The sequence below is a fragment of the Clostridium sp. AM22-11AC genome, assembly GCF_003473545.1.
Taxonomy (GTDB): Bacteria; Bacillota; Clostridia; order Lachnospirales; family Lachnospiraceae; genus Enterocloster.
The window spans coordinates 173,015-230,685 of record NZ_QUCM01000004.1 but is presented as its reverse complement, the minus strand read 5'-3'; the positions used below and the strand labels follow the sequence as shown (position 1 = coordinate 230,685).

Genomic DNA, 57,671 nt, shown 5'->3' with positions numbered 1-57,671 from the left:
CATGTGCATATCGTCATCAACTCCCTGCGGATTTACGAAGTCCCGCTTCTGCCCTACATGGACAGACCAGCCGACACGCTGGAGGGCTGCAAGCACCGCTGCACCAACGCCGCTATGGAATATTTCAAGAGCGAAGTCATGGAAATGTGCCACCGGGAGGGGCTTTACCAAATCGACCTCTTGAACGGCAGCAAGGAACGGATAACCGAACGGGAATACTGGGCGGCAAAGAAAGGGCAGCTTGCCCTTGACAAAGAGAACGCCGCCAGAGAAGCCGCCGGACAGCCGACCAAGCCCACCAAGTTTGAAACGGACAAGGCGAAGCTGCGCCGGACGATACGGCAGGCACTTTCCCAAGCTGGCAGCTTTGACGAGTTTTCTTCCCTTTTGCTGCGGGAGGGTGTGACCGTCAAGGAGAGCCGGGGGCGGCTTTCCTACCTCACGCCGGACAGGACAAAGCCTATCACAGCCCGAAAGCTGGGGGACGATTTTGACAAGGCTGCTGTCCTTGCCCTGCTCACGCAGAACGCCCACAGAGCTGCCGAACAGACCAAAGCCATACCCGAATACCCTGCCGCAGTTAAAAAGCCGTTACAAGGGGAAAAAGCTGCAAAAACCACCCCGGCAGACAACACCTTGCAGCGCATGGTTGACCGGGAAGCCAAGCGAGCCGAGGGCAAGGGCGTGGGCTATGACCGCTGGGCGGCAAAGCACAACCTAAAGCAAATGGCAGCTACCGTTACCGCCTATCAGCAGTACGGCTTTTCCTCCCCGGAGGAACTGGACGAAGCCTGTTCTGCCGCCTATGCCGCCATGCAGGAAAGCCTTGCGTGGTTGAAGCAGGTGGAAAAGACGCTGAACGGGAAAAAGGAGCTGCAACGGCAGGTGCTTGCCTATTCCAAGACCCGCCCTGTCCGGGACGGGCTGAAACAGCAGAAAAACGCCAAAGCAAAAGCAGCCTACCGTCAGAAGCATGAAAGTGACTTTATCATAGCAGACGCAGCCGCCCGCTATTTCAGGGAGAACGGCATTTCCAAGCTGCCGAGCTATAAATCCCTGCAAGCAGAGATTGAAAGCCTTATCAAAGAGAAAAACAGCGGCTACAACGATTACCGGGCAAAACGGGAGGAGTACCGCCGCTTGCAGACTGTCAAGGGCAATATCGACCAGATTTTACGCCGGAGCGAGCCGCAGCGCAGAAAGGAGCAGAGCCATGAACGGTAATATCCCCCGCATGGACTACCGCCAGTACCGGGCAGCCCGCCGCCTTGTGCATGAGTGCTGCAACTATGACAGCGGGAACTGCCTGCTGTTGGAGGACGGCGAGCCTTGCGTGTGTGTACAGAGTATCAGCTATTCGCTGCTCTGCCGCTGGTTTACCGCCGCTGTCCTGCCCCTTGATGAAGCACTGGAAGCCGCCCTCTTGCGCCGGGGAAGCCGGAAACGCTGCGCTGTCTGCGGGGCGTTCTTCTTCCCAAAATCCAACCGGGGGAAATACTGCCCGGACTGCGCCGGACGCATGAAGCGGATAAACGCCGCCAAACGGAAGCGGAAACAAAGGGAGAAATGTCACGCTTTAGGGCATTTCAAACCCGCATAAATCAAGGCTTTTTTGGAGGGTGTCAAAGGGTGCGTGATACATTTATCCTTTTCCCTTAAAAACGCCCCCTAAAAGCGTAACAGAACCCACAGACAGACACCACAAGGAGGTGAACCCTATCGCTGATTATATGACCGCAGGAACGGAGCTGCCCGCTTACCTGCCTTACCCCCGTTTCCTGCTGGAAACAGACCTATCCCACACCGCAAGAGAGTTATATGCGCTGCTGTTAGACCGTTCCACCCTTTCGCAGAAGAACGGCTGGCAGGACAGCGAGGGACGGACATACATTGTCTACCCCATAGCAGAGATAGCGGAAATGCTGGATAAAGGCTGCACCACCATAAAGGGCGCACTGAACGAACTGGACGCTGCCGGGCTGCTGGAACGCAGACGGACGGGCTTTTCTGCCGCCAACCGTCTGTATGTGAAAGTGCCGCCTATCCCAGTGGTACAGTTTTCCGACCAACTGACGGACGGAAAACCGCCCCTCATAAGGGCGGGAAACCGACCAACTGACAGCCGGAAAACTGACCTTATGACGGTCGGAAAACCGTCCCCTAACCAAACTAATATAAACAACCTAATAGAGAGCCAAACAAAAGGAGCGAGTGAGGGGCAGCCCCCCGCCGCTTATGGCAGATATAAAAATGTATTTCTTTCTGACACAGAACTTTTGGAGCTGGAACAGGACTTCCCCGGCAAGTGGGAGTATTACCTTGACCGCCTTTCCTGCCACATCGCTTCCACCGGGAAGCAGTACCAGAGCCATGCAGCCACCATTTACAAGTGGGCGCAGGAGGACGCTGCCAAAGAGAAGCCAAAGAAAGGCATACCGGACTATTCATTCAAGGAGGGAGAAAGCCTATGACCGATACAATCCACAACACCATACTGCCTATGACCGACACCACAGCCGAGCCGGAGGATTACACCGGGGAGGACGGGCTTTTATACTGCGGCAAATGCCGGAAACCCAAAGAAGCCTATTTCCCGGAGGGCAAGACCTTTTTCGGGCGTGACCGCCACCCGTCAGAGTGCGACTGCCAGCGGGCAGCCCGTAAGGAACGGGAAGCCGCCGAGAAGCGGCGCAGCCACCTTGAAACGGTGGAACGGCTGAAACGGCAGGGCTTTACAGACAAGACCATGCAGGACTGGACATTTGCCAACGATAACGGCAGCTGCCCGCAGATGAAGAACGCCGCCGGATATGTGGCACGCTGGGAACAGATAAAGGACGGGAACTACGGGCTGCTCTTGTGGGGCAGGGTAGGCACTGGGAAAAGCTATTTTGCCGGGTGTATTGCAAACGCCCTCATGGAGCAGGAAGTCCCGGTGTGCATGACAAACTTTGCAGCAATATTAAACGACCTTGCCGCCAGCTTTGCGGGCAGGAACGAATATATTTCCCGCCTTTGCAGCTTCCCCCTGCTCATCATTGACGATTTTGGAATGGAGCGTGGCACAGAATACGGTCTGGAACAGGTCTACAATGTGATTGACAGCCGCTACCGGAGCAGGAAGCCGCTGATTGTGACGACCAACCTCACGCTGGAGGAATTGCAGCACCCGGAGGACACCGCCCACGCCCGGATTTATGACCGCCTGCTTGAAATGTGTTCCCCTCTCTGCTTTACCGGGGAGAATTTGAGGAAAGCCGCCGCACAGGGAAAAATGGAACAGCTGAAACGGCTGCTTGCCGGAAAGGAGATTTGCCTATGACCGACACCCAGAGAAACAAACGCCCTGCCCGCCGCCCGGACTGCGTGACCGAAACGAGGATAGGCAACACAATCCTTGTGGTGTCTGGCTTTTTCAAGGAGGGGGCGACCGACACCGCCGCTGACAAGATGATGAAAGTGCTGGAAGCAGAAGCCGCCGCCGGATATTTGACCTGTGATAAGCCTGATTGAAAAACCGTCATTTTTACCGACCGTAAAGAAGCAGATTTGACGCTTTTGCCGCTATACAGACAGCCGCCCCATGTGGTACAATCAAGGTACGGAATAGTGGGGCTGGCTGTCGGAAACGGAGGAATTTATGTTAAGACAGACCACCCAGCAACTCATTACCGCCCTTTACCCAAGACTGTCCCATGAGGACGAGCTGCAAGGCGAGAGCAATTCCATTTCCAACCAAAAGAGGATTTTGGAAACCTATGCCAAACAGAATGGATTTTCTAATCTGCGCTGGTACACCGACGACGGTTATTCCGGTGCGAACTTTCAAAGACCCGGATTTCAAGCCATGCTTGCAGACATTGAAGCAGGGAAAGTCGGGACAGTTATCGTCAAGGATATGTCGAGGTTAGGGCGAAACTACTTACAGGTGGGAATGTACACAGAAATGATTTTCCCACAGAAAGGTGTCCGCTTCATCGCTATCAATGACGGAGTGGACAGCGCACAGGGGGAAAATGATTTTGCCCCGCTGCGGAACATTTTTAACGAATGGCTGGTGAGAGATACGAGCAAGAAAATCAAGGCAGTAAAACGCTCTAAGGGCATGAGCGGAAAGCCCATCACAAGCAAGCCCGTCTATGGCTACCTCATGGACGAGGACGAAAACTTTATCATTGACGAGGAAGCCGCCCCGGTGGTACGGCAGATTTACAGCCTTTGCCTTGCCGGGAACGGTCCGACCAAGATAGCCCGTATGCTGACCGAGCAGCAAATCCCCACGCCGGGGACGCTGGAATACCGCAGGACGGGCAGCACCCGCCGCTACCACCCCGGCTATGAGTGCAAGTGGGCGACCAATACCGTGGTTCATCTGCTGGAAAACCGGGAATATACGGGCTGTCTGGTAAACTTTAAGACCGAGAAGCCGTCCTACAAGCTGAAACACAGCATAGAAAATCCCCCGGAAAAGCAGGCGGTTTTTGAGAACCACCATGAGCCTATCATTGACCGGGAAACGTGGGAACGGGTGCAGGAGTTACGCAAGCAGCGCAAACGCCCCAACCGTTATGACGAAGTGGGCTTGTTCTCCGGCATACTCTTTTGTGCCGACTGCGGCAGCGTCATGTACCAGCAGCGATACCAGACGGACAAGCGCAAGCAGGACTGTTATATCTGCGGAAGCTACAAGAAACGCACCGCCGACTGCACAGCGCACTTTATCCGCACTGACCTCTTGACCGCTGGCGTACTCTCCAATCTGCGGAAAGTTACCAGCTATGCGGCAAAGCATGAAGCCCGGTTTATGAAGCTTTTAATCGAGCAGAATGAGGACGGGGACAGACGCAGGAACGCCGCCAAGAAAAAGGAGCTGGAAGCCGCCGAGAAACGCATAGCCGAGTTATCTGCTATCTTCAAGCGGCTGTATGAGGACAGCGTAACCGGGCGCATATCGGACGAGCGTTTCACAGAGCTGTCGGCAGACTATGAAGCCGAGCAGAAAGAACTGAAAGAACGTGCCGCCAGACTGCGGGAAGAACTTTCCAAAGCGCAGGAAGCCACCGCAAACGCTGAAAAGTTTATGAATGTGGTACGCAGGCACACTACCATTGAAGAACTTACCCCTACTCTGCTGCGGGAGTTTGTGGAGAAAATCGTTGTCCATGAAAGCGTTGCCCTTGACGGGAAACGCCGGGGCAAGTTACGCAGACAGGAAATCGAAATCTATTATTCTTTTGTCGGCAAGGTAGAACTGCCCGACACCTAACCGCCCGACCTATCCGACATACCTCATGTGCCGGATAGGAACGGCAAAATTTTTTACACTTCTATTACTTCTTTATCACACATAAGCAAAGAGCCAGGGCATGAAGCAGTTCATGGCTAATTAAAGGGAACAAAAAGAAAGGAAAAGCACAATCCAGACGGTATCAGCGGCAGTCCACAAGAATAAATTGTGATTTCACAAGATTGGTGCTATAATAAGAGAAAAGTTCCTGCCGGGGCAGCCGCCCCGGTGGTATGGATAGAAAGGCAGGAAAACAATATGCACATCAGCTATAAACCACTCTGGCACACACTGTTAGAGCGTGATATGAGAAAAGAAGATTTAAGGCTTGCCGCCGGTATGACAACAAATATGATTGCCAACATGAGCAAAGAGGGAAAGCACATCAGTATGGACACATTAGCCCGTATCTGCGAAACGCTGAATTGTGAGATTACCGATGTGATTGAGTTAGTATCAGACGAGCCTGCTTCCACAGGAGGTAAGGAGCATGAGCGAATTGAAACCAAGAATAACGGAAAACGGAATTGATTATATCCTTGTCGGAGATTACTATATCCCGGATTTGAAACTGCCCGAGGAACACCGCCTCATTGGAAAGTATGGACGGATGCACCGGGAATATTTGAGAGAAGTCCACCCAGCCAGATTGAACACATTGATATTGACCGGAGAGCTATGGACATATCTTGCAGACCTGAACGAACAGGCACAGGAACGGTTAGACACTATCATGGAGCAAATGAAAGCTGCCGAGGGCGTGACCGAGGACTTGAAGCGTACCCGTCAAATGGAATGGGTGCGGCAGTGCAATAATATCCACAATCGGGCAGAAGAAATTATTTTGCATGAGATGATTTATGCATAACGGTATGGTAGAATGATTATGTCAAATTAGAATTTGTAAAGGAGACATTTTTAATGACTATGAACAAGGGTGTTTCCGTAAGAATAAACAGGATAAATCTCAATAGGGAGAAGAGTGAAAATGATAGAGGCGTTCTTGGATTTCTTTCGATTATATACGGCGGATGCCGATTATTTACCAGACTTTTGGCTTACAATGATACTTCTTTATCTGAATGCAGGTCTGTATCTTAACGACCTATATAATCTGGTGAAGCGCAAGTCAAAAGCGGAAACATTCAGTCTGATGGCGATACCAGGAGTCTTTGCAGTAATTTTCGTGTCGATGCTATCAATTTTTGCGCATGTACCGAATCTGCAGAGCATAGCTTCACAGGCCAAACGCCTGAGCCTGCTTATAACGGCAATACAGCCACAAACGAATCTTGCGCTGCTTCTTATTGTATTTCTTTATCCGATTCTATGGGGAATCGGGCTCTTACGACAAAGGAGGCATGAACACGGCAGCCGCAAACGCTGGGTGCTGTCCTGCATTCCTGATTATATTGCATGGATCATACTGATATTGGGCATCGGTTATCACCTGTTTTTCGGGGAAAATATCCTGAATAGTGTTCTGGAAAATGCGGAGGCTGGAGATTTACTGGCCCTTTATGGCTCCCGCAGAACCTGGCTCTATATATGGATGTATGGAATTTATATCCTTGTATGCAAGGAAGTGGTGCTGCTTGTCGGCCTTTTGTCTGAACTTTTGCTTATGCGAATTCCGCTTCGCTACCATAGTGGGCAGAATGCTGATACCTTTGTCAGCTTTTATTATCTGTTTTGCCAGAATGCCATTTTTCGTGGGATTTCCCTGCTGGAAGCTGCGTTGGTGATTCCGCTTTGTGGAGTGATGCTTCGGGAAGCGGCATCGCCTTTCAGTGATTACTCGTCGATTATGATATACGCAGTCTTTTTGCTGCTGACAGGCGCAGTGTTTGTCGTTCTTATCGCCATTGGTCCGGTCATGCGGACACTTTCCTGCTTCGATGCATGGGGACAGCGCAAGCAGATCAGAGAGCTTTTCTGTACGGAATATTTTCTCATGCAGCCAGTTTCCAGCAACAGATCGTTCACGGTCACTCATCATTTTATCATTGACGAACAGGACGCCGCCGGTGTTTACTATCTTCCGCTTCTCACAGACATCAGCGGATGGGCCTCTCCGAGAAAGAAAGCAGGCAAATGGAAAATGCTCTCTTTCGCAGATGGCAGAACCTTTGAATTGTCAGAACACGAGGCAGAAGCCGCTAAGGAAATGCTCTCTTATGCATCCAACCGTCTCTATGCCCAGAAGATAACTGGAGAAAATTGGAGCAATAAAAACAATATGCCTGGCACAGAGGAAACCTGGAACCCACTCATAAGTCCGGCAACAACGATGTATCAGAAACTGGTCAAGATATTTTTAGGTCTGATGGTTATTCTTTTTATGATGAGCTATCAGATACTGAAGTAATTGAAAAAAGAAGAAGCAGGCAAACGAGTATATCAAGAGGGCGATTATATGAAGCTTTGGATTGAATAACATACAATTTCAAGTTTGTCGTTCTAAAAATTCAACTGAATAATCCCAGCAAAAACCGCTGCTACATGGAAGCCAACAAACCATGCAACAGCGGTTTTTCTTTACCGTTTTTTCCTCTGGCTGATAGGCGTTCCCATTTTCTTTGACTTTTTGAGAATCCGAATTAGCCAGCGAAATTCTTCATCTGACAGATTTTTATAGTTGATACCAAGCTGCTTGCAGTAAAGGACAACGAGCTTTTCATCCCGGCTGCCCTTGAAGTTTTCGACCGCTTCCAGATTTTCTTTCAGTTCATCGGCAACGGTGGTCTGGGGCGCACTCTCACTGTCCTTTTTGTGGTTTTCCCGAATATCCCGGATAATAAGGTTGAGATCATCCCGTACCATGTGACTGAAATATTCATCATCGCTGATATGTGCGGCTTGCAGCACTTTCAAATGGGGGTCATCTTCGCCGGGGCGATACCGTTCAATGATTTCATGCCGGACGGTATCGACAAGGGCGTTGAGGTTCTGAATCTGCATGGTGGCAATCCCATCCACATAAATCTCAATATCCGCAAGAAACTTGATAAAGTCCTTATGGGTGGCAAGTTCGCAGAGCAGACGGTTGTTAATCCGACCGCTTTTCAGAAGTGCTACCATCTCATCACTCAAATGCAGCTCCCTTAATGGCGTGTTGATCTCCACCATGTTCTCTGTCCGGCAAAAGAGATAATCGAGGGACACCCCATAAAAATCTGCCAGCAGGATAAGATTACCATGGTTGATTTCTTTAAAATCATCTTTTTCATAATTTCCAAGAGCTGATTTTGAAATACCTGTTTGCTCTGCCAGTTCTTCCAGTTTTAATCCTTTGTTTAATCGTAAATCTTTTAGCCGTTCCTGTATTGTAGTAGCTCCGTTCATTGAAGCAGCTCCCCCTTTCTAACGACATTTATAACCGTTGAATTGATTATACCATATCAATTCCGCAATCGTGGAAATTTCTGATTTTTACCCCGAATTCCTACTTTGTGGACATACGGCACAGGGCACAAAAATGTTCTATGATACAGGTAGTTCATCGATGGATTATTCCAATCGAATGACCAGCCTGTGTGGGATATGCTTCCCCGGCGATGTAGTGCCATGACTTTTGGCAGGGATGTGGAGGAACCCTGACCGAAACGAGCATACCAAAGGGAGCGATACGCCGCTGTGAGATTCAGGGGAGGAACGACACCGGGGAGAACTGGCGAACTGACACCGAAATGATACCGAAACACGACAATCTGATAGGGGGACAGTCTACTCTATCGCTGATACTTCGGGAGATTTTAAGCGGCTCTATAACCGTAATTTTGCCGAAAATCGCCCCGAAACCATACACTAAAACGGGAGGAAGCGCAATATGTCGAGAATGAGCAAAAAGAGGAAGCATGAGCTTTCCTTTTACCTCAATGGCCGGGGGCGTGTCACTTACAACGAATTGTGCCGGAAATGCCAGCATGGGTGCAAGCAGAGCTTCCGGGCGGTTGTGGTTGACTGCCCCCGTTACTTATCCAAACGAGCAAAGAAAAAGGAGGAACACACAGAATGAATTTTGAATTTATGATGATAGACACACCATTGCCGCCATGTATGCCATTTCCCAGAGCGTTGACAGGATTTCCAGTCAGCAGCACCGCAAAGGTCATGTACTGCCGGATGCTGGACGCTATGCTATCCAAAGGGCAAGAGGACGAGAACGGAATCCTGTTTGTCTGCTTCCCTGTCACAGCCATTGCCGCAGTCCTGTCCCGCAGTCCCATGACGGTCAAGCGTTCTCTGAATGAACTGGAAACCGCCGGACTTATCATGCGGGTGCGTCAGGGCGTTGGAGAACCAAACAGGATTTATGTGCTGATACCGGGAAAGGAGGACGCTGCCCTTGCCTGATACCTCAAAGCTGGAAAATCTCAACCGGGAGTTGGAAAAGTGTGAAAAGAAGCTGCGAAAAGCCATCAATGATGAAAAGGCATTGCAGCACCAGTTGAAGCAGCTTACCCGAAAGGAACGGACACACCGGCTCTGTACTCGTGGCGGTATGCTGGAAAGTTTTCTGCAAGAGCCGGAACGCCTGACAGATGATGATGTCATGCTGTTGTTGAAACTCATTTTTCACAGGCAGGACACGCAGGAACTATTGAAAAAACTGTTGGAACGGGAGAAGCCGGAAACCCCTTAGTTTACTAAGGGCGCAATTATACACCACCCAGAGGTCGGTGCATTGCGTTCTCCGAAGGCTCCTCGCCGGAGGGCTGTGATTTTCCGCAGTCATGGTCTGCTCCAAATCATACAGGAGACGCTACGCTTCCCCTGCGCTGGCTGCCGCCAGCTACCCTTTTGTGGACTTGCCGTCTGGGGACACCTTGCGTTGCAAGCTGTTCCCAGGCGACAAGTTTCATAAAATACGATATCTTTTCGATAGGCGATGCAGTATAATAAAGTCAGAAATAAATCAGGAATTTGAGGTCAAGGCTTAAACGGGAGGTTTATATGAAAAAATACCAATGTCCTTGCTGCGGATATTTTACCTATAATGTTCCGGCAAATGAAGATTGTGGGTATATCTGTCCCGTTTGTTTTTGGGAGAATGACCCGTTCATTGCTTCTGATAACGAACCAAGCGACTCTAATCATGGAATAACACTAAAAGAAGCAAAATTAAATTTCTCAACATTCGGAGCTTGTGAAAAAGAAATGGTGTGTTATGTCCGACTACCAAGAGATGATGAAAAAGAAATTTCATAGTAGTGTGTAAAGGAGAATCAAATGAAGCATAAAAAGTTTTTGTTAATTGCACTGATATGTTTAATCGGTATAGGTATTAGCTTTCTTTTGTTTTCTGCTCATAGACCATTCAAAGATTTAGAGGCAGCAGATATTACTTCGGCAAGTGTTCGGTTATCGCCACCTGATACAACAATTCAGATAGTAGAAACAGAGGAATTAGTATCATATCTCAATGAGGTAGTTATTTACAATAAGGACAACTCATATACAGAATATGCCGGACAAGCAGTTATTTTCACTCTGTCTTTGGCAGATGGTTCTCAAGTGGAGATTATAGCATACAATCCATTTATTATAATTGACGGTATTGGTTATAAATGCAAATATGAACCTTGTGAAGCTCTTAATCATTATGCTAATGAGCTAATGACAAGAGAACCATAATTTTTAAGTGTACCATCTACCCATCGGGTCAACTTGTCCCGAACTTTTACAGCTAAATATCCGCCGCCTTCACAGCGGCACACCGAGCAGGAAATCTGAAAAAGGTCTCCTGCTTTTTTTCTGCCAAAATGAGGTGGTAAAACGCCACCCCATCCACCAATTACCGAAAGGAGGGACACGAAATGCCCTGCCCACACAACGAAATCACGATTGTTCAGCGCAGCCAGCGACAGTCTGCGGTTGCCGCCGCTGCTTACCAAAGCGGCGAAAAACTGTTCTGTGAATATGACCAGCAAGTGAAGCACTACCCGGAAAAGCGTGGTATCGTCCACAATGAAATCCTGCTTCCGGCAAATGCCCCGCCGGAGTATGCAGACCGCAATACTTTATGGAACGCCGCCGAAGCGGTGGAAAAACAATGGAACTCCCAGCTTGCGAGGCGGTGGGTGCTTACCATTCCCAGAGAGATACCGCCCGACCAGTACGCTGTCCTTGTCCGGGAGTTTTGTGAACAGCAGTTTGTTTCCAAAGGCATGATTGCTGATTTTGCAATCCATGACCCCCATCCGCCGGGACACAATCCCCACGCCCATGTCCTGCTGACTATGCGGGCAATGGATGAGCATGGGAAATGGCTTCCCAAGAGCCGCAAGGTTTATGACCTTGACGAGAATGGGGAACGGATAAAGCTGCCATCTGGCAGGTGGAAAAGCCACAAGGAGGATACGGTGGACTGGAACGACCAGAAATATTGTGAAATCTGGCGGCATGAATGGGAGGTCATCCAGAACCGCTATCTGGAAGCCAATGACCGTCCGGAGCGTGTGGACTTGCGTTCCTATGCCAGACAGGGGCTTGATATTATCCCTGCTGTCCATGAGGGGGCTGCTGTCCAGCAGATGGAAAAGCGTGGTATCCAGACAAATATCGGCAACCTGAACCGGGAAATCAAAGCTGCCAACCGCCTAATGAAGTCCATCCGGCAGCTTATCCAAAACCTCAAAGGCTGGATTACCGAGCTGGGAGAAAAACGGAAGGAGCTGCTTGCACAAAAAGCGGCGGAGGAAGCGACACTTCTTCCCAATCTGCTGATGAAGTATATGGAGATACGAAAGGAAGAACGGAAGGACTGGACGAGGGCTGGACAGAACCGGGGGACTTCACAGGACTTAAAGGCAGTCAGCGAAGCCCTGTCCTATCTCCGTCAAAAGGGGCTTTCTACTGTGGAGGACTTAGAAGTATTTCTGGAATCTTCCGGGAAATCAGCCGCAGATTACCGCAGTCAGATGAAGCCAAAGGAAGCCCGCAGCAAAGTGATTGACGGGATTCTTGCCAGCCGGACAGACTGCAAGGAATGTAAGCCTGTCTATGAGAAGTACCAGAAGATATTTTTCAAGAAAACAAAGGAGAAATTCAAACAGGAACACCAGGAGGTTGCCCGGTATGCGAAAGCCGCCGCCTACCTTGCCAAGCACCCGGACGATAAGGACAGCACCCAAAAGGAGCTGCAAGAGGAGAAGGAAACGCTTCTGGAAGAAATTGCAGCCCTGAAAACACCGCTGACCGAGGTACAGGAGGATTTGAAGAAGCTGCGGGACATTCGCTACTGGGTACGGAAAGCCACCCCCGGCACAGAAGAAAGCAAAGAGCCGCCCAAGAAACAGCCTATCAAAGAAGTCTTGCAGGATAAGGCTGACGAGAAAAAAGCACAAAGAACTGCCCCGGTGCAGACAAAACACAAACAACAGGATATGGAACTTTAACAGGCACTTGCCATTTTCAGATTGAGAATGTCAGGTGCTTTTCTTTTTTTCAAGGAGGGATAGATTTGAATGTATTTGAAGCTGTGAAGCAGTCCGTCACAACAAGACAGGCTGCGGAGAATTATGGAATCCGTGTAGGCCGGAACGGGATGGCTTGCTGCCCGTTCCATAACGATAAAACCCCAAGCATGAAGCTGGATCGGCGTTACCACTGCTTCGGCTGCGGTGCGGATGGGGATGTGATTGATTTTGCCGCCGCCCTGTATGGGCTGGGAAAGAAAGAAGCCGCCGTACAGCTGGCACAGGACTTCGGGCTTTCCTATGAGGATTGGAAGCCGCCGGGAAAGGCAAAAAAGCCCAAGCCCCGGCAGAAATCCCCGGAGGAACAGTTTCAGGAAGCAAAGAACCGCTGCTTCCGTATCCTTGCCGATTATCTCCATCTGCTTCGGTCATGGAGAAAGGAATATGCCCCGCACTCCCCGGAGGAAGCCTTTCATCCCCGGTTTGTGGAAGCCTTACAGAAGCATGACCAAGTGGAATATCTGCTGGATGTGCTTCTGTTCGGGGAGACAGAGGAAAAAGCGGCTTTGATTACGGACTACGGAAAGGATGTGATACAGCTTGAACAGCGAATGGCAGAGCTTGCAGCCGCAGACGCAGCAAGAACTAAAAAACACCATGAACGCCATGCAGCCGCCCCAGAGCATTGAGGAAATCAAGGCGGGGCTGGAAACCACCGAGAAAGGCGGTGTCCGCCAGAGCATACGGAACTGCCTGACCGTATTCCAGCGTGACCCTCTGCTTTCCGGGGCTATCGCATACAACATCCTGACCGACCGCAAGGACATCATAAGGCCCATCGGCTTCCACAGGGAAAGCACCGCCTTAAACGATACGGACATGAAGTATCTGCTTCTTTATCTGGAAGAAACTTACGGGCTTACCAATGAGAAAAAGATTGATAACGCTATCGGGATTGTGGCGAATGAAAACAAGTACCATCCCATCCGGGACTATTTAAGTTCCCTGGTGTGGGACGGGACAGAGCGAATCCGTTTCTGCCTGCGGCACTTTCTGGGGGCTGACGCAGACGATTACACCTATGAAGCATTGAAGCTGTTCTTGCTGGGTGCAATCTCACGAGCCTTTCAGCCGGGATGCAAATTTGAAATCATGCTCTGTCTGGTAGGCGGTCAGGGGGCTGGCAAGTCCACCTTCTTCCGTCTGCTGGCAGTCCGGGACGAGTGGTTCTCCGATGATTTGCGGAAGCTGGACGATGACAATGTGTACCGCAAGCTGCAAGGTCACTGGATGATCGAAATGTCGGAAATGATGGCAACCGCAAACGCCAAGAGCATTGAGGAAATCAAGTCGTTTTTAAGCCGGCAGAAAGAGGTTTACAAGATACCCTATGAAACCCACCCGGCAGACCGCCCACGTCAGTGCGTGTTTGGCGGCACTTCCAATGCTCTTGATTTTCTTCCCCTTGACCGTTCCGGCAATCGCCGCTTTATCCCCGTCATGGTGTACCCGGAGCAAGCCGAGGTTCACATTTTGGAGGATGAAGCTGCTTCCAGAGCCTATATCGAGCAGATGTGGGCAGAAGCGATGGAGATTTACCGAAGCGGCAGGTTCAAGCTGGCTTTCAGCCCCGCCATGCAGCGGTATCTCAAAGAACACCAGCGGGATTTTATGCCGGAGGACACCAAAGCCGGGATGATACAGGCGTATCTTGATAAGTACACCGGGAGCATGGTCTGCTCCAAGCAGCTCTACAAGGAAGCCTTGAACCATGCCTTTGACGAGCCGAAACAATGGGAAATCCGGGAAATCAACGAGATTATGAACCAGTGCATTGACCGCTGGCGGTACTTCCCGAACCCAAGAATGTTTTCAGAATATGGCAGACAAAAGGGCTGGGAGCGTGAAAACCCGGCAACGGACTCCGGCAACCCGTCTGAAAAAACGACGGACGGTTTTGTGGAGGTCACAGAACAGATGGAACTTCCATTCTGAAAATGGCAGCCCGTTGCACCCCCTGTTGCTATCCCGTTGCCGAGCCGGTTGCCGGGGAAAATCCCATAACTGCGGACTTTTCTCCCTTATAACAACCAAAACAACAGAAAAATAAAAGAAAAGTATAAATAGTAATCATCGCCAGATTGAGATTGTTTGCAAGGTCTTTTGAAGCCCGTTGCCGGACTTCGTTGCCGACTCCCTCTGTCTGGCTATTTTCATGTATGGAGGATAACTGCCTATGGCAAAAAACAAAACAGAGATTCATGTGACTACTGTGTTTGACGGGGAGCTTGACGCAACCGATGTGTTCGTCAGCCTGATTTCCCAGAAATATGGAAAGACAAATTCAAAAGAATATCTTGCTAAAAAGAAAGATTTGAAGTATAATGAAGATGAGGTTCAAAAGAGCCAGATACCGTCTGGATTGTGTGGGTAAATGGCTATGATGAACGAAATGGAATACAGAACAATCGGTTCGGCACTTGCCGGGGGCTATCGTGCGGCGGTCTATTGCAGGCTGTCAAAGGACGATGACCTGCAAGGCGAAAGTGCCAGTATCGCCAACCAGCGGGATATGCTGGAAAAATACTGCGAAAAGCAGGGATGGGAGGTTGTGGCAGTCTATCAGGACGATGGCTTCACAGGTCTTAATATGGAGCGTCCTGATTTACAGAGAATGTTGAGAGCCATTGAGCGCAGGCAAATCAACCTTGTCATCACGAAAGACCTCAGCCGACTGGGGCGGAACTATCTGCAAACCGGGCATTTGATTGAGGACTTTTTCCCAAGAAACGGTGTCCGCTATATCGCCATGAATGACGGTATCGACACCCTGCGGGATAACAACGATATTGCCCCGTTCAAGAATATCCTGAACGAGATGTACAGCAAGGATATTTCCAAGAAAGTCCATTCCTCTTATCTTCTGAAAGCGCAGAAAGGACAGTTTACCGGGTGTCTTGCCCCGTTTGGGTATCGGAAAGACCCGGAGGACAAAAACCATCTGCTCATTGACGAGGAAACCGCCCCGATTGTGCGGCTGATTTTCGGATATGCCCTAAACGGTCATGGTCCGAACTATATCCGCAGACGGCTGGAGGAAGAAAAAATCCCCTGCCCCACATGGTGGAACCGGGAACGGGGGCTTCGCAATACCCGCACCAAATGGGAAAAGAAAGACCCGGAAAACGGACGGTATATGTGGGACTTCTCCGTTATCAAAGACCTCTTGATGAATCCCGTCTACACCGGGGCGATTGCTTCCCAGAAAAAAGACTACCGTTTCAAAATCGGCACGATCGGAGAAAAGAAGCCGGAGGACTGGATTGTGGTGGAGGGACAGCATGAACCGCTGATTGACCGCATGAGCTTTGACATTGTGCAGAACAAGCTGAAATCCCGCCAGCGTCCGGGGCAGACCAATGAAATCAGCCTGTTTGCCGGACTGATAAAATGCGGCGGGTGTGGGAAGTCGCTGACGATACGCTACACAAACGCAAAACATCCCCAGCAGATTTATTCCTGCAAGACCTACAATGCCTTTGGAAAGAACCACTGCACCCAGCACCGGATTGACTATGACACCCTTTGCAGCCATGTGCTGCGGAAAATCAGGGAATGTGCCAGAGCTGCCCTGATGGACGGGGAAGCGGTTGCCGACCGCCTGACCAATACCTGTGAAACCGAGCAGCGGGAACAGCGGGAAGCAATGGAACGCTCCCTTACAAGGGACGAGGAACGGATTGAGGTTCTGGACAAAATGGTCATGCGGCTTTATGAGGATATGATTGCAGGGCGTATCAGTGAGCAGAATTTCAACACAATGCTGGAAAAGGCACAGACCGAGCAGACGGAGCTTAAAGCAAAGGTGTCCGAGGGCAGAAAGCGGCTGTCCGATGAAGTCCAGCTTGCCAATGACGCAAAACAATGGGTGGAAGCCATTCAGGAATATGCCAACATCACAGAGCTGGACGCAGCCACCCTTAACCGCTTAATCAAAGAAATCGTTGTGCATGAACGCATTGACGAAGATAAAACAAGACACATTTCTATCGAAATTCATTTTAATCTCAAACCCATCCCGGAGGTGGAACAGGTCACTGCCTGACCTGTCCCGCCGGGACGGTTCTCTTAAAAACACCATATAGATTTTTTGTACGCCGCCGCCCGCCATCGAGCAGAGTTTTACACCTAATTGGGGATAAAACAGCTCATGGCCGGTGCTGGTGTAGCCGTGGTAGGCATGGTCCTTGTACCTCTGCTCTCCGGGCTTTTCTCTGTCTAAGCGTCTCCGTATGAAATCCTTGCCGCTCCCGCAGTTTTGCGGGGGCGGCGGAAAGGAGGTTGACACCGTATGGATTTCTTACTTGAAGCCCTGACAAATTGGCTGAAAGAAATGCTGGTGGGCGGCATTATGAGCAACCTTTCGGGGATGTTTGACAGTGTAAACCAGCAGGTCGCGGATATATCCGTACAGGTAGGCCAGACCCCACAGGGATGGAATGGCAGTATTTTCAGCATGATTGAGAATCTGTCCAACTCCATCATGGTGCCGATTGCAGGCGTGATCCTGGCTATCGTGATGACCGTAGACCTGATCCAGATGATCGCAGACAAGAACAACCTGCATGATGTGGACACCTGGATGATTTTCAAGTGGGTGTTCAAATCAGCCGCTGCCATCCTCATTGTCACAAATACATGGAATATCGTGATGGGCGTCTTTGATATGGCGCAGAGCGTAGTAGCGCAGGCGGCAGGGGTTATCAATTCGGATGCGTCCATTGACATTTCCTCAGTTATGACCGATCTGGAACCGAGGCTGATGGAAATGGATCTGGGACCGCTGTTCGGACTGTGGTTCCAATCCCTCTTTATTGGCATTACTATGTGGGCGTTATATATCTGTATCTTTATCGTTATTTATGGCCGTATGATCGAAATCTACCTTGTGACTTCGGTGGCTCCCGTTCCAATGGCTGCAATGATGGGTAAAGAATGGGGCGGTATGGGACAGAACTACCTCCGATCCCTGCTGGCGCTGGGCTTTCAGGCGTTTCTCATTATCGTCTGCGTGGCAATTTATGCTGTGCTGGTGCAGAACATCGCTCTGGAAGATGACATCATCATGGCAATCTGGAGCTGCGTGGGCTACACCGTACTGCTGTGCTTTACGCTGTTCAAAACCGGCAGTCTCGCAAAATCAGTCTTTCAGGCGCACTAAAGGAGGGTTCTGTATGAAAAAATATCAAATCATTTACGCAGACCCGCCATGGAACTACAAAGTATATTCCAAGAAAGGATTGGGACGCAGTGCAGAAAGTCACTATCCGACCATGAGTATCGAGGATATTTGTGCGCTGCCAGTAGGCAACTTGGCGGATAAAGACTGTGCCTTGTTTTTATGGGTCACGATTCCATGTTTACTGGAAGGTCTCTCAGTTCTGAAGGCATGGGGATTTACCTATAAAACCGTCGGCTTTGTTTGGGTAAAGCAAAATCGAAAGGCAGATAGCTTGTTCTGGGGAATGGGATATTGGACGCGCTCCAATGTGGAACTTTGTATCCTCGCAACGAAAGGACATCCCAAGCGTATAAACGCAGCTGTTCATCAGGTCATTGTCTCTCACATTGAAGAACATTCAAAAAAACCGCAGGAAGCCAGAGAACGCATTGTCTCATTGATGGGTGATCTCCCGCGCATAGAACTGTTTGCTCGTCAATCCACACCCGGTTGGGATGTGTGGGGAAATGAAGTGGACAGCTCTATTTCATTCCCATAAAGGAGGTGGATAATATGGCTTATGTACCCGTACCCAAAGATTTAACCAAAGTCAAAACCAAGGTCATGTTCAATCTGACACGAAGGCAGCTGGTCTGCTTTACCGCCGGGGCGCTTGTAGGTGTACCGCTGTTCTTGTGGCTCCGTGAGCCTGCGGGAAACAGCATGGCTGCCATGTGTATGATGCTGGTCATGATGCCCTTCTTCCTGCTGGCAATGTATGAAAAGCATGGACAGCCCCTGGAAAAGATCGTCGGCAACATCCTCAAAGTAGCTGTGATCCGTCCCAAGCAGCGTCCCTACCAGACCAATAACTTTTATGCCGTATTAAAGCGGCAGGAAATGCTCGATAAGGAGGTGTATGACATTGTTCACCGCAATGAAAAGCTGGCTGCGCCGTCTGCTGGGAAAACCGGAAGAAAAGACCGTGCATCCGGTAAAGACAAAGAAAAAGCTGTCCCGCGCCGATAAGAAGCAGATCGAAGCGGCCATTGCCCGCGCCAACCGCACGGACAAAAAAGGAAAATCGGCACAGGACAGTATCCCCTATGAACGAATGTGGCCGGACGGGATCTGCCGCGTATCGGACAGCCACTACACAAAGACCATTCAGTTTCAGGACATCAACTATCAGCTCTCCCAAAATGAAGATAAGACCGCGATCTTTGAGGGCTGGTGTGATTTCCTCAATTATTTCGACAGCTCGATTCACTTCCAGCTGTCTTTTTTGAACCTTGCGGCATCGGAGGAGACCTTTGCCAACTCCATTTCCATTCCGCCCCAGGGGGATGCCTTTGACAGTATCCGTGAGGAATATACCACGATGCTGCAAAATCAGCTGGTCAGAGGCAACAACGGTCTCATCAAGACCAAATACCTGACCTTTGGTATCAACGCTGACAGCATCAAAGCCGCCAAGCCCCGTCTGGAGCGTATTGAGACCGATATACTCAATAACTTCAAGCGTCTTGGTGTAGCCGCCAGAACATTGGACGGTAAGGAAAGGCTTTCCCAGCTTCATGCGGTATTCCACATGGATGAACAGCTCCCGTTTCAGTTTGAATGGGACTGGCTGGCTCCTTCCGGCCTGTCCACGAAAGATTTTATTGCACCAAGCTCCTTTGAGTTCCGCACCGGCAAGCAGTTCCGTATGGGCAAGAAATACGGGGCTGTTTCTTTTTTGCAGATTTTAGCCCCAGAGCTGAATGACCGTCTGCTGGCTGATTTTCTGGATATGGAAAGCTCGCTCATTGTGAGTATGCACATTCAGTCGGTGGATCAGGTGAAAGCCATCAAAACGGTAAAGCGTAAGATTACCGATCTGGACCGCAGTAAGATTGAGGAACAGAAAAAAGCAGTCCGCGCCGGATACGACATGGACATCATTCCTTCTGACCTTGCCACCTACGGCAGCGAAGCGAAAAAGCTGTTGCAGGATTTGCAGAGCCGAAACGAGAGAATGTTCCTGGTCTCCTTTTTGGTGCTGAACACAGCGGACACCCCCCGTCAGCTTGGCAACAACATCTTTCAGGCAGGCTCTATTGCCCAGAAGTATAACTGCCAGCTGACCAGACTGGACTTCCAGCAGGAAGAAGGGCTGATGAGCTGTCTGCCCCTGGGACTCAATCAGATCGAGATTCAGCGAGGGCTGACCACCAGTTCTACGGCTATCTTTGTACCATTCACCACACAGGAATTATTCCAGAACGGCAAGGAAGCCCTGTACTACGGCATCAATGCCCTGTCCAACAACCTCATCATGGTGGATAGAAAGCTGCTGAAAAACCCCAACGGCTTGATTTTGGGTACGCCGGGTTCCGGTAAGTCCTTCAGCGCAAAACGAGAAATCGCCAACTGCTTTTTGCTTACCAATGATGATGTTATCATCTGTGACCCGGAAGCGGAGTACGCACCTCTTGTTGAGCGTCTGCATGGGCAGGTCATCAAGATCTCGCCTACCTCAACCAACTACATCAATCCGATGGATCTGAACCTGGACTATTCGGATGATGAAAGCCCGCTGTCCCTCAAGTCTGACTTTATCCTCAGCTTGTGTGAGCTGATCGTGGGCGGTAAGGACGGATTGCAGCCGGTGCAGAAAACCATCATCGACCGTTGTGTGCGTCTGGTCTATCAGACCTACCTCAATGACCCGCGCCCGGAGAATATGCCCATACTGGAGGACCTATATAACCTGCTCCGTGCACAGGAGGAAAAGGAAGCCCAGTATATCGCCACGGCCCTTGAAATCTATGTAACCGGCTCCCTCAATGTGTTCAATCACCAGAGCAATGTGGACATCAATAACCGCATTGTCTGCTATGACATTAAGGAGCTGGGCAAGCAACTCAAGAAAATCGGTATGCTGGTGGTACAGGATCAGGTGTGGAACCGCGTTACCATCAACCGCGCTGCCCACAAGTCCACCCGTTACTACATCGACGAGATGCACCTGCTTTTGAAGGAGGAACAGACCGCTGCCTATACAGTGGAAATCTGGAAGCGATTCCGTAAATGGGGTGGTATTCCGACAGGTATCACCCAGAATGTCAAAGACCTTTTGAGCAGCCGCGAGGTAGAGAACATCTTTGAAAACTCCGACTTCGTGTATATGCTCAACCAGGCAGGCGGAGACCGTCAGATACTTGCCAAGCAGCTGGGCATTTCCACGCACCAGCTTAGCTATGTGACCCACTCCGGTGAGGGCGAGGGCCTGCTGTTCTATGGCTCCACCATCCTGCCCTTCGTTGACCACTTCCCGAAGAATACTGAGCTTTACCGCATTATGACCACCAAACCCCAGGAACTGAAAAAGGAGGATGAATAACTATGAAACAGAATATTTGCGAACTTGATACCATGATTTTTTTCCGTGAGGCATTGGAGGCTCACGAATTCATGTTGCTTCCGGTAATGGCCTCCGCTGTTGTTGAGTGTCGTACCGCTGACAAAGAACTCAAAACCTTGAATGAGGATGGCGAAATTGGTCTTGCCCGTCTCTTTTCGATTTGGGCGAATATGATGTGTGCCCCTGGTGCAGCAACCATTGTAGGGTGCAGACCTATCACAATGCTCTCTGAGATTCTGGCGCAAGTCCATGCGTATCTCACCGTGCATCCGCTATATGATCCGGAAGGTTTGGCCCTCTATGTGGAGCTGCACCACATGATGGATGCTATCCTAATGGGTGATTGGTTTGAATAAAGAGCCGCGCCTGCGCTTTACTGATGAGGAACGGGCTGACCCTGCACTGGAAAAGCCGATCCGCAAAACGGAGAAAGCTACGGCCAGAGCAGATAAGGCGCAGGCCAATATTCCAAAGAAAAAAGTCAGACAGACGGTCATTGACCCGGACACCGGGAAAAAGACCTCGAAGCTGACCTTTGAGGACAAGAAAAAACCACCTTCCAAACTTTCTCAAGGGGTTAAGGAAGCTCCCGTCCATCTGGTCGCGGGCAAGTTTCACAAAGAGATCCGGGAAACAGAACAGGACAATGTGGGCGTGGAAAGCGCCCACAAGTCCGAGGAGGCGGTGGAGACCAGCGCTTATCTGGTGCGGGAGGGCTATCGCAGCCACAAGCTGAAGCCGTACCGCAAAGCAGCCCAGGCCGAGCAGAAGCTGGAAAAGGCAAATGTAAATGCCCTGTACCAGAAGTCCCTACGGGAAAATCCTCAGTTTACCAGCAACCCTCTCTCCCGCTGGCAGCAAAAACAGAGTATCAAAAAGCAGTATGCCGTCGCCAAGCGCACCGGTCAGACTGCCGGAAATACCGCCCAGGCTGCGTCCAAAACCGGAAAAGCCGCAAGGACGGTAAAAGAAAAGGCACAGCAGGCAGGGGCATTCGTCATGCGCCACAAGAAGGGCTTCCTGATGGCAGGGGTTTTTTTCCTCATCGCCTGTATGCTGATGAATACCATGTCCTCCTGCTCTATGATGGCACAGAGTATTGGTTCTGTAATTTCCGGCACTACCTATCCATCGGATGACCCGGAAATGCTGGCGGTGGAGGCAGATTATGCAGACAGAGAAGCTCGGTTGCAGGAGAAAATCGACAACATCGAAAGCAGCCACCCAGGGTATGACGAGTATCGCTATAACCTTGGCATGATCGGCCATGACCCCCATGAGCTTGCGGCGTTTCTCTCTGCTGTCTTGCAGGGCTATACACGCCACAGCGCACAGGCAGAGCTGGAGCGTGTGTTTGATGCACAGTATCAGCTCACGCTGAGAGAAGAAATTCAGATTCGCACTTACACTGACGAAGATGGGGATGAGCATGAATATGAATATCGTATTCTCCATGTAACTTTAACAAGCCGTTCCATTGCCTCTCTTGCGCCAGAACTACTGACTCCGGAGCAGATGGAGATGTACCAGGTCTACCGACAGACTATGGGCAATAAGCCGCTGTTGTTTGGTGGCGGTTCTCCCGATACAGGTGTTTCTGAAGATTTGACTGGTGTTGAATTTATCAATGGCACCCGCCCCGGCAATCCGCAGCTGGTGGAACTGGCGAAAAGTCAGGTGGGCAATGTGGGAGGACAACCTTATTGGAGCTGGTACGGCTTTGACTCCCGTGTGGAATGGTGTGCCTGCTTTGTATCATGGTGCTATGGTCAATCCGGTCGAACGGAACCACGCTTTGCTGGTTGTCAGTCTCAGGGTGTTCCGTGGTTCCAGTCTCATGGACAGTGGGGCGCACGAGGATATGAAAACATCGCCCCCGGTGATGCCATTTTCTTCGATTGGGATCTGGATGGTTCCGCAGACCATGTGGGAATTGTTATCGGCACCGATGGCAGCCGTGTTTATACCGTGGAGGGAAATTCCGGCGATGCCTGCAAGATCAAAAGTTATGACCTGAATTATCAGAGTATCAAGGGCTACGGCCTGATGAACTGGTAACAGAGATTTTTTAGAAGGAGTGATAGACGATGGCAAAGAACAAAATTGAACGCATTGACCAGGAGATTACTAAGGTCCGCGAGAAGATCGCAGAGTATCAGGAAAAGCTCAAGGCGCTGGAGACACAGAAAACCGAGGCAGAAAATCTGGAGATCGTCCAGATGGTGCGCGCACTGCGTATGACCCCGGCTCAGCTGAGCGCCATGCTGTCCGGAGGCACAGTTCCCGGCAGTTTGGCTGATGACAACAACGAACAGGAGGAAAACAGCTATGAGGAATAAACGATTGCTCCGAACACTTTCCGCCATTTGCCTGACGCTGGTTCTGGCATTGGGCTTTACCGTTCCCGCTTTTGCCCAGGGCGCAGCTCCGCCCCCGGCAGAGGATACCACCAATGACAGCAATGTGGTGGTGGAAGAAACGGAAAAAGCCCCTCCGCTGACCCCGGATGGCAACGCCGCTCTGGTGGATGATTTTGGTGGCAACAAGCAGCTCATTACCGTTACCACCAAGGCAGGCAACTATTTTTATATCCTGATCGACAGGGCCAACGAGGATAAAAAGACTGCTGTTCACTTTCTGAACCAGGTGGATGAAGCGGACCTGATGGCACTGATGGAAGATGGAAATGCCAAAGAGGAGCCGCCAGCTGTGTGCAGCTGCACGAAGAAATGTGAAGCAGGGGCAGTTAATACGGCCTGCCCGGTCTGTGTAACTGATAAGAGTAAATGTACGGGAAAAGCACCGGAACCTCCGGCAGAAACACCGGAGCCGGAAAAAGAGAAGCCTGCCGGACTGAACCCGGCTGCCCTGATCCTTCTGCTGGCTCTGCTGGGCGGCGGTGGCGTATTTGCCTACTTGAAGCTCGTTAAAAATAAGCCTAAGACCAAGGGCAATGACAGTCTGGACGATTATGATTATGGCGAGGAAGATTCCGAGGAATGGGAAACTGAGGATGAGGAAGTCCTTGAGGATGGTTTTGAGGGTTCTGACCCTAATGAGGAAAGTGATAGAACAGATTGAACCGTTTGAGCGTAGCATATTTCAAATCATTGCGGGATAAGGGACAGAGGACAGGGAGAAATTCCTGTCCTCTGCTGCTCTACTCACTCTCTTACTGCAAATCTACACCCAAAATCAGCACATGGTCAAAGAAAGGAGGACCTCACAATGAACACCTGGAACTTGTTATTACACTTTCTGATTATTTTTGATCTGGTCGCCTTCGGAATTTACTTTGGAGGAGACATTCTTTTCACTGCTATAAGCAAAGTTCAAAAAAAATCAAAGAAGGACGATGACTTGGATCTTTATGATTTTGAAATTGAGACCGCACCCCAAAAACGCTCTTTATGTGTGGACTCAATCCGAATGCTTTATTCTGGTGAGATAGATGAATTTGTGGAAAAGGAACTGTTGCCTGATGCAGCGGAGACCATGAACGCTTTATCTGAAGCTGAAAAAACAGCAGTTAGCCTGTTACTAAAAGCTTATATCGGTTTTTTGAGCGAAGAAGCAACGGTAGATGAACAAAGTTTTCCCATGGTTAAGGAACTGTTGTCTTATACACAGGGCAGCAAAGAAGATGGTGAAAAAGATGCCATAGATTGTCTGATGGAAGATACGGTCAGCAGAACCCACAGACATCGAGAATATTACAACAATTATCAACGCTATCAACTGATGCAGGTGGATAAAGAGCGTGTGATTATGGCCTGCAATATCATAATCAATGATTTGATTGGCAGGTTGTACCGATATGATTATCGCTTTGGCTATGACATTACACTTGCCTCAGAACACAGCATTGCAAAAAAACTGTCTGATAATTGGCAGAATGAATGGGAGGTTGAAGATTATGAAGCTGGTGATTGCTGAAAAACCATCGGTTGCACAAAGTCTGTCGGCGGTGATTGGTGCAACCGCCCGTAAGGACGGGTATCTGGAGGGAAACGGCTGGCGTGTCAGCTGGTGCGTGGGCCATCTGGCCGGGCTTGCAGATGCAGACAGCTATGACCCCAAGTATGCCAAGTGGCGATATGATGACCTGCCTATTCTGCCGGAGCATTGGCAGATGGTGGTGGGAAAGGATAAGAAAAAGCAGTTTGATATTCTCAAAAAGCTGATGAATGCCCCGGATGTGACGGAGGTGGTAAACGCTTGCGATGCCGGACGCGAGGGCGAGCTGATCTTCCGCAGTGTCTATGAGCTGGCAGGCTGCCAAAAGCCGATGAAAAGGCTTTGGATTTCTTCGATGGAGGACTCCGCCATCAGGGAGGGCTTTGCAAACCTCCGCCCCGGTGCGGACTATGACGGACTTCGGGATGCTGCTCTCTGTCGTGCCAAGGCCGACTGGCTGGTGGGGATCAATGCCACAAGGCTTTTTTCCGTGCTGTACCACCGCACCCTCAACATCGGGCGCGTGATGTCCCCTACGCTGGCACTCATTGTCCAGCGAGAAGCTGAGATCGACACCTTTAAGCCGGTTCCCTTTTATACCGTGGCACTGGAGCTACCCGGTCTTACCGTATCCGGGGAGCGCATGGCGGATAAGGCCGCTGCCGAGCAGCTGAAAGAAGTCTGCCAGGGTGCAGCCGTCACGATCAAAAAGGTGGAGTGCAAGGAAAAGTCCGAAAAGCCGCCCGCCCTCTATGACCTGACTACTCTGCAAAGAGATGCCAACCGCTTGCTTGGATTTACAGCCCAGCAGACCCTGGACTATCTGCAAAGCCTGTATGAAAAGAAGCTCTGCACCTATCCCCGTACTGACAGCCGCTATCTGACCGGTGATATGGCAGACAGCCTGCCGGTGCTGGTCAATCTGGTTGCCAATGCTATGCCGTTTCGCAAAGGGATCGCCATTACCTGTGATCCGCAGCCAGTCATCAACGATAAGAAAGTAACCGACCACCACGCAGTAATCCCTACCAGAAATCTCAAGGATGCAGACCTTTCTGCCCTTCCTGCGGGAGAAAAAGCGGTGCTGGAGCTGGTGGCCCTGCGTCTGCTGTGTGCCGTAGCCCAGCCCCATATCTATTCGGAAACCGTTGTGATTGCCGACTGTGCCGGTGGGGAGTTTACCGCCAAAGGAAAAAAAGTGAAGCACCCCGGATGGAAAGCACTGGAGGACGCTTACCGTGCCAAAATGAAGGATGCGGAGCCAAAAAAAGAGGGCGCAGAGAAAGCCCTGCCGGAGCTGACCGAAGGACAGACCCTTTCGGTTTCTGCGGCAATCGTCAAAGAAGGCAAAAGCAGTCCGCCCCAGCACTTTACGGAGGACACCCTATTGTCCGCGATGGAGACTGCCGGAAAAGAAGATATGCCGGAGGATGCCGAACGAAAAGGTCTGGGGACACCGGCCACCCGTGCCGGTATTTTGGAAAAGCTGGTATCTGCCGGTTTTCTGGAACGAAAAAAGAGCAGGAAAACGGTGCAGCTTCTCCCTTCCCACGATGCAGTTTCCCTTATCACCGTTCTGCCGGAACAGCTGCAATCGCCGCTTTTGACTGCCGAGTGGGAGTACCGCCTGGGCGAGATCGAGCGCGGGCAGCTTGCCCCGGAGGAGTTTTTGGACGGGATCAGCACCATGTTGGGAGACCTGGTGGGGACTTATCAGGTCATCAAGGGAACCGAGTACCTGTTCTCCCCGCCCCGTGAGGTGGTAGGCAAATGCCCCCGCTGCGGCGGTGAAGTTGCAGAACTGCAAAAAGGCTTCTTCTGTCAGAATGATTCTTGCAAATTTGCAATCTGGAAAAATAACAAATGGTGGGCTGCCAAGAAAAAACAGCCGACCAAGGCTGTGGTGTCTGCACTGCTGAAAGATGGCCGTGTCCGTGTAACGGGCCTATATTCGGAGAAAACCGGCAAGACCTACGATGCCACTGTGGTTTTGGAGGACGATGGACAGTACGCCAACTTCAAGCTGGAATTTGACCAGCGGAAAGGAGGCAGCCGATGAAGCTCTCTTTAGCGGAACGGGAAACCATTCTCCTCTATAACCAGGCAGAACCAATGGCTGAGGTCTACACCCACGATCCCCGTTTGATGGAGAAGCTGGAACTGCTGGCAAAAAAGCACCCCGACCAGATCACCCGAAAGGACGCCCATAACTTTACCGTCCCCAAGCGGTGTGTATCAGTCAGGGAGCCATACAGCGCCGAGCGTCGCAAAGCTGCCAGTGAGCGTGCGAAAGCTGCCGGATACCAGCCCCCTGTGAGAAAGTCCAGCAGTTAAAGGCACATGGCAGAGAATGTATTTGAAGCAGTCAAGCAGTCGGTCAGCACCAGAGAAGCGGCAGCGTTTTATGGGATCGAGGTCAAACGAAATGGTATGGCCTGCTGTCCCTTTCACGATGATAAGAACCCCAGCATGAAGGTAGATCAGCGGTTCCACTGCTTTGGCTGCGGTGCAGATGGGGATGTGATCGACTTTACCGCAAAGCTCTTTGACCTCTCCCCAAAAGAAGCGGCGGAGAAACTGGCACAGGACTTTGGCCTGATCTATGACAGTCAGGCCCCTCCCCGCAGGAGGTATGTCCGGCAGAAAACCGAGGCACAAAAGTTTCGGGAGGACCGGCAGCAGTGTTATCGCGTACTGTCCGATTACTACTATCTGCTGAAAAAATGGGAGGCCGACCATTCTCCCCGGACACCGGAGGAGAAACCGCACCCCCGCTTTGTGGAAGCAATCCATAAGAAAATCTATGTGGAGTACCTGCTGGATCTTTTTCTTTATGAAAGTGAAGAAGAACAAAAGGCATGGATTGCAGAACACACAGCAGAAATCACACACTTGGAAAGGAGATTGAAAATCATGGCTGAGAACAAACCCACCAACCGAGAGCGGCTAAGGGAAATCACAGACGGCATCGAGCAGGGCATCAAGGAACTGTTTGAGAGTGAAAAGTATATGCGCTATCTGTCCGTTATGTCCCGCTTCCACCGCTATTCGGTAAACAACACCATGCTCATCTATATGCAGAAGCCGGACGCCACTTTGGTAGCCGGATACAATAAGTGGAAAGACCAGTTTGAGCGTCATGTTAAAAAGGGAGAACATGGCATTACCATCATCGCCCCCACACCGTACAAGAAGAAAATCGAGGAGCAGAAACTGGACCCGGATACCAAGGCTCCGATTTTGGATAAAGACGGAAAGATCATCACAGAGGAAAAAGAAATCGAGATCCCCATGTTTCGCCCGGTCAAGGTCTTTGATGTGAGCCAGACCGATGGGAAACCTTTGCCGGAGCTTGCCTCCTCCCTTTCCGGCAATGTGCCCAATTATGAGGCATTCATGGAGGCCCTGCGCCGCAGTGCGCCGATGCCGATCACTTTTGAAGCAATGGCCGCCGATACGGACGGCTATTTTTCTGCCGATCATCAGAAAATCGCCATTCGTCAGGGCATGAGCGAGGTGCAGACGGTTTCGGCCACGGTTCACGAGATTGCCCACAGCAAGCTCCACAATCAGAAAAAGATTCAGATTGCCAATGACGAGCAATATCAGGAGATCGAGCTGTTTGATAAACCCGGTCTGTTCTCCAATGGGCGGATTGTCCGTGATAATCTGCCGGAGGGCGTTTATTGCTATGACCTGCGCGGTTCTGACTACGACCCCGGAGAGCCGGTCTGTGTAGAAGAACGAGTGGTTGTAAACCATGCAGGTTCCGTTCTGCTGACAGATCCGCTGGAGCTGGCGGAAAATGGACGCCTGATGCTGACCGAGGAAGAAGGACTGAATTTTGTTGGCGGCTTTTCTACTCTCGCCCAGTTTTTGCAGGAACAGAAGAAAGACCGTCACACGGAAGAAGTAGAGGCTGAAAGCATCTCCTATGCAGTCTGCAAATATTTTGGCATTGAAACCGGAGAAAACAGCTTCGGCTATATTGCCAGCTGGAGTCAGGGCAAGGAACTGAAAGAGCTGAGAGCCAGTTTGGAGACCATCAATAAGACCTCCGGCACTTTGATCTCTGACATTGAGCGCCACTATAAGGAAATCTGCAAAGAGCGTGGAATTGACCCCAATGCAAAAAAAGAGCCGGAAATGGCGGTTCTTGATGCGGAGGCAAACCAGCAGGAGGCTTTGTTTCTAATTGACGATGCCACCTATCTTCATATTCAGCCCTGTGACAGCGGCTGGGACTACACCCTTTACGATGCCGCGTCCATGAAAGAGCTGGATGGCGGTCAGCTGGATATGCCGGAGCTTTCCCGCATGAAGGCAGTTCTCCAGATTTGTGATGACAACGATCTGGACAGCACTTCACTTAGACACGCTCCCCTGTCTATGATCGAGACCTTGCAGGAAGCTGCCTATCAGCAGATGCAGGCAGAGGTCGGTCAGATGGCCGCTTCTTCCCAGCTGCCGGAGGCACAGGAGCAGGCGCTGGATGAATACCCAACGCCCGATGAGCAGGTCTCCACACCGGATATGCAGAAATACGGTTACTCTTATGACGGGATGCTCCCTGTTACAAGAGAACGGGCGCTGGAACTGGATGCTGCCGGTTTGACCGTCTATGTGCTGCATGAGGACAATACGGAGAGCATGGTGTTTGACCCGCAGGAAATCATGGAGCATGGCGGTCTTTTCGGTGTGGACCGCGAGGAATGGGAGAAAAGCCCTCAGTTCCACGAAAAGGTCATGGAGCGTCAGGAACATCAGCAGGAACGAGAACAGGCATTTCTCTCCCAGAACAGAAACTGCTTTGCCATCTACCAGGTGAGCCGTAACGATCCGCAAAATGTGCGCTTTATGAATCTGGACTGGTTAGAGTCCCATGATGTTTCCGTAGACCGCAGCAATTATGACCTCATTTACACCGCTCCGCTGAGTGAGTCTGGCACTGTGCCGGAGCAGCTGGAAAAACTCTATCAGCAATTCAATCTGGAAAAACCCGTAGACTTTCACAGTCCCTCCATGAGCGTCAGCGACATCGTTGCGATCAAACAGGACGGTAAGGTATCCTGTCATTACTGCGACAGCGTTGGTTTTACCCAGATCCCCGGATTCCTGCCGGAAAATCCGCTGAAAAATGCGGAAATGGCCCTGGAGGACGATTATGGCATGATCGACGGTATCATCAACAATGGCGCAAAAGAGCCTACGGTGGCAGAGCTGGAACAGCAGGCCCGAAGCGGTCAGCCCATTTCCCTGATGGAGTTGGCAGCCGCCACCCATCGGGAGGAACGGGAAAAGAAAAAGTCCGTCATGGAGCAGCTGAAAGGCCAGCCCAAGACAGAACACAAAAAGACAGCACCAAAAAAGAGTGCGGAAAGGGAGATTTGATATGGGAAACTTTACTTTTGAGGAAATGAACCTGATGTGCATTTACAATACCGGCAGCCGCACCGGATTGATCGACAGCCTGCGTGAGATGCGCGGCGAGCTTTCGCCGGAGGAAACGGAACTGAGGGAGCTAACCGACAGCGCCCTTACGAAGCTCTGTGCGATGACCGATGAGGACTTTGCCCAGCTGGAGCTGTACCCGGATTTTGACCAGTAAACAGCATAACCGCAGGGATGGGGTGGCAATTTGCCACCCCACCTCTTTACCCCAAAACTGAAAGGAGGACAGAACACCATGCTAACCAAAGCTGAACTATATGCACAGATGGCGGACAAGGTGGCAACACAGCTCACGGGGAGCTGGCAGGAATGGGCAGGGTTTCTCACTACTGCTTCCCGCCTTTACAAGTACCCGTTCCATGAGCAGCTGATGATCTATGCCCAGCGACCGGACGCCACCGCCTGTGCGGAGTACGATTTGTGGAATGAAAAGATGGGCCGTTATGTAAGGCGCGGTTCCAAGGGAATCGCTCTGGTGGACGATTCCGGAGACAGACCACGCCTGCGCTATGTCTTTGATATTTCCGACACCGGAACCCGTGAACATTCCCGCACTCCCTGGCTGTGGCAGCTGGAGGAGCGCCATCTGGATTCCGTGCAGGCCATGCTGGAGCGCACCTATGATGTTTCCGGTGATGACCTTGCCGGACAGCTCACGGAGGTAGCCGGAAAACTGGCCGAGGAATACTGGACGGAGCATCAGCAGGACTTCTTCTATATCGTTGACGGTTCCTTTTTGGAGGAATATGATGAGTATAACATCGGAGTGCAGTTCAAGGCAGCCGCCACCGTCAGCATCACTTACGCTTTGATGTCCCGCTGTGGACTGGAGCCGGAACGCTACTTCGACCACGAAGATTTCATGGCGATCTTTGATTTCAACACCCCGTCCACCATCGGGGCGCTGGGAACAGCGGTCAGTCAGATCAACCAGCAGGTGCTGCGGCAGATCGGCGTCACCGTCCGAAATGCAGAGCGCGAAGCCAACCAAGAAAGGAGCAAACAAGATGAACAATCCCATGACCTACATCCAGAACGGAGACTATCTGATTCCCGACCTGAAGCTGAGCCAGCAGCCGGAGAAACCTCTGGGCAAATACGGCAGGATGAGGAAAACCTACCTGAAGGAACACCGTCCCATCCTCTACAACCAGATGCTGCTGAGCGAGAAGCTGTACCCGCACCTTCTGGAGATCGACGAGACCGCCCAGAGCAGACTGGAGCAGATGATGCCCCAGCTGGCGAAGGAAGCGGGAGCCACCGAGGAACTGAAAGCCAGCGATCCCATGAAGTGGGTGGGGCTGATGAACACCTGCAAAGCTCAGGCCGAGGAAATCCTGATGGCGGAGCTTATCAACAGCTGACCCTAAACCTGCTCCTCTCCGAAGCGGAACAGATCCAATCCATAGATGAAGCAGAGAATGTAGCGCATACATCCTCTGCTTTTTCTTTTGCCCAAAATGACATCGACCATGTGCTGCGTTTGGGCGGCAATACAGACCGTCAAAGGGAGCGTGTGGTTGCAGCCTTTGAAAAGCAGAAAACCACCGCTGAGATTGCCGAGATACTGAAAACGCTGTACCACGGTGGCAACGGCCTTGGCAGTGTGAGTGCATGGTATGCCGAGGATGGTATCCATCTTTCCCACGGGAAGTCTGTCCGTTATGACAGGTCTGCCCAGGTCATTTCTTGGGAGCGCGCCGCAGAGCGTATCGGGGAGCTTTTGGAAAGTGGTCAGTTTGCCTCCAATGTGGAGCTTGCAGAAGCGGCAGGCTATGAACGCTCCCTCCTCTCGGAAAAGCTCTGGCATCTGTATCACGATCTCAGTGAGGACGCCAGAAAAGCCGGATATTTGTCCTGCCTGTCAGAGATCAAAGGCAATGGTTTCCCAGAGGAGACCCGCCGCCTGACGGAGCAGCTGAGTGACCCGGCTGTCCGCCAGACCCTCAAGGAAGAATACGCTGCCTTCTGGACTGCCTATCAGCAGGACCGTGACCTGTTGCGTTTTCACTATCATAGACCGAGGGAGATCTGGGAGAACCTGAAGGACCTTGACCTGCCCCGCAGGACCTTTTCTTCAGAGCTTTCCCAAGTGCCAACCGTCCAGCACTTTATTACCGAGGATGAGATCGACGCCGCCATGACCGGCGGAAGCAGTTTCGCCGGAGGAAAAGGCCGTATCTATGCGTTCTTCATGGAAAACCATACGGATAAGGAGAAAGTAAGATTCCTCAAAGACGAGTATGGCATTGGCGGACGCTCTCATGCCTTGTCCGGTGCAACACACAGCGGCGAAGATCACGATGGGAAAGGACTGCACTATAAAAAGCAGGACTGCCCGGATGTTCACTTGAACTGGGAAAAGGTTGCCAAGCGCATTACCTCACTTGTCCAGAAAGACCGCTATCTTACCGAACAGGAACAGGCGCAGTATGACAAAATCCAGGCTGAAAAGGAACTGGCAGAAGAAGATGCCATTCAAGCACAGCAGCCGGAGATGGAGAAAGGAACACCAAAGCCTACCCTTGGGGAGCAGTTTGAGCAGTATAAGCCTGTGGTGACTGCCGCCATTTACGAGGATACCGCATATCGCAATGCCTGCGGTCATTCCGACCGTGAAAATGCTGTCATCGAGGGCAATGCCGCTGTGCGCCGTGCGATTCTTGGCTCTAAGGATATGGAGCTGATCCGCCTTTATTCGGATGTGCCGGAGTTCCGCCAGCGCCTGCACCGGGAAGTGATCGACGAAACCTATCCAAAGCTCCATGAGCTTCTGCGCCCTCTTTCTCAGGAAGATATTGATACTGCCCTTTGTGCATGGAACGGCAATATCGAGAGTAAACACGCTGTCGTCCGTTATATGAAAGACCATGCAAGAGAAAAAGATACCGCCGCATGGCTGGCTCAGGAATACGGCGGCAGTAACAGCAACAGCCTGTTTGTTGTCCGTGCCGGCAGCCCGGAGGAAACGCAGCTGCCCTGGCCGAAGGTACAGCGCAGGCTTGCCCAGCTCATTCAGGAGGACCGGTTCTATACCGAAGAAGAACAGGACCGTTTTGACGACATCGACCCAATCGCCATCCGGGAAGCTCTGGAAGAAAGAGGGATCGTCAACGGACAGGTGGCAGACCCGGAAAAACTGGACAATTCCTCATTTATCCAGCAGGTAATGTCGGATGTAGAGCAGATCGCAGCTGCCGAGACAGAACAGACTTCCGATGTTTTCATTTCCGATGAGGAATATGATGCAGTTCGCCGCCCAACTCCGCAAAGAACCTCCTATGACCCTGCCGCCCCGGTTTATGCCGTGGGTGATACCGTGTATATCGAGGATGACGCTTATCAGATCACCGAGCTGAGGGATGACACCGTACAGCTTCTGCCCACCGGCATGGTATATCCCATCTATCGGGCAGAGCGCAAAGAACAGTTCGAGCAGCTGCTTCGGGCAGACCGCCGCAATGCTTACTATACCGAGTTTCTTCCCATTGACCCGGACAAGGCAAATCAAGACTTGCGGGATGTATTGTCCCATGGACTGATGGATGAAGCAGATAAACAGCAGCTTTCCACGCTACTTCAATCTGGCAGGAGCAACAGTGAGATCGCCTACTGGCTGAGCAGGGCTTATCCTCGTGAGATTGAGACGCTGGATTTGGAGACCGGCGATATTGCCGATTACCGTACCACGGCACAGGGCATGGAGCTGGAAGTCATGGATGCAGAGGAAAAGCGTCTGGCTGTGCTGTATTTCCGTTGGGATGAGGTTGCGCCTTTGCTGCGCGGGATGTATGCCCGTCAGCAGGACGGCTTTGGACAGGAACAGCCCCAATCGGCTACCGAATCCCCGACCTTCCATTCCGAGACCATGGCCGTCTATCCGGGCGATAAGAACAATCTGCCTTATGATGTGGTGGTGGAACGACTGCATATCGAGGAGCCAGAGCCACCAGCCCCTGTGACTGAGCCGGAGAAAACCTTTGAGGAAGTGCTGGACGAACACCCGGTTTCCATTCAGGTCAATGGCCAGTGGGAGACCTTCTCCAATGCCAAAGCTGCCGAGGAAGCCTCCTATGAGGAATACAAGGCTAACCTGCGCCGCAATGCAAAAAACTTCCGCATTACCGATGAGCATTTGGGCGAAGGCGGTCCGAAAGCCAAGTTCCAGGCAAATGTCAATGCGATTCGTTTACTGAAAGAACTGGAAGTTGCCGGACAGCAGGCAAGCCCCGAACAGCAGGAGGTTCTTTCTCGATATGTGGGCTGGGGCGGTCTCTCTGATGCGTTTGACCCGGAGAAACCGGCATGGGCTTTAGAGTATGCCCAGCTAAAAGAACTGCTGACCCCGGAGGAATATGCCGCCGCCAGAAGCTCTACCCTCAACGCCCATTACACCAGCCCTACGGTCATTCAGGCCATCTATGAAGCGGTGGACCGTATGGGATTTGAGACCGGAAATATTCTGGAGCCGTCCTGCGGTGTGGGCAATTTCTTTGGTATGCTGCCGGAGAAAATGCGAAACAGCCATCTGTACGGCGTAGAGTTGGACCCGGTTTCCGGGCGCATCGCAAAGCAGCTTTATCCCAAGGCGGACATCACAGTAGGCGGCTTTGAGACCACTGACCGCCGGGACTTCTTTGACCTTGCCATCGGCAATGTGCCTTTTGGTCAGTATCAGGTTCGAGATAAAGCCTACAACAAGCTGAATTTCAGCATCCACAACTACTTTTTTGCCAAAGCACTGGACCAGGTGCGTCCCGGCGGCGTGGTGGCTTTTGTAACCTCCCGCTATACTATGGACGCCAAGGATTCCACCGTGCGCCGCTATCTTGCCCAGCGTGCTGAGCTGCTGGGAGCTATCCGTCTGCCGAATGACGCGTTCAAAAAGAATGCCGGTGCCGAGGTGGTATCGGACATCATCTTCCTCCAAAAGCGGGACCGCCCGCTGGACATCGTGCCGGAATGGACCCAGACCGGACAGACGGAGGACGGTTTTGCCATCAACCGCTATTTCCTGGACCACCCGGAAATGGTGCTGGGCCGACAGGAGCCGGAAAGCACCGCCCATGGCATGGACTACACCGTGAATCCCATTGAGGGGCTGGAGCTTGCCGATCAGCTGCATGATGCCGTGAAGTACATTCGCGGCACCTACCAGGAAGCCGAGCTGCCGGAGCTGGGTGAGGGCGAAGCCATCGACACCTCCATTCCCGCCGACCCCAATGTGAAGAACTATTCCTATGCCATTGTAGACGGGCAGGTGTACTACCGGGAAAACAGCCGTATGGTGCGCCCTGACCTCAACGCCACCGCCGAAGCCCGCGTGAAAGGTCTTGTGGGACTGCGTGATTGTGTGCAGGAGCTGATCGACCTTCAGATGGATGCAGCGGTTCCAGACAGCACCATTACCCAAAAACAGGCGGAACTGAACCGGCTCTATGATAGCTTTTCTGCCAGATACGGTCTCATCAACGACCGTGCAAATCGGCTGGCCTATGCAGATGATTCTTCCTATTACCTGCTCTGTGCGCTGGAAGTTATCGACGAGGACGGAAAGCTGGAGCGCAAGGCGGATATGTTCACCAAACGGACCATCAAGCCCCATCAGGCAGTGGTTACTGTGGATACGGCAAGCGAAGCACTGGCGGTGTCCATCTCGGAAAAGGCCTGCGTAGATATGAGCTATATGAGTCGGCTTACCGGAAAAACAAAAGAAGAACTGGCCGGAGAGCTGCAAGGCGTGATCTTCCGTGTACCGGGACAGTTGGAGAAAGACGGCACACCCCATTTTGTGACTGCTGATGAATACCTTTCCGGCAATGTACGCCGCAAACTGCGTCAGGCGCAGCGGGCGGCGCAGCAGGACCCTTCTTTTGCAGTCAATGTGGAAGCTCTTACCGCCGCCCAGCCCAAAGACCTGGACGCGTCGGAGATCGAGGTGCGCCTTGGTGCCACCTGGATCGACAAGGAATATATCCAGCAGTTTATGTATGAGACCTTCAACACCCCGTTTTATCTCCAGCGCAGTATCGAGGTCAACTATTCGTCCTTTACCGCTGAATGGCAGATCAAGGGGAAATCTTCCGTATCCTACAACGATGTGGCAGCCTACACCACCTACGGAACCAGCCGTGCCAATGCCTACAAGATTTTGGAGGACAGCCTGAACCTGCGAGATGTCCGTATCTATGACACCATAGAGGACGCAGACGGAAAAGAGCGCCGCGTGCTGAACGCCAAGGAGACCACCCTGGCTGCACAAAAACAGCAGGCTATCCGGGAAGCCTTTAAGGACTGGATCTGGAGAGACCCGGAGCGCCGCCAGACTTTGGTGCGCCAGTACAACGAAGAAATGAACTCTACCCGTCCCCGCGAGTATGATGGCAGCCATATCACTTTTGGCGGCATGAACCCGGCCATTACCCTGCGGGAACACCAGAAAAGCGCTATCGCCCATGTGCTGTATGGAGGAAATACCCTGTTGGCACATGAAGTAGGCGCAGGCAAAACATTTGAGATGGTGGCTGCTTCGATGGAAGCCAAACGCCTGGGCTTGTGCCAGAAATCTCTCTTTGTGGTTCCCAACCACCTGACCGAGCAGTGGGCGTCGGAGTTTCTGCGCCTCTATCCCTCCGCAAATATCCTTGTCACAACCAAAAAGGACTTTGAGACCCATAACCGCAAGAAGTTCTGCGCCCGTATCGCGACCGGTGACTACGACGCCATCATCATGGGACACAGCCAATTTGAGCGTATCCCCATCAGCCGGGAGCGTCAGGAACGGCTTCTCTATGAGCAGATCGACGAGATCACCGAGGGAATCGCAGAGGTGCAGACCAGCGGCGGCGAGCGTTTTACCGTCAAGCAGCTGGAGCGTACCAGAAAGTCTCTGGAAGCCAGACTGGAAAAGCTGCAAGCCGAGGGGCGAAAAGATGATGTGGTAACTTTTGAGCAGCTGGGTGTGGACCGGCTGTTTGTGGACGAGGCCCACAACTACAAGAACCTGTTTTTATACACAAAAATGCGGAATGTGGCTGGTCTTTCCACATCGGACGCGCAGAAATCCTCCGATATGTTTGCCAAGTGCCGCTATATGGATGAGATCACCGGAAACCGTGGCGTGATCTTTGCCACCGGCACACCGGTCAGCAACTCTATGACCGAGCTTTACACCATGCAGCGTTATCTTCAATATGAACGCCTGCAAGAACTGAACATGACCCACTTCGACTGCTGGGCTTCCCGATTTGGGGAGACCGTTACCGCATTGGAGCTGGCACCGGAAGGCACCGGCTACCGGGCAAGAACGAGATTCAGCAAGTTCTTTAACCTGCCGGAGCTGATGAACCTGTTCAAAGAAGTGGCCGACATTAAGACTGCCGACCAGCTGAATCTACCTACCCCGGAAGTGGAATACCACAACATCGTGGCGCAGCCTACCGAACATCAGCAGGAAATGGTCAAGGCCCTTTCGGAGCGCGCATCGCTGGTACACAGCGGAACCGTTGACCCGTCCCAGGACAATATGCTCAAGATTACCTCGGATGGCCGCAAGCTGGGGCTTGACCAGAGGATCGTCAACCAGATGCTGCCGGATGAACCCGGCACAAAGGTCAATCAGTGTGTGGACAACATCATGCAGATCTGGCGGGACGGCGAAGCGGACAAGCTGACCCAGCTGGTGTTCTGCGACATTTCTACACCACAGGCAAAAGCTCCTGCAAGCAAGGCGGCGAAAACGCTGGATAATCCACTGCTTCACGCACTGGAAAGCACTGTGCCTTTGCCGGAGCAGGAACCGGCCTTTACGGTATATGACGATATTCGTCAGAAACTCATTGCTCAGGGGATGCCTGCCGACCAGATCGCTTTTATCCATGAAGCAAACACCGAAGTGCGGAAAAAGGAGCTGTTTTCTAAAGTCCGTACCGGTCAGGTGCGTGTGCTTATGGGCAGCACCGCCAAGATGGGCGCAGGCACCAATGTGCAGGACCGTCTGGTGGCACTTCATGATCTGGACTGTCCGTGGAGGCCGGGAGACCTTGCCCAGCGCAAGGGCCGTATCGAGCGCCAGGGCAACCAGAATCCCCTTGTCCATGTGTACCGCTATGTGACCGAGGGAACCTTTGACGCATACCTCTGGCAGACGGTGGAGAACAAGCAGAAATTCATCAGCCAGATCATGACTTCTAAATCGCCGGTGCGCTCCTGCGATGATGTGGACGAAACGGCGCTTTCCTTTGCCGAGATCAAGGCTCTGTGCGCCGGAGACCCCCGTATCAAAGAGCGTATGGATCTGGATGTGGAGGTATCCCGCCTGAAGCTGATGAAAGCCGACCACCAGAGTAAGCAGTACCGCTTGGAGGATCAGTTGCTCAAATATTTCCCGGAGGAGATTGAAAAGCACAAGGGCTTTATCAAAGGCTTTGAATCTGACCTGGAGGTTTTGGCAGCTCACCCGCACCCGGAGGACGGTTTTGCTGGTATGGAAATCCGCGGCGATCTGCTGACCGATAAGGAGAACGCCGGCGCAGCCCTTTTGGATGCCTGCAAGGAGGTCAAAACCTCCGATCCGGTGCAGATCGGCAGCTACCGGGGCTATGCCATGTCTGTGGAATTTTCCGCTTGGAAACAGGAATATACGCTCCTGCTGAAAGGACAGATGACCCACCGGGCAACCCTTGGTACAGACCCTCGCGGAAATCTTACCCGTATCGACAATGCCCTCGCCCAGATGCCCCAGCGTCTGGAGGCGGCAAAGGCCCAGCTGGATAACCTCTATCAGCAGCAGGCTGCCGCAAAGGAGGAAGTTGGAAAGCCATTCCTTTATGAAGAAGAACTGAGAAGCAAAAACGCCCGTCTGGTGGAGCTGGATACCCTGCTCAACATCGACGGAAAGGGACCGGCACACGATGAAGCTGTCGTTGCCAAAAGCACACGGCCTTCGGTATTGGATCATCTGAAACGCCCGGTGCCACCCCGCAGTACTGACAAGAAACCAAAACAACATGAGGAGGTGCGATAACATGAATACCAACGATCTGAATACAGCTCTTTATGAAAAGATGGCCGCTGAGCAGGACAAATACAGGGACTGGCTGAAAAGCCAGCCTCCGGAAGAAATCCTGCACCACACTTATGAGTACACCATCCGTGAGGACATCGTGATGGCGATGGAGGAACTGGAGCTGACCGACGCCCAGGCTCAGGCGCTTTTGGAATCTCCTTCGCCGCTGGAAGATGTGTACCGTTATTTTGAAAAGCTGGAGACCGGCTATATGGATGTGATCCGGGACAGTATTGAGAACCGTGCCGACGATGTGTGCAGAGCTAAAGAGGAACTGCGAACAACACCGGTCTATCCACACTCTGCCGCCTATGCGAGAGAACATAGGGAACTGGAGCAGTACCGAGCTTCCAACAATGTAAATCTCCAATGCAAGGAGTCCATTGAAGCGGCGGTGCGGGAATACTTCGACGGAATGTATCTCAGTCACGATGCGGCAAAGGGTGTGATCGAGACCTATGGCATGGAGCGTGTGGCTTTGGTTCTGGCCAACACCGTCCAGCTTCAGGACTGGGATGGGCGCTACTCCCGACGCAATAAGGAATGGGCTAAGACCATTCCCAACGAGAACCCCGAAACCGTCCGTTGTGGTTATGTCCTGAACAGCCACCCTGCTGTGCTGGATGGCTTTATTGATCTGGTGCGAGAAGAACAGCAGCGTAGCCGTACTCAGGGAGAAAAACTGCAACCGTCCCGCCCCTCAGTACGGGATAAGCTCAAACAGGAGCTGCCTGCCCATAAGCCTGCCGCCCCGAAGAAACGGGAGCCGGAGCGATAACTATGGCAAAGCGTAAGCGGGATATGCAATTAAACTTTAGAGTTTCAGCGGAGGAGCTTGCTGTGATTGAGCAAAAAATGTCTCAGTTTGGAACCTCCAACCGTGAAGCCTATCTAAGAAAAATGGCGCTGGATGGGTATGTAGTCAAGCTGGAGCTGCCGGAGTTGAAGGAGCTTGTTTCCCTGATGCGCCGAAGCAGCAACAACTTAAACCAGCTGACCCGTAAAGTGCATGAGACTGGGCGGGTTTATGATGCTGACTTGGAGGATATATCCCAGCGGCAGGAACAGTTATGGGAGGGCGTAGAGGAAATCATTACCCAGCTTTCCAAACTCTTATAACAGGGATAGATACTCCATTTGCGAAGGGAGGAACGGCATTACTTCGCTGCTCCTCTCTCCGCTTTTTCTTTTTATCGGTATCCTTGTCTTTTGCCTGCCCATGCCGGATAATATGATTAGAAAAGATACCAAGAACGCTGCAAGGAGGAAATGACATGAAGATTTTGAAAGGGCTTTTGATGATTATAACTGCACCGGTCATTTTGGTTCTGACACTTTTTGTCTGGCTCTGCACGGGGCTGATCTACATATCCGGTCTGGTGCTCGGCCTGTTCAGTACCGTGATTGCTCTGCTTGGTGTGGCTGTGCTGCTTACCTATTCCCCGCAGAATGGTGTGATTCTGCTGGTCATGGCATTTTTGATTAGCCCGATGGGGCTGCCACTGGCTGCAATCTGGCTGATGGGTAAGGTGCAGAGTTTGAAATTTGCAATTCAGGAGTTGGTTTATGGATAAAAATACGCAAAACCATAAAATGCCAGACACCGTCTGTTAAATTTGGGAAAAGGAATTTTATATCCACGACTTTACTTTTAAACTAATATTGAATATAATATTAGTACGAAAGGAAGTGACATGATGGGACAATTTGAACAGCTGGATCAGATGCTAACAGCACAAGAAGGAATGCTGCGAACATCACAGGTCGTATCCTCTGGAATTTCAAAGCCGGTATTTTATGATTATGTGCGTTCACGAGATTTGGATAGAGTTGCACATGGGATTTATCTGTCCAAAGATTCCTGGGTGGATGCCATGTATCTGCTTCATTTGCGATTTGAACAAGCAGTATTTTCACATGAAACAGCTTTATTTTTTCACGATCTGACAGACCGTGAACCAATAGAATATACAGTTACGGTCAAAACTGGATGCAATCCAAGCAAAATGAAAGCAGAAGGCATTCAAGTTTTTACGATTAAAGCAGACTTACATGATGTAGGACTTACAACAGCGAAAACTCCGTTCGGGCATACTGTGCCGGTTTATGATATGGAGCGAACGATCTGTGATTTGCTCAGAAGCCGTAGCAGAATTGAAATTCAGACCTTTCAGGGAGCACTGAAAGCGTATGCCCGTAGAAAAGATAAGAACCTGCGAGCTTTAATGCAATATGCTGGGATGTTCAAGGTGGAAAAAATTTTACGACAGTATTTGGAGGTACTTTTATGATAAAAACAGCAAGGCAGCTTAAAGATTTAATACGAAACCTTTCCAGAGAAAAATCCGCAGATGCTCAGATTTTAATGAGGAACTACATGATGGAGCGTTTTTTGGAGCGTATTTCTCTTTCTGAGTATCGTGATAAGTTTATCTTGAAGGGTGGTATGTTGGTAGCGGCTATGGTTGGATTGGATGCCCGCTCTACGATGGATTTGGATGCAACCATAAAAGGAGCTAATGTTAATGTGGAGGATATTGAGAATCTAATTTCATCAATCGTAACTGTTCCGATTGATGATGGTGTTAAATTTCAGCTGAAAAGTATTTCGGAGATTATGGATGAAGCAGAGTATCCGGGGATTCGTGTCAGCATGAGTACAACATTCGATGGTGTAGTGACCCCTTTGAAAATTGATATTTCTACGGGAGATGCAATCACTCCAAGAGAGGTTCGGTATTCATTCAAACTTATGCTGGAAGATCGCTCCATTGATATTTGGGCTTATAATTTAGAAACTGTGCTGGCAGAAAAACTGGAAACCATTATTACCAGAACCACAACCAATACCCGCATGAGAGATTTCTACGATATTTACATTTTAGAACAGCTGCATGGAACCACGCTGAACCCGAAAATTTTACATGATGCGCTTCTGGCAACTGCTCATAAACGGGGATCGGAGAAGTATCTTAACCAGGCTGAAGAAGTTTTTGACGAAGTGGAAAATGATTCGGTTATGCAAAAACTTTGGGAGGCATACCGTAAAAAGTTTTCTTATGCTTCTGATTTGGAATGGGATGTGATTATGAAAGCAATTCGCAGGTTATATGTTCTTTGCGAGAAGGGCATCAGCTTATGAAAAAGCATGGACACTATTGTAAAGTTTGTGGTGAATACAAAGCCAACGAAAAATTTTCAGGCAAAGGTCATGCATCCCACATTTGTAAATCCTGTGCTTCGCTACCAGCAGAAACGCAGGCTGAACTGATGACACTGAATCGTCTTTTGAATCTTCCATGGAGGCTATCGAAAGAGCAGTTGTCCTGGCTGAAAAATCGACTAAAGGATAGGCGGCCTGATGTCCGTGCATTGGCGCAAGAGCAATATGAAATGAGATTTCCACCAAGACACTTAGAAGATGATGAGTTCAATTTTTTCGATGAAGAAAGTTTTATAGAATAGTGAAAGCGGTCTGCTATGGCAGGCCGTTTTCTTTTCGGGAAGGAGGTCTGACCTATGGCAACCACGAGAATCATGCCGCTTCATGTCGGCAAGGGCCGCACAGAAAGTCGGGCGATCAGTGACATCATCGACTATGTGGCCAACCCAAAGAAAACAGATGACGGCAGACTCATTACCGGCTATGCGTGTGACAGCCGGACTGTGGATGCGGAGTTCCTTCTGGCAAAGCGGCAGTACATTGCCGCTACCGGACGAGTGCGCGGCGCGGATGATGTGATCGCCTATCATGTGCGCCAGTCGTTCCGCCCCGGTGAGATCACTCCGGAAGAAGCGAACCGGCTGGGTGTGGAATTTGCCAAGCGTTTTACCAAGGGCAATCATGCCTTTGTGGTCTGCACTCATATAGACAAATCGCACATTCATAATCACATTATCTGGTCATCGGTCAGCTTAGAATATGACCGGAAATTCCGAAACTTTTGGGGCAGCACCAAGGCAGTCCGACAGTTAAGTGACACCATCTGCATCGAAAACGGACTGTCCATTGTGGAGAATCCGAAACCTCACGGAAAGAGCTATAACAAATGGCTGGGCGATCAGGCAAAGCCCTCTCACCGAGAGCTGCTGCGTGTAGCGATTGACAACGCATTATCACAAAGTCCTGCTAATTTTGAGGAGCTGCTGAGGCTGCTGCAAGAGTCCGGCTGTGAGGTATCAAAGCGCGGGAAATCGTATCGCCTGAAGCTCCCCGGTTGGGAGAAAGCCGCCCGAATGGGCAGCCTGGGCGAAGGATATGGATTAGATGATTTGCAGGCGGTTCTCTCCGGGAAGAAAGCGCATACCCCACGAAAGAAAATAGTTACACAGGCAGAGACGCAGAAGGTCAATCTGCTGGTGGACATTCAGGCAAAATTGCAGGCAGGAAAAGGTGCTGGCTATGCGCGATGGGCTAAAGTTTTCAATCTGAAGCAAATGGCGCAGACCATGAACTACCTATCAGAGCATAACCTGCTGGAGTATGCGGTTTTGGAAGAAAAGGCTGCGGCTGCCACGGCACATCACAATGAGCTTTCGGCACAGATCAAAGCAGCTGAAAAGCGCATGGCAGAGATTGCTGTTCTGCGTACTCACATCGTAAATTATGCCAAGACCCGTGAGGTCTATGTGGACTACCGCAAGGCCGGCTACTCTAAGAAATTCCGGGAGGAACATGAGGAAGAAATTCTGCTCCACCAGGCTGCTAAGAATGCCTTTGATGAGATGGGCGTCAAGAAGCTGCCCAAGGTCAAAGAGTTGCAGACGGAGTACGCGAAATTGCTGGAAGAAAAGAAAAAGACCTATGCCGAGTACCGGCGTTCCCGTGAAGAAATGCGGGAGCTTTTAACGGCAAAGGCTAATGTAGACCGAGTGCTGAAAATGGAGGTAGAACAGGATGTTGAAAAAGAAAAAGACCACGGCCAGCGGTAAGCTGGTCCTGGTCAAAAGCGTTCGCAGAACGCGCAGCCACAGAATGAAATTCTGTGTTCAAAGGGGCTTGGGGGCGCTGCCCTCAACAAGCAGCTTGTGGCGAAATGGATAGCCACAAGCATTGCTTGCCACAATATGCTGCGCATAAAATAAAAAACTAACGACGGGACGCTTACTGCCTCCTATCGTTAGTTTTCTGTGTTTAAGCGACTTATAAAACCAATCAGCATAATCAAATCGTCATCTGACATCTTTCTCATTCCGTCCAAAGCCTTCTTGATAAGCTGAGGGTTATTTTCCTGTGCATCAAAAAATTGAAGCGGTGTGATTTCAAAATACTCACAGATGTTGAGGAACTGCTTCATAGACGGCATAGAACGCCCAGAGGAAATCGCCTGAATATAGCTTCTGTTCTGCCCTAACTCCATGCTCATCTGATATTCTGAAACACCTTTTTTCAATCGCAATTCTGTGATCCGATTGCGGATAAATTCTTCGTCCATACGCTCACCTCTCTGCACTTTTAGCATAGCAGAAAGCAATTCTTGATACTTCGTATGTATTGTGTTATAATTTTATAATACAACCTTTATACGCATTATTATTTGCGTTATTTTTGCTTTATATGCGTAATCAAGGCAGTTATCAAGGGTGATTTATATGAATCAGTATGCCTGCGCCATTACCGGCCACCGACCAACAAGATTTTGCTTTTGATATAATGAGGAAGATCCCCTATGCCAAAAATTAAAAGAATGTCTCCTGGAGCAGTTTCGGATACTTCATGACGAGAAATTTGTCCGTACTTTTTTTGTCGGCGGTGCTCTTGGTGTGGATATGTGGGCTGGAGAACAGCTGCTGACATTGAGGGCACAAACGGGATACGAAGATATTAAAATTGTCGTTGTAGTTCCCTTCATCGGTTATGACTCTAAATGGCCGGATCAGAGTAGACATAGATTGAAAAAGCTGATCCAAAACGCAAACGATTCCATTGTTATTTCACATTCTGCGGATGTTTCCAGTTATAAAAAAAGGAATTACTATATGGTCGATCATGCAGAGTACCTTATCGGTGTGTTTGATAATCAGAAAAAGCTGCGCTCAGGTACAGCACAGACAGTCAACTATGCCTTGCATCAGGGAAAAGTAATCACTCTGATCCATCCAGACACTATGGAGATAACAGCCCCTGCGCCTTAACAAATTCACAAAAATTTTTCATTAGCATTTCCAACAAAATATTTTCATTGAAGGGGTGCTGTGATATAATAAGATATAAAACTACGCTCAGAACAAATGGTGCCGCTATGAACAAATATATTGGACAGCAATTTGCTGCTTTAAGATACGAAAAAAATATTTTGGTTGTTGAAGAAACTACATCTGCTGGTGGATGCGGCTCCTTCAACGCGGCTTCTTCATGTCCTGCGTCAGCCTGTCTTTATGACAGTGCGGCGTGGGGCTTTTTTATTGTTTGAAAAGAGTATGAAAAGAGAAATACCAGCAGGTATTTGCGTGAGGAGGAAGTAGAATGAACAGTGAACAGATCACAGCATTTTTGCAAGAGCATTGGTACATTGCCTCGGTGCTCATCGGGGCCGTGATTTTAATTGGGGCGATCCGCAACTGGAACTGGCTCTGCGACCCCACTGGTACGCGGGATGCCCACCGCCACAGCAGAGGATACCGGCGGGTGGTGTTCTTCCTGCTGGGCGTCCTTTTGATCGTGGTGAGCATCTGGGGATTTGTGCTGAAATTGAAATAAGAGGTATATCTATGAAACTGAATTGTAAACGCATTGATTTTACATATACACCCGGTGAGGAAATCTTCAACTTTCCCGAGGAATCGGGACTACCCTTTATCTTCGATGTAGAGGAAGAACTGACCGGCGATCCTGCTGTCATGGATGCGGTGGGAGAAATGCTGGATGAGGCGGAGAAATTGGCGGAGAAGGCCAAAGCCGCCATCAAAGCGGCGCTGGCAGACGAGGACAGCCGCTACCATAGCGTTGTGACATTTTTCATGGAGTTCCATCGGGACGATGTAGGCCCGGATATTGTGGCGGAACTTTTTCCGGGAACCGACCCAGCCAAACTGTCCTTTGCTGAGATGGTTGACTTTTTGAAGCTCAAGCGGTTCGGCAGTCTGGTGGATAGCGAGATGAACCAGCAAGTTTTCATTCTGGATCTGTCCTTTAACCCGGAGATTACCGACGAACTGATGGTAATCTACTTTGATTTGAACAAGGAGATTTTCTGTATCACACATGAGAGCTGAGCGTGACTGACATACACGAGGAAAGGAGCAATCCCTATGAAAGCATTTGACCCCAATTACAAGCTGCTGGACGAGATATATCAGGACGATTACTATCCTGCTTTTCTGGTGGACAAGGTAAAGGACGAGCTTCAGAAGGTCATCGCCCTGCTGGAGAGTGGCGAAACCGACACCGAAGTGGTGCAGGAAACGCTGGACGAGGCGGTCTGCGGCATCAATGATCTCCAGGAGGAGTTTGACGAGAACGACAGCGAGATCGAAACGGTGGCGCGGGAATGTATTGCGGCAACCGTGGCCTACATTCTGGAGTGGTTTGGCATCCCCATTGACACCGAGGAGGCCATCCGGGAACGGGACTGGTGAACCCTATGGCAGAAAAAGAACTGGCCCTTTGTGATGAGTGCGGAAGCCTGTTTTTCAAAGGCTCCTCACAGATGATGGGGCTGTGCCAGAATGTGCCCATGTTCTCTATGGCTACCCGAATTGTGACCATTATTTTCAGGATGGCCGGTGTGTGAACTGCTATTGGGACGGCTCAAAGAGTGTGTACATCAAGAAACAGAATCAACAGGAGGAAACTGATATGCCTACAACTGAATGGCTGAACAAATACGAAGCAATCAAGGATAAATTGACCTGTAAAGATGACTTGGAGGCCCATTTCACAGAGAAAGTGATTGGGAACATGGCGGTGGATGTGCTGGACATCGGCACCGTCCATTTCCCCACCGGGCAGATTTTCGCCTGTGATCCGCTGGTGGAACTGGAGGACACTCTGCCGTTCCTTCAAACGATCCCCGCCGGAACTTATCCCGTAAAAATCTGCGTGGTGCCCAGCGAACAATACGGCGACCGCTATGCCTGCGTCAAGGTGGAGGTTTCTCAGGAAAAGCCTGTCCGCTATGAACTGGGCATGGTGGGCAACGAGGATCTGGACGAGGAACTGGGAGAGGACGAGTATTTTGGCTTTGGCGTAGACGCCGGGATGGGCTGTGTCGCGGACATCCAGACCCAGGCGGCCTTCAAGGCATACTGGGCCAAGCGTTTAGAAGAAGACCCGGACATCGACCCCTACAACGACCTGTTCTGCGATCTTCTGGAAGAAAACGCCAAAGCCTACCCCAAATATCAGGGGGACTGCGGCGACTGGCTCAACTGGACAGTGCCGGGCACGGACTGCAACCTGCCCATCTTTGCCTCCGGCTGGGGGGATGGTTACTATCCTGTCTACTTCGGGTATGACGCCAAGGGCAAAATCTGCGCCGTGTATGTGCGGTTCATTGACATTGAAGCCAGTTATCGAGAGCAGGATTAAAAATGTGACAGAACAAAGGAGAACACTATGAAAGACCTTTGCCAATACGGAAACCGGCCGGAGGACGAATGGGAAATCTTGCCCTGGATACCTGACCCGCGTCCGCCTTTCAAAATCTGGGTGAAGCCGGAGCAGATTGCGCCATTCTTTCTCATTCCCCACCACCCCTATGCGCTCTCCCTTCTGCTGAAAATCAACAATGGATTCCGGACGGAAGTATTCCGTCGGCTGGGACTGACTGGAAGCAGCGGAGACTGGGAGCGGCTGGTCCGGGGCGTGATCCAGGAGTTCGAGGAAAATAACAGCGGCGTGGATCTGTTTCACTTCGACTCTGACGAGGATGTGTTCTGCGTGTACTCCCAATACATCGACGATTTGATGCTGCTGTCCAAAATGATCCGGGCGGCCTGTGACAATGAAAAAACGATGGGGATGTATCTGAACATGAGCGAGGTTGCGAAAGCATGAAAGATTTGACCACTCAAACAGGGATTATAGTAAAATGCAGTAAAACGGCCATTGAATTTTTCCAAAATGCTCAATCAGTGGATTTCTTCTCTGCACTGGAAATTCCGAAGGAATTCCAAGACATAGCGGTTGAGTTTTATGATTTGATTATGGAAAACGATCATCTCGCGGCCTTGCTGGGCTGTCGCGGCAATTATGATATTGCAATACAGATAGATGAGGTAACCGGCACCATGACGGGGTGGCATTGGTTCAAATGAGGGAAATGGAATGATGGAGTACATCAAGCTTTTTGGGGAGGACGCACCGGAGGGAGAACCGTCGGTGATCCTCTATGAAGTGGATACAGAAAATGAGCGGCTGGCCCTCCACTCCATTGACATCTTTGCAGATGGCCGCACCCGCAATATCCCTGACCTTTACGACGGCGCCATCGAGATCACGCCGATCCCCACCGTGGAGGAATTGAACGCCCATGTCTGGGGTGAGGAGTTCCACGCCTGCGTCATAGAGCAGGCGGAATTTGAGGCCGCCTGGGAAAGCCACACCTATGATGGAGCGTTAAAGTAGCCAGGAGGAGACACTATGAACAAACCTATAAAAGCCAAAAATCTGCCGTTGTTCTCCATCATTGACCTGGACCAGCTGCGCCGGGAAAAACATCTGGAGGGCACAGAAGTGACAGACTTTTTCACGGCAAGGGATGGAAAAGTCTATCTTCTCATGGAACAGCCGTCCGAAACACAGGGTAAGGACTGGCTCAGCACTCCTTCCACCTATACCGCAGTGGAAATCCAGCTGGATTGGGCGGAACAGCGGGTGCTGGAAACGACGCTGTTTCCTCTTGGCCTCTTGAAGTTCCAGTTTCATTATTTGCGGCCCGCAGGTGATCACTTCCTCCTGCTGGGGGCAAGATGCGCCTATCGGGAAAACGGCCCCGACCAGAACGCCTGGATCGTCAGCCGGGACGGAGCTGTGCTGTCCCGTTTCTGCCTGGGGGATGGCATTCAAGACTGTGTGGTAAAAAAAGATGGCACCATCATTACCAGCTACTTTGACGAAGGTGTATTTGGTAATTACGGTTGGGATGAACCTCTGGGTGCTTGCGGCCTGATTGCATGGACATCGGAGGGAACTCCTCTCTGGAAGAATGAGAACTATTCCATCTATGACTGCTACGCCATCAGCCTGGACGAAGAAGAAAACCTGTGGTTTTATTATTACGATGAATTCCGGCTGGTGCGGACGAACTTCAAAGAGGACTTTGTATTTGAACTGCCAATCGAAGGAAGCGGAGCTTTTTCTGTTGCCCCGTCCGGCAATACCTTCCTGTTTCAAGGCGGATACCAGCAACGGGATAAATTCTACTTCCTTACCGCTCATGGTGATCACCTTGGGAAAAAACAGGAGGCTATTCCCACCTGTGACGGAAACAAGGTCGCTGTGGAGCAGTGCAGCCTGCTTCGCAGCCGGATGTTGTTCCTTGGAAAAGATGGTGTGCTCTATGGAGGTATTTGGGGGAGCGATGGCCAATGAAACAGTCTGATATTTATACCGAGGCTCTGACCTGTCTGCGCTCCATCCTTCTGGCAGACCATCCAGAGTTCCAAAACTGGATCGACTGGTTGGAGCGGGACATTCAGGACTGGAACCAGCGGCGGGAGGTTGCCCACCATCTTCGGGCATACGGAGGTATGGGCTCGTTCAACGACCTGCCCAGTATGCGTGGAAATCACGACTATATTTTCGACTTTCTCAAGTCCGTGTGCTATGCCTTCGGCCATCTTTATGGCAAACGGGAAGGCATTTCTCCGGAGGCATTGATGGAGGAGTGCCTCCACGATGTAGAGCAGGCAGCCTATCACCCCCATAAGGCACTGAACCAAGCCATTGCCCAGCACTTGATGCAGGGCGATTTACAGGAAAACCTGGATAGGCTGTAGGAGGACTTGTTATGAACAAAAGACTATTCCGCACCCAATTCAATCAAATGGAAAACATCGAGAAGCAGGTGCTGATGGAGAGCCTGGCTGCCCGTTATGATATGACCTTTCTCGGTCTACATACTTTTGACCGCTGGGGCCAGAGCTGCACCACCGGCATCTTCAAGAAAGATGGTCGGGAGTTCGTCTTTGTCCCCGGCGATACCGTCACCCTGGGCTGGGAGCAGTTTGCCGTGGGATTGAATCAGGAGAGCCGGGAGGAATTGGAGTATCTGTTCCGAGAATGGGAAATGGAGCGGGACCCGGAGGAGATGATTCGGGAAAGCATGGCTCCTGTTCGGCAGGCGGCCATTGGACCCATGCTGGTGGGCCGGGAGCTGGAGGAAATTAACTGGGAGCCAGTCAAAATGGATGATCCCAGACTGACTGTCCACCCTGACTGGCTGAAGGAATTCCGTGATTTTGCCTGGAGTGACAGCAGCAGTCTTACCTTGCATCAGTCGGCCCGCATTGAGCGGACGGAAAAGGGCTTTCAGATCTGTATCTATAACCACACAGACTACGATGCGCTTCTTGCCATGCTGGAAAACAGGGGCTTCTCCCTGCCCACGGCGGACGAGTGGGCCTACCTGTGTGGCGGCGGGTGTCGGACCCTGTTTCCATGGGGAGATGGGTTAGACTACTCCATGCGTCTGCACTGGTTTGAGAACATGGATGAGGATGAGAACCGGCCCTATGACATGGAGGAGCCCAACTTCTTCGGCCTGTCCATCGCCTACGATCCCTATATGCGGGAAGTGGTGCAGGCTGATAGGCTTACCACCTGCGGCGGTGACGGCGGATGCAATATCTGCGGTGGGCTGGGCCCATTTCTCGGTTTCCTACCCTGTTCGCCCCACTGTAAGCCAGAAGTGCAGGAGGACAATGAACTAAACGGAGATTATGACTTTTATCGGCCTATCATTCGGTTGGAGAACTATGATTGACAATAGAAGCTTGATACGAAATAAAGAAAGAGAGGTGCCGACATGGGAGCATGGGGCATAAAAGCATTAGAGCGTGACGAAGGGTTGGATGTACTGGACATCCTCAAAAATGAATATGTACCGGAGCATCCGGTAATGGATCTGGGCGAGATGATCGAACTGATGAAAGAGGAAGTCATGCTGGGAGCTGACTTCTCACAAATCGACTTCCTCTTTGACAATACTGCGATGGCTCTGGCGGAGCTGTATTTCCAATGGAAGGATAATGGCAAGCTGGACTACGATTATGAAGAAGCTATATGGGATAAAGTCACCGGTTTCACAGCATCCAAAGAAGCCCTTGCTTTCCTGCTGCGGCAGCTCACCGACATCAAAAACGAGGTGCCGGACGAGGACGGCATCCGTGAGATTGTGGATCTTTGGAAGAACGAGGACAGCGGTGAGATCGCTCCTGTGTGGTCAGAGCATTTGGACTGGCTCATCAAGCGGCTGATCTCGGAACAGGAGGCATGACGCATGTATATCAAAAAATACTGGGGCAACTTTATTGGCGGTTCCGATGACAGTCTGAACCTTGTGGCATTTTTAGAGGATCAGAAAAAGGAGGAGATCCCCCTCAGCGAGATTTTCGCCAAGATTGGTCTGGACAAGCAGAACTGGGACTTCCGCCAGACCGTGGAGTATCTGGAGTTCACCCATTCGGACGGCGTGGAGATGGACTTCCACTTCGCCATTGATGTGGTCACCGACCTGGCCGCCATCCTGCTGGAGTGCAGCGTCAGTGGCAGTGTAAACCTTCAGGATCTGGACGAGTACAACACCCCCGCCCGCCGTATCCGCATCACTGCTACGCCGGAGGAGCACGAGGCCATGGACAAGGCCCTGGCGGACTTTGTCCATGCCCCGCTGGAATACGACATCAGCGAGATGATGGGCGAGGATGAGATCACGGATATGGCTTCTCAGGTGGAGATGCTGCGGAAGGAGCTGTACGAAGCCTCTGGCCGCAACCGGAACTACCATGTAAAGGCGGAAGATGTAAAAGATCTGCTCCCCGACTGGGAGGGTGCCGATGGCTGTATCGCCACCAACCGCATCACAGTGGAGGGCTGCAAGGTTGGCTACTGCTACAGGGAGAAGCCGGACGGCGGCTGGGACAGTGGCTGGCGCTTCACCGCTGGTGACGAGAGCGAGGCGTACATGGACGACCCCAACAACGCCGGGATTTACAAGCTGAACACAATTTGCAACGACGATCCCGACATCATTCCTCTGCTGAACACCCCCGCCCCCTGCGCCTTTGAGCGGGATGAGAACGGCGTGTTCCAGCAGATCAAAGACTGGAAACCGGATGAGGACGAGGAGGACCCTGATATGGACATTTTGAAGCAGTGCCAGAAGTGGCATGAGGAGGACAAACACCTGAAAATCGTTGACGCGCTGGAGGCCATCCCCGCCGAGGAGCGTACCCCGGAAATTGATATGGAGCTGGCCCGCGCCTACAACAATCTGGCGGACCCCAGCGAGCCGGAGGGAAGGAAGCTGCTTCACCAGGCACTGGAACTGATGCAGTCCCATGAGGAGGAACTGGGAGATACTTATTCCTGGAATTTCCGTATGGGGTATGCCTATTATTATCTGGATCAGGAGGGCCGCGCTCTGCGGTATTTTGAAAAAGCTCTGGAACTGCATCCCGGTGATGATCCGAAGCTCAACACCCGACAGGACATGGAGGAACTAATTGACTCGTGCAAGAAGGGTATTTCTCTGCCGCAGTTCTGGGAGTGCTTCCGGGAGCGGACAGAGGACTGGTGGGAAACCTTTGCGGAAATGGAAGCAGAATTGCGCCAGATGATGGATGAGGACAAAGATCACACCCGCGGTGCCGAACTCGTGGCCCAAATGGAGGAAACCCTGAATCTGGTCTTTGATGAGATCTCTTTCGAGATGGGCTTCAACGGCAAAAAGCATGAGCTGATCCTCACCCCGGAGGGCGACAAGGTCAAGCTGTTTGAGCTGGTCTACTTCCAGAAGCACGCCCCCAAGGAGGTGCTGGAGCACTGGAACATCCTGGTGGGCCGTCAGCCCTTCCAGAACATCGGTCTGCGTACTGAGAATGGCTGGGACATCTCCGGGGAGGATGTGCAGATCTGGCTGGAGGAGCAGGGTGAAAACAGCTTCGCCATCTCCGCCTACTGCGAAAAGCTGCTGCCTATGCTCCGGGAGGAAGAAGGCCGGGCCTGGTGGATGCTCACCACCTTCACCGACCAAGTGCTGGGCGAGATCTCCCACATGAGATACATAGACAGCTTTGATGTGCTGGAGGAACCCAAGGCAGAGCCGTCCTTCCTCCTGTCCCAGCTGCCCGACAAACTGCGGGAGCAGGGCCTGGAGCTCTCCACCGACCCGGAAGCCTATCTGGAGAGCTACCTTGGTTACAAAATGGAACCCAAACAGGACCCGGACGCCGATTGGCGGCTGGATGTAATGGCCGGTTCCACCTGCTGTGTGCCGCTCATCAACGGCTATCTGAATGCCGACAATGATTTTATGGACGATCTCCATGCCGACGGCGCGGTGGCGGGCTTCTTCTGCTATCCCCTGGATACCCTGCGGGAGGAGGAAGGCAGTCAGAAAATTTTCGACTTCCGGGACAAACTGGAGGAAGTGCTCACCGGCGGGGATGGTTCGGAAGTGCTCACTCTCACCGGCGGGGCTACCGGCCTCTACTGTGGCTATGTGGACTTCATCGCCTGGGACATCCAAGAGGCGCTGAACATGGCGAAAGAGTTCTTTGAAGGCACGGACATCCCATGGGCCATCTTCCACACCTTCCGCCGTGAAGCCGGTTCTGTATCCCTAAAGCAACAAGATGATGGGACAGAAACTGAGAATCAGGATGACGAGTTGGACGAAACGCTGACGGGCATGGACTATATTCCTTACACCCAACAGAACGCCGAAGCATTCTTCGCTCAGCTGGAGCAGTGGAACGACGAAGACGAGTACACCCGCTGTATCCAGGCACTGAATGCCATCCCGGAGAACTGGAGGAACTACCGCACCGCCTACGCCCTGGCCCGTGCACTGGAGAACTACGCCATCATCGGGGACCATGACGAAGGTACTTTGAAATCCAAGGGAGACAAAGCCCTTCTGAGGGCCATTGAGGTGCTGGAGTCCGTCCGGGAGGAAGGCCAGGACAAGGCGGAGTGGAATATGCGGATGGCCTATGGCTATCAGTATCTCTACGGCCAGGAGGAAAAGGCCATTCCCTACGCCCAGCGGTGGGCAGAGTTGGACCCGGAGGATGAAAATGCTCCGGCGGTAATTCGGGAGTGTAAGGCGGAGATCCGGAAACGCCAGCGCAGCCGGAAGAAGAAGGCCAAATTCGTGCCCGGTGATACCCCATTTGAGGGCTTCGACCTCACCAACTTCTGGGATGATAATTGGTATGCACTGAAAGAATATGTCAGTGATCCGCCTTCCGATGAGCTGATTGCCAGCGTGGAGGAGGAACTGGGCTACAAGCTGCCCGCCGCCTACATTTGGCTGATGAAGCAGCACAACGGCGGCATTCCGGTGAACACCTGCTATCCCTGCGATGAGCCTACCTGTTGGTCAGATGATCATGTGGCCATCACCGGCATTTTCGGCATCGGACGAGAAAAGAGCTGCTCCCTCTGTGGAGAGCTGGGCAGCCAGTTTATGATCGATGAGTGGGAGTATCCTGCCATCGGAGTGGCCATCTGCGACTGTCCCAGCGCCGGACACGATATGATCTTCCTGGACTACCGGGTTTGTGGCCCCCAGGGAGAGCCTGCGGTAGTCCATGTGGATCAGGAAAACGACTACAAGATTACCCATCTGGCAGACAGCTTTGAGGAATTTGTCCGCGGACTGGAGCATGAATCCCTCTATGATCCGGATGAAGATGTAGAGGATCTTGAGGATGACGCCGACGAGGAGAAAACTGACCGTAAGGGCTCCTTTGCCGGGTCTGTGCTCCTCTCCAAAGCGGAATGGGACAAGGAGCAGTTGATTCGAGATCTGCGGGAAGAATGGGGCATCGTAGATGAGGAGCCGGATGAGGGCGACGAAGATGATGAGAACAGCGATGACGCTGTGGTAATGCGGGTCGGCGGCATGATGCTGATCGTGACACTCTTCCACGGTCACATCCCGGACAATGAAGCGGAGATCAACGCCGAAAACAACTATATGTGGCCAGAGGCCGTAGAGGTGGCCAAAGCGCACAAGGCCCATATCGTGGTGGCTGTATTGGGCGAGGAGGAAAAACTGCTGGAACGGGGTAAGCTGTTCACTAAGGCGATGGCAGTGTGCTGCAAGCAGAAATATGCCACCGGTGTCTACACCAGCGGCGTGGTATTTGAGCCTCGTTTCTATGAGGGCCTTGCCGATATGCTCAAAGAGGACGAACTGCCCATCTTCAACTGGGTTTGGTTCGGCCTGTACCGGAGCGAGGGGGGCCTAAACGGCTACACCTACGGCATGGATGTGTTTGGCAAGGAGGAAATGGAGGTGTTGAACACCGACGCTGAGCCGGAGGAACTGCGGGACTTTTTGGCCAGCCTTGCCTCCTATGTGCTGGCGTGTGATGTGACACTGCAAGACGGCGAGACCATCGGTTTTTCTGCGGACGATAAGCACACCATCACCCGCAGCCCCGGCGTCTCCCTGCCGGAGGAACAGATGACCCTGAAGATCGGTTACGAGCCTATAAAGGGAGATCCGGAGGATGACAGCTGCGACCACTCAGACAATGATGACACGCAGGATGAGGAAGAATTCAGTAATCCCGAAGTCTACACCGAGGAGGAGATGGAAGCCGTCGAGGAGCACATTGAGCAGTATTTCGGCAAGTTCGAGAATGTGTTCCATGAGCTGGTTTCTCCCGACATCCATGTGGACATCTGCGTGGTGCCGCCCTCTGAGGAGCGGGACTACTGCACCCTGGTCACCATGGGCATGGGCGCTCACCGGATGAATGTGCCGGAGGAACTGGCGGAATATAAGCTGGAGCGGGCGGAGCTGGCTATCGCGCTGCCTGCGGACTGGAAGTTGGTTCAGGAATCTATGCAGGATGAGCGGTGGTACTGGCCTATCCGTCTGCTGAAAGTTTTAGCTCGTCTGCCCATTGCCAGCGACACTTGGCTGGGCTTTGGACATACCATGGATAACAAGGAGAACTTTGCGGAAAATACGAAGCTGTGTGCCGCCATTCTCACCGGCCCCCAAAGTACAGAGGAGGGCGGCGAGGTCTGCACCCTGCCGGGCGGCGAGGAGGTCAACTTCTATCAGGTCATTCCGCTTTATGAGGACGAGTTGGACTATAAACTGGAACATGATGTAGACGCTCTGCTGAACAAGATGAGGGGGATCAGTTTTGTTGTAAACCCCACTCGTCAGAATGCGATCACCCGTGGCACCCTTTCCAATGATAATTTTGACGGTGAGATGGACGACGCTTCCTATCACCTTGAGAGCATTGAGGAGAAGGAACTGCCTATTGACCCCATCAATGCTTATAACCACATGGCCATCTACCTGCGCTGGTGCATGGAGCACGACCTGATGGGTGAGGACTTCCTGAAAGAATACAGCGAAGTGGCCAAACAGGTCAAAGCTGATCCTGCCAGTGTGGATCTGCGGGAGTTTATCCGGGATGAGTTGGACGGCTGTCTGTTCTCTGTGCTATTCAATCAGCAAGGCCGTGCTTTTGCAGGCTATTACTATGGAGAGGGCGACAGCCCCTACTATCCCGCCGACATTGACGACAATGCCCTCCGCTTCTTCGGCCCGGAGCGGTATCACTCTGATGAGTTCCAGGATGAAGCCTACCTGTTCATCCCCTTTGACGAGGACTACTATCAGGCTATGGCAGAGGTGATCGGGGAACGGTTTGAAAACTGG

55 protein-coding genes and 3 pseudogenes (2 of these 58 running past the window's edge) are annotated in these 57,671 nt (G+C 51.4%); 55 read left to right on the top strand and 3 right to left on the bottom strand.

What is annotated here, in order from left to right; all coding sequences use genetic code 11:
• The 9 genes from DW251_RS06280 to DW251_RS06240 form a co-directional block, all read left to right on the top strand.
• Positions 1 to 1,224, top strand: the 3' portion of a protein-coding gene (locus tag DW251_RS06280) for a relaxase/mobilization nuclease domain-containing protein (protein ID WP_002594235.1). Its footprint begins 402 nt before the window's first position; 1,224 of the gene's 1,626 nt are visible here — the last part of the coding sequence; its start codon lies off the left edge, out of view; it ends in the stop codon at positions 1,222 to 1,224.
• Positions 1,214 to 1,600 (top strand): cysteine-rich VLP domain-containing protein, encoded by a 387-nt coding sequence (locus tag DW251_RS06275; RefSeq protein ID WP_002594234.1) that lies wholly within the window; start codon positions 1,214 to 1,216, stop codon positions 1,598 to 1,600. The genes DW251_RS06280 and DW251_RS06275 overlap by 11 nt, the downstream gene beginning before the upstream one ends.
• A gap of 130 nt (positions 1,601 to 1,730) precedes the next feature.
• Positions 1,731 to 2,471, top strand: coding sequence for a replication initiator protein A (locus tag DW251_RS06270; RefSeq protein ID WP_002594233.1), 741 nt, complete (start codon positions 1,731 to 1,733; stop codon positions 2,469 to 2,471).
• The gene (locus DW251_RS06265) at positions 2,468 to 3,322 is read left to right on the top strand and encodes an ATP-binding protein (protein WP_002594232.1); all 855 of its coding nucleotides are present in this window, start codon (positions 2,468 to 2,470) and stop codon (positions 3,320 to 3,322) included. Before DW251_RS06270 ends, DW251_RS06265 begins: the two co-directional genes overlap by 4 nt.
• Positions 3,319 to 3,513 (top strand): transposon-encoded TnpW family protein, encoded by a 195-nt coding sequence (locus DW251_RS06260; RefSeq protein ID WP_002594231.1) that lies wholly within the window; start codon positions 3,319 to 3,321, stop codon positions 3,511 to 3,513. Before DW251_RS06265 ends, DW251_RS06260 begins: the two co-directional genes overlap by 4 nt.
• A 127-nt stretch (positions 3,514 to 3,640) precedes the next feature.
• Positions 3,641 to 5,266 carry a recombinase family protein gene (locus DW251_RS06255; protein WP_002594230.1) on the top strand — a complete coding sequence of 542 codons (1,626 nt, stop codon included), beginning with the start codon at positions 3,641 to 3,643 and terminating at the stop codon, positions 5,264 to 5,266.
• 279 nt (positions 5,267 to 5,545) lie between these two features.
• Positions 5,546 to 5,818 (top strand): helix-turn-helix domain-containing protein, encoded by a 273-nt coding sequence (locus DW251_RS06250; RefSeq protein ID WP_009274451.1) that lies wholly within the window; start codon positions 5,546 to 5,548, stop codon positions 5,816 to 5,818.
• Positions 5,778 to 6,155, top strand: a complete 378-nt coding sequence (locus DW251_RS06245) for a TnpV protein (RefSeq protein WP_118300505.1) — start codon at positions 5,778 to 5,780, stop codon at positions 6,153 to 6,155. Before DW251_RS06250 ends, DW251_RS06245 begins: the two co-directional genes overlap by 41 nt.
• Before the next feature lie 120 nt (positions 6,156 to 6,275).
• A complete protein-coding gene (locus DW251_RS06240) occupies positions 6,276 to 7,655 on the top strand; it encodes a hypothetical protein (protein ID WP_118300504.1) in 1,380 nt (459 codons plus the stop codon).
• A 170-nt stretch (positions 7,656 to 7,825) separates the two neighbouring features.
• Here DW251_RS06240 and DW251_RS06235 read toward each other — a convergent pair whose 3' ends face one another.
• Positions 7,826 to 8,632, bottom strand: coding sequence for a helix-turn-helix domain-containing protein (locus DW251_RS06235; protein WP_118300503.1), 807 nt, complete (start codon positions 8,630 to 8,632; stop codon positions 7,826 to 7,828).
• A gap of 484 nt (positions 8,633 to 9,116) precedes the next feature.
• On the opposite strand from DW251_RS06235, the gene DW251_RS06230 reads away from it, so the two are divergent.
• The 24 genes and pseudogenes from DW251_RS06230 (at position 9,117) to DW251_RS06105 (ending at position 30,900) form a co-directional block, all read left to right on the top strand.
• Positions 9,117 to 9,305, top strand: coding sequence for a hypothetical protein (locus DW251_RS06230; RefSeq protein ID WP_118300502.1), 189 nt, complete (start codon positions 9,117 to 9,119; stop codon positions 9,303 to 9,305).
• A complete protein-coding gene (locus tag DW251_RS06225; RefSeq protein WP_118300501.1) occupies positions 9,302 to 9,643 on the top strand; it encodes a DeoR family transcriptional regulator in 342 nt (113 codons plus the stop codon). Before DW251_RS06230 ends, DW251_RS06225 begins: the two co-directional genes overlap by 4 nt.
• A complete protein-coding gene (locus DW251_RS06220) occupies positions 9,636 to 9,932 on the top strand; it encodes a DUF3847 domain-containing protein (protein ID WP_118300500.1) in 297 nt (98 codons plus the stop codon). The genes DW251_RS06225 and DW251_RS06220 overlap by 8 nt, the downstream gene beginning before the upstream one ends.
• A gap of 311 nt (positions 9,933 to 10,243) precedes the next feature.
• The gene (locus tag DW251_RS06215; RefSeq protein WP_002594807.1) at positions 10,244 to 10,498 is read left to right on the top strand and encodes a CPCC family cysteine-rich protein; all 255 of its coding nucleotides are present in this window, start codon (positions 10,244 to 10,246) and stop codon (positions 10,496 to 10,498) included.
• A 21-nt stretch (positions 10,499 to 10,519) separates the two neighbouring features.
• Positions 10,520 to 10,924: a hypothetical protein gene (locus DW251_RS06210; RefSeq protein WP_002594806.1), complete on the top strand. Its 405-nt coding sequence runs from the start codon at positions 10,520 to 10,522 to the stop codon at positions 10,922 to 10,924.
• Positions 10,925 to 11,106: 182 nt separating this feature from the next.
• Positions 11,107 to 12,687: a MobQ family relaxase gene (gene mobQ, locus DW251_RS06205; protein ID WP_118300499.1), complete on the top strand. Its 1,581-nt coding sequence runs from the start codon at positions 11,107 to 11,109 to the stop codon at positions 12,685 to 12,687.
• Between the two features lie 65 nt (positions 12,688 to 12,752).
• Positions 12,753 to 13,397 (top strand): CHC2 zinc finger domain-containing protein, encoded by a 645-nt coding sequence (locus tag DW251_RS06200; protein ID WP_118300498.1) that lies wholly within the window; start codon positions 12,753 to 12,755, stop codon positions 13,395 to 13,397.
• Positions 13,366 to 14,703 (top strand): virulence-associated E family protein, encoded by a 1,338-nt coding sequence (locus tag DW251_RS06195; protein ID WP_118300497.1) that lies wholly within the window; start codon positions 13,366 to 13,368, stop codon positions 14,701 to 14,703. The genes DW251_RS06200 and DW251_RS06195 overlap by 32 nt, the downstream gene beginning before the upstream one ends.
• 241 nt (positions 14,704 to 14,944) lie before the next feature.
• Positions 14,945 to 15,142 carry a hypothetical protein gene (locus DW251_RS06185; protein WP_006873181.1) on the top strand — a complete coding sequence of 66 codons (198 nt, stop codon included), beginning with the start codon at positions 14,945 to 14,947 and terminating at the stop codon, positions 15,140 to 15,142.
• A complete protein-coding gene (locus tag DW251_RS06180) occupies positions 15,143 to 16,813 on the top strand; it encodes a recombinase family protein (protein WP_118300495.1) in 1,671 nt (556 codons plus the stop codon).
• Between the two features lie 90 nt (positions 16,814 to 16,903).
• Positions 16,904 to 16,990, top strand: a pseudogene (locus tag DW251_RS06175) (Maff2 family protein); the annotation flags it as partial.
• A 69-nt stretch (positions 16,991 to 17,059) separates the two neighbouring features.
• Entirely contained in the window at positions 17,060 to 17,929 is an 870-nt protein-coding gene (locus tag DW251_RS06170; RefSeq protein ID WP_024724981.1) for a VirB6/TrbL-like conjugal transfer protein, CD1112 family, read from the top strand.
• A gap of 13 nt (positions 17,930 to 17,942) precedes the next feature.
• Entirely contained in the window at positions 17,943 to 18,488 is a 546-nt protein-coding gene (locus DW251_RS06165) for an MT-A70 family methyltransferase (RefSeq protein WP_002589060.1), read from the top strand.
• Between the two features lie 14 nt (positions 18,489 to 18,502).
• A complete protein-coding gene (locus DW251_RS06160; protein ID WP_002589059.1) occupies positions 18,503 to 18,958 on the top strand; it encodes a PrgI family protein in 456 nt (151 codons plus the stop codon).
• Positions 18,915 to 21,314: a VirB4-like conjugal transfer ATPase, CD1110 family gene (locus tag DW251_RS06155; protein ID WP_118300520.1), complete on the top strand. Its 2,400-nt coding sequence runs from the start codon at positions 18,915 to 18,917 to the stop codon at positions 21,312 to 21,314. The genes DW251_RS06160 and DW251_RS06155 overlap by 44 nt, the downstream gene beginning before the upstream one ends.
• Positions 21,315 to 21,316: 2 nt before the next feature.
• Entirely contained in the window at positions 21,317 to 21,691 is a 375-nt protein-coding gene (locus tag DW251_RS06150) for a DUF3851 family protein (protein ID WP_002569211.1), read from the top strand.
• Complete coding sequence (locus DW251_RS06145) at positions 21,684 to 23,393, top strand: CHAP domain-containing protein (protein WP_039864656.1); 1,710 nt, start codon at positions 21,684 to 21,686, stop codon at positions 23,391 to 23,393. The genes DW251_RS06150 and DW251_RS06145 overlap by 8 nt, the downstream gene beginning before the upstream one ends.
• A gap of 29 nt (positions 23,394 to 23,422) precedes the next feature.
• Positions 23,423 to 23,674 carry a DUF4315 family protein gene (locus tag DW251_RS06140; protein WP_006059582.1) on the top strand — a complete coding sequence of 84 codons (252 nt, stop codon included), beginning with the start codon at positions 23,423 to 23,425 and terminating at the stop codon, positions 23,672 to 23,674.
• Entirely contained in the window at positions 23,664 to 24,416 is a 753-nt protein-coding gene (locus DW251_RS06135) for a DUF4366 domain-containing protein (protein ID WP_024724978.1), read from the top strand. Before DW251_RS06140 ends, DW251_RS06135 begins: the two co-directional genes overlap by 11 nt.
• Before the next feature lie 147 nt (positions 24,417 to 24,563).
• Positions 24,564 to 25,271, top strand: a complete 708-nt coding sequence (locus tag DW251_RS06125; RefSeq protein WP_006059584.1) for a hypothetical protein — start codon at positions 24,564 to 24,566, stop codon at positions 25,269 to 25,271.
• The gene (locus DW251_RS06120; protein WP_182433586.1) at positions 25,252 to 27,351 is read left to right on the top strand and encodes a type IA DNA topoisomerase; all 2,100 of its coding nucleotides are present in this window, start codon (positions 25,252 to 25,254) and stop codon (positions 27,349 to 27,351) included. The genes DW251_RS06125 and DW251_RS06120 overlap by 20 nt, the downstream gene beginning before the upstream one ends.
• Entirely contained in the window at positions 27,348 to 27,626 is a 279-nt protein-coding gene (locus DW251_RS06115) for a hypothetical protein (protein WP_006059586.1), read from the top strand. The genes DW251_RS06120 and DW251_RS06115 overlap by 4 nt, the downstream gene beginning before the upstream one ends.
• A 6-nt stretch (positions 27,627 to 27,632) precedes the next feature.
• Entirely contained in the window at positions 27,633 to 30,683 is a 3,051-nt protein-coding gene (locus DW251_RS06110) for an LPD28 domain-containing protein (protein ID WP_006059587.1), read from the top strand.
• A gap of 1 nt (position 30,684) precedes the next feature.
• Entirely contained in the window at positions 30,685 to 30,900 is a 216-nt protein-coding gene (locus DW251_RS06105; protein WP_002570996.1) for a transposon-transfer assisting family protein, read from the top strand.
• A gap of 96 nt (positions 30,901 to 30,996) precedes the next feature.
• Here the strand turns inward: DW251_RS06105 and DW251_RS18235 are convergent, their stop codons facing one another.
• The gene (locus tag DW251_RS18235; protein ID WP_243034888.1) at positions 30,997 to 31,764 is read right to left on the bottom strand and encodes a hypothetical protein; all 768 of its coding nucleotides are present in this window, start codon (positions 31,762 to 31,764) and stop codon (positions 30,997 to 30,999) included.
• On the opposite strand from DW251_RS18235, the gene DW251_RS18230 reads away from it, so the two are divergent.
• The 9 genes from DW251_RS18230 to DW251_RS06065 all read left to right on the top strand — a co-directional run bounded on the left by DW251_RS18230 (position 31,751) and on the right by DW251_RS06065 (position 44,742).
• Positions 31,751 to 32,107: a TnpV protein gene (locus tag DW251_RS18230; RefSeq protein WP_081016879.1), complete on the top strand. Its 357-nt coding sequence runs from the start codon at positions 31,751 to 31,753 to the stop codon at positions 32,105 to 32,107. The two genes, DW251_RS18235 and DW251_RS18230, sit on opposite strands and share 14 nt — an antisense overlap.
• Before the next feature lie 1,496 nt (positions 32,108 to 33,603).
• Positions 33,604 to 39,768, top strand: a complete 6,165-nt coding sequence (locus DW251_RS06100; protein ID WP_347474625.1) for an SNF2-related protein — start codon at positions 33,604 to 33,606, stop codon at positions 39,766 to 39,768.
• A 1-nt stretch (position 39,769) separates the two neighbouring features.
• Complete coding sequence (locus tag DW251_RS06095; RefSeq protein ID WP_002595839.1) at positions 39,770 to 40,588, top strand: DUF3849 domain-containing protein; 819 nt, start codon at positions 39,770 to 39,772, stop codon at positions 40,586 to 40,588.
• Between the two features lie 2 nt (positions 40,589 to 40,590).
• Positions 40,591 to 40,929: a plasmid mobilization relaxosome protein MobC gene (gene mobC, locus DW251_RS06090; RefSeq protein WP_117470822.1), complete on the top strand. Its 339-nt coding sequence runs from the start codon at positions 40,591 to 40,593 to the stop codon at positions 40,927 to 40,929.
• A 155-nt stretch (positions 40,930 to 41,084) separates the two neighbouring features.
• Positions 41,085 to 41,384 carry a CD1845 family protein gene (locus DW251_RS06085; protein WP_002588980.1) on the top strand — a complete coding sequence of 100 codons (300 nt, stop codon included), beginning with the start codon at positions 41,085 to 41,087 and terminating at the stop codon, positions 41,382 to 41,384.
• Between the two features lie 120 nt (positions 41,385 to 41,504).
• Positions 41,505 to 42,101: a type IV toxin-antitoxin system AbiEi family antitoxin domain-containing protein gene (locus DW251_RS06080; RefSeq protein WP_002595843.1), complete on the top strand. Its 597-nt coding sequence runs from the start codon at positions 41,505 to 41,507 to the stop codon at positions 42,099 to 42,101.
• Positions 42,098 to 42,952: a nucleotidyl transferase AbiEii/AbiGii toxin family protein gene (locus tag DW251_RS06075; RefSeq protein WP_002595844.1), complete on the top strand. Its 855-nt coding sequence runs from the start codon at positions 42,098 to 42,100 to the stop codon at positions 42,950 to 42,952. The genes DW251_RS06080 and DW251_RS06075 overlap by 4 nt, the downstream gene beginning before the upstream one ends.
• On the top strand, positions 42,949 to 43,275 hold the full coding sequence (locus tag DW251_RS06070; RefSeq protein WP_006059593.1) for a hypothetical protein: 327 nt from the start codon (positions 42,949 to 42,951) through the stop codon (positions 43,273 to 43,275). Before DW251_RS06075 ends, DW251_RS06070 begins: the two co-directional genes overlap by 4 nt.
• Positions 43,276 to 43,329: 54 nt before the next feature.
• Positions 43,330 to 44,742, top strand: a complete 1,413-nt coding sequence (locus DW251_RS06065; RefSeq protein WP_118300492.1) for a relaxase/mobilization nuclease domain-containing protein — start codon at positions 43,330 to 43,332, stop codon at positions 44,740 to 44,742.
• Between the two features lie 188 nt (positions 44,743 to 44,930).
• Here the strand turns inward: DW251_RS06065 and DW251_RS06060 are convergent, their stop codons facing one another.
• The gene (locus DW251_RS06060; protein WP_002576937.1) at positions 44,931 to 45,245 is read right to left on the bottom strand and encodes a helix-turn-helix transcriptional regulator; all 315 of its coding nucleotides are present in this window, start codon (positions 45,243 to 45,245) and stop codon (positions 44,931 to 44,933) included.
• A gap of 157 nt (positions 45,246 to 45,402) precedes the next feature.
• Between DW251_RS06060 and DW251_RS06055 the strand changes: the two are divergent.
• The 13 genes and pseudogenes from DW251_RS06055 to DW251_RS06000 all read left to right on the top strand — a co-directional run.
• Positions 45,403 to 45,945 (top strand): annotated as a pseudogene (locus DW251_RS06055) (SLOG family protein).
• Positions 45,946 to 46,276: 331 nt separating this feature from the next.
• Complete coding sequence (locus DW251_RS06050) at positions 46,277 to 46,510, top strand: immunity 17 family protein (protein ID WP_002576934.1); 234 nt, start codon at positions 46,277 to 46,279, stop codon at positions 46,508 to 46,510.
• Between the two features lie 11 nt (positions 46,511 to 46,521).
• On the top strand, positions 46,522 to 47,025 hold the full coding sequence (locus tag DW251_RS06045) for a DUF2004 domain-containing protein (RefSeq protein WP_002588985.1): 504 nt from the start codon (positions 46,522 to 46,524) through the stop codon (positions 47,023 to 47,025).
• Between the two features lie 36 nt (positions 47,026 to 47,061).
• Positions 47,062 to 47,388, top strand: coding sequence for a DUF5713 family protein (locus DW251_RS06040; RefSeq protein WP_117623993.1), 327 nt, complete (start codon positions 47,062 to 47,064; stop codon positions 47,386 to 47,388).
• Between the two features lie 5 nt (positions 47,389 to 47,393).
• Positions 47,394 to 48,340, top strand: a pseudogene (locus DW251_RS06035) (DUF4241 domain-containing protein).
• Positions 48,341 to 48,367: 27 nt separating this feature from the next.
• Positions 48,368 to 48,808 carry an Imm51 family immunity protein gene (locus DW251_RS06030; protein ID WP_006773011.1) on the top strand — a complete coding sequence of 147 codons (441 nt, stop codon included), beginning with the start codon at positions 48,368 to 48,370 and terminating at the stop codon, positions 48,806 to 48,808.
• The gene (locus tag DW251_RS06025; RefSeq protein ID WP_006773010.1) at positions 48,805 to 49,068 is read left to right on the top strand and encodes a hypothetical protein; all 264 of its coding nucleotides are present in this window, start codon (positions 48,805 to 48,807) and stop codon (positions 49,066 to 49,068) included. The genes DW251_RS06030 and DW251_RS06025 overlap by 4 nt, the downstream gene beginning before the upstream one ends.
• Positions 49,069 to 49,078: 10 nt before the next feature.
• The gene (locus DW251_RS06020) at positions 49,079 to 49,378 is read left to right on the top strand and encodes a hypothetical protein (RefSeq protein WP_118300491.1); all 300 of its coding nucleotides are present in this window, start codon (positions 49,079 to 49,081) and stop codon (positions 49,376 to 49,378) included.
• A 15-nt stretch (positions 49,379 to 49,393) separates the two neighbouring features.
• Complete coding sequence (locus tag DW251_RS06015; protein WP_006773008.1) at positions 49,394 to 50,344, top strand: hypothetical protein; 951 nt, start codon at positions 49,394 to 49,396, stop codon at positions 50,342 to 50,344.
• Positions 50,341 to 50,751, top strand: a complete 411-nt coding sequence (locus tag DW251_RS06010) for a hypothetical protein (RefSeq protein WP_002588992.1) — start codon at positions 50,341 to 50,343, stop codon at positions 50,749 to 50,751. Before DW251_RS06015 ends, DW251_RS06010 begins: the two co-directional genes overlap by 4 nt.
• Before the next feature lie 11 nt (positions 50,752 to 50,762).
• Positions 50,763 to 51,737 carry a hypothetical protein gene (locus DW251_RS06005; protein WP_002588993.1) on the top strand — a complete coding sequence of 325 codons (975 nt, stop codon included), beginning with the start codon at positions 50,763 to 50,765 and terminating at the stop codon, positions 51,735 to 51,737.
• Positions 51,738 to 51,779: 42 nt separating this feature from the next.
• Complete coding sequence (locus DW251_RS18225) at positions 51,780 to 52,250, top strand: DUF4259 domain-containing protein (RefSeq protein ID WP_006059608.1); 471 nt, start codon at positions 51,780 to 51,782, stop codon at positions 52,248 to 52,250.
• Between the two features lie 3 nt (positions 52,251 to 52,253).
• Positions 52,254 to 57,671: the 5' portion of a DUF2185 domain-containing protein gene (locus tag DW251_RS06000; protein WP_243034887.1), read on the top strand. The gene runs 807 nt beyond the window's last position; only the first 5,418 of its 6,225 coding nucleotides appear in the window; it begins with the start codon at positions 52,254 to 52,256; its stop codon lies off the right edge, out of view.

Coding starts and splice junctions, on each gene's coding strand:
- DW251_RS06095 (WP_002595839.1), top strand. CDS start 39,770: ATGAATACCAACGATCTGAATACAGCTCTTTATGAAAAGATGGCCGCT.
- DW251_RS06150 (WP_002569211.1), top strand. CDS start 21,317: ATGAAACAGAATATTTGCGAACTTGATACCATGATTTTTTTCCGTGAG.
- DW251_RS06265 (WP_002594232.1), top strand. CDS start 2,468: ATGACCGATACAATCCACAACACCATACTGCCTATGACCGACACCACA.
- DW251_RS06180 (WP_118300495.1), top strand. CDS start 15,143: ATGGCTATGATGAACGAAATGGAATACAGAACAATCGGTTCGGCACTT.
- DW251_RS06170 (WP_024724981.1), top strand. CDS start 17,060: ATGGATTTCTTACTTGAAGCCCTGACAAATTGGCTGAAAGAAATGCTG.
- DW251_RS06120 (WP_182433586.1), top strand. CDS start 25,252: ATGAAGCTGGTGATTGCTGAAAAACCATCGGTTGCACAAAGTCTGTCG.
- DW251_RS06005 (WP_002588993.1), top strand. CDS start 50,763: ATGAACAAAAGACTATTCCGCACCCAATTCAATCAAATGGAAAACATC.
- DW251_RS06025 (WP_006773010.1), top strand. CDS start 48,805: ATGAAAGATTTGACCACTCAAACAGGGATTATAGTAAAATGCAGTAAA.
- DW251_RS06010 (WP_002588992.1), top strand. CDS start 50,341: ATGAAACAGTCTGATATTTATACCGAGGCTCTGACCTGTCTGCGCTCC.
- DW251_RS18235 (WP_243034888.1), bottom strand. CDS start 31,764: ATGGGATTGTTCATCTTGTTTGCTCCTTTCTTGGTTGGCTTCGCGCTC.
- DW251_RS06215 (WP_002594807.1), top strand. CDS start 10,244: ATGAAAAAATACCAATGTCCTTGCTGCGGATATTTTACCTATAATGTT.
- DW251_RS06210 (WP_002594806.1), top strand. CDS start 10,520: ATGAAGCATAAAAAGTTTTTGTTAATTGCACTGATATGTTTAATCGGT.
- DW251_RS06275 (WP_002594234.1), top strand. CDS start 1,214: ATGAACGGTAATATCCCCCGCATGGACTACCGCCAGTACCGGGCAGCC.
- DW251_RS06040 (WP_117623993.1), top strand. CDS start 47,062: ATGAAAGCATTTGACCCCAATTACAAGCTGCTGGACGAGATATATCAG.
- DW251_RS06125 (WP_006059584.1), top strand. CDS start 24,564: ATGAACACCTGGAACTTGTTATTACACTTTCTGATTATTTTTGATCTG.
- DW251_RS06070 (WP_006059593.1), top strand. CDS start 42,949: ATGAAAAAGCATGGACACTATTGTAAAGTTTGTGGTGAATACAAAGCC.
- DW251_RS06140 (WP_006059582.1), top strand. CDS start 23,423: ATGGCAAAGAACAAAATTGAACGCATTGACCAGGAGATTACTAAGGTC.
- DW251_RS06075 (WP_002595844.1), top strand. CDS start 42,098: ATGATAAAAACAGCAAGGCAGCTTAAAGATTTAATACGAAACCTTTCC.
- DW251_RS06135 (WP_024724978.1), top strand. CDS start 23,664: ATGAGGAATAAACGATTGCTCCGAACACTTTCCGCCATTTGCCTGACG.
- DW251_RS06105 (WP_002570996.1), top strand. CDS start 30,685: ATGGGAAACTTTACTTTTGAGGAAATGAACCTGATGTGCATTTACAAT.
- DW251_RS06110 (WP_006059587.1), top strand. CDS start 27,633: ATGGCAGAGAATGTATTTGAAGCAGTCAAGCAGTCGGTCAGCACCAGA.
- DW251_RS06270 (WP_002594233.1), top strand. CDS start 1,731: ATGACCGCAGGAACGGAGCTGCCCGCTTACCTGCCTTACCCCCGTTTC.
- DW251_RS06100 (WP_347474625.1), top strand. CDS start 33,604: ATGAAAGACCATGCAAGAGAAAAAGATACCGCCGCATGGCTGGCTCAG.
- DW251_RS06165 (WP_002589060.1), top strand. CDS start 17,943: ATGAAAAAATATCAAATCATTTACGCAGACCCGCCATGGAACTACAAA.
- DW251_RS06060 (WP_002576937.1), bottom strand. CDS start 45,245: ATGGACGAAGAATTTATCCGCAATCGGATCACAGAATTGCGATTGAAA.
- DW251_RS18225 (WP_006059608.1), top strand. CDS start 51,780: ATGGGAGCATGGGGCATAAAAGCATTAGAGCGTGACGAAGGGTTGGAT.
- DW251_RS06050 (WP_002576934.1), top strand. CDS start 46,277: ATGAACAGTGAACAGATCACAGCATTTTTGCAAGAGCATTGGTACATT.
- DW251_RS06240 (WP_118300504.1), top strand. CDS start 6,276: ATGATAGAGGCGTTCTTGGATTTCTTTCGATTATATACGGCGGATGCC.
- DW251_RS18230 (WP_081016879.1), top strand. CDS start 31,751: ATGAACAATCCCATGACCTACATCCAGAACGGAGACTATCTGATTCCC.
- DW251_RS06235 (WP_118300503.1), bottom strand. CDS start 8,632: ATGAACGGAGCTACTACAATACAGGAACGGCTAAAAGATTTACGATTA.
- DW251_RS06065 (WP_118300492.1), top strand. CDS start 43,330: ATGGCAACCACGAGAATCATGCCGCTTCATGTCGGCAAGGGCCGCACA.
- mobQ (WP_118300499.1), top strand. CDS start 11,107: ATGCCCTGCCCACACAACGAAATCACGATTGTTCAGCGCAGCCAGCGA.
- DW251_RS06015 (WP_006773008.1), top strand. CDS start 49,394: ATGAACAAACCTATAAAAGCCAAAAATCTGCCGTTGTTCTCCATCATT.
- DW251_RS06085 (WP_002588980.1), top strand. CDS start 41,085: ATGAAGATTTTGAAAGGGCTTTTGATGATTATAACTGCACCGGTCATT.
- DW251_RS06020 (WP_118300491.1), top strand. CDS start 49,079: ATGATGGAGTACATCAAGCTTTTTGGGGAGGACGCACCGGAGGGAGAA.
- DW251_RS06230 (WP_118300502.1), top strand. CDS start 9,117: ATGTCGAGAATGAGCAAAAAGAGGAAGCATGAGCTTTCCTTTTACCTC.
- DW251_RS06030 (WP_006773011.1), top strand. CDS start 48,368: ATGAAAGACCTTTGCCAATACGGAAACCGGCCGGAGGACGAATGGGAA.
- DW251_RS06185 (WP_006873181.1), top strand. CDS start 14,945: ATGGCAAAAAACAAAACAGAGATTCATGTGACTACTGTGTTTGACGGG.
- DW251_RS06080 (WP_002595843.1), top strand. CDS start 41,505: ATGATGGGACAATTTGAACAGCTGGATCAGATGCTAACAGCACAAGAA.
- DW251_RS06260 (WP_002594231.1), top strand. CDS start 3,319: ATGACCGACACCCAGAGAAACAAACGCCCTGCCCGCCGCCCGGACTGC.
- DW251_RS06225 (WP_118300501.1), top strand. CDS start 9,302: ATGAATTTTGAATTTATGATGATAGACACACCATTGCCGCCATGTATG.
- DW251_RS06245 (WP_118300505.1), top strand. CDS start 5,778: ATGAGCGAATTGAAACCAAGAATAACGGAAAACGGAATTGATTATATC.
- DW251_RS06255 (WP_002594230.1), top strand. CDS start 3,641: ATGTTAAGACAGACCACCCAGCAACTCATTACCGCCCTTTACCCAAGA.
- DW251_RS06195 (WP_118300497.1), top strand. CDS start 13,366: ATGAACGCCATGCAGCCGCCCCAGAGCATTGAGGAAATCAAGGCGGGG.
- DW251_RS06045 (WP_002588985.1), top strand. CDS start 46,522: ATGAAACTGAATTGTAAACGCATTGATTTTACATATACACCCGGTGAG.
- DW251_RS06250 (WP_009274451.1), top strand. CDS start 5,546: ATGCACATCAGCTATAAACCACTCTGGCACACACTGTTAGAGCGTGAT.
- DW251_RS06160 (WP_002589059.1), top strand. CDS start 18,503: ATGGCTTATGTACCCGTACCCAAAGATTTAACCAAAGTCAAAACCAAG.
- DW251_RS06115 (WP_006059586.1), top strand. CDS start 27,348: ATGAAGCTCTCTTTAGCGGAACGGGAAACCATTCTCCTCTATAACCAG.
- mobC (WP_117470822.1), top strand. CDS start 40,591: ATGGCAAAGCGTAAGCGGGATATGCAATTAAACTTTAGAGTTTCAGCG.